The organism is Paenibacillus sedimenti (assembly GCF_014534655.1).
Classification (GTDB): domain Bacteria; phylum Bacillota; class Bacilli; order Paenibacillales; family NBRC-103111; genus Paenibacillus_E; species Paenibacillus_E sedimenti.
In genome coordinates, this window is sequence record NZ_JACVVD010000012.1 from 1 (window position 1) to 57,671 (window position 57,671).

Sequence of the window (57,671 nt, forward strand, 5' to 3'; positions counted from 1 at the left end):
TGATGGCGGAGGGGACCCACGCGTTCCCATCTCGAACACGACCGTTAAGCCCTCCAGCGTCGATGGTACTTGAACCGAAGGGTTCTGGGAGAGTAGAACGTTGCCAAGCGATGTTCCCTGATAGCTCAGTTGGTAGAGCACTCGACTGTTAATCGAGTTGTCACAGGTTCGAGTCCTGTTCGGGGAGCCAATTTTTTGCGGCCCGTTGGTCAAGGGGTTAAGACACCTCCCTTTCACGGAGGTAACAGGGGTTCGAATCCCCTACGGGTCACCACTAATATTTTCTATAATGGAGGCTTAGCTCAGCTGGGAGAGCATCTGCCTTACAAGCAGAGGGTCGGCGGTTCGATCCCGTCAGCCTCCACCATGATTAACAATTGATTCTTTAATGACGCGGGGTGGAGCAGCCCGGTAGCTCGTCGGGCTCATAACCCGAAGGCCGCAGGTTCAAATCCTGCCCCCGCAACCAACCTCCTAAAGAGGTAGATGTAATTCTAGTGTGGAGCCGTGGTGTAGAGGCCTAACATGCCTGCCTGTCACGCAGGAGACCGCGGGTTCGAATCCCGTCGGCTCCGCCATTCTTACTTTTTGGGGACAATATTAACATTTTTTTAATACGAGCCATTAGCTCAGTTGGTAGAGCACCTGACTTTTAATCAGGGTGTCGTAGGTTCGAGTCCTACATGGCTCACTTTGCAGTATGCGGTCGTGGCGGAATTGGCAGACGCGCACGGTTCAGGTCCGTGTGGGCTAACCCCCCGTGGAGGTTCGAGTCCTCTCGACCGCATCACGATTAGGTGAAAGAAGAGTAAATGCTTATAAGCGTTTACTCTTCTTTTATTTTAGGGAATTGTTTTTGTATACTTATCTATGCTATTTTGTTATTATATTAAGAGGAATATTTGGTTTACAAAATCAACATTGTATCGGACATCGATTTGGAGTGGTTGCCTTGACAAAAAAAAATAAAGTTACCATGCAGGAAATTGCAGATCGAGTTGGTGTATCGAAATACGCTGTGTCGAAAGCGTTATCAGGAAAACCTGGAATTAGTGTGGTAACTAGAGAAAAGATATTTGAACTTGCCTCCCAATTAGGATACTTGAATCAGAAGGTGATTAAGAAGATTCAGAACCAAACAACTTCTGAGCAAAGCGATAAAATTGTTTGTGTGCTTATACCGAATATCCGCAGTCAAAATAAAGAATCCGGATATTGGGGGAAAATATTGGACGGAATTTCCAAGGCACTCGAATCCGAAGGGATGGGTTCGATCATTGTTTCTGACGATTCACCCAAAAATTTTAATTTGGTTATGAAACCGGAAGGTCTGCTGGGTGTAATCGGTGTCGGTCTTATAGCAACACCGATGTTGATGGAATTAAGGAGCAAGGCGATTCCTTTTATCATGGTCGATCACGAAGATGAAATGATCGAATCGGATAGCATTTTCATGAACAATATTGATATTATGCGCAAGATGACTAATTTTTTAATCGGGAAAGGTCATAAGCGAATTCAGTTCATTGGAGATCTTCGATACTCGAGAAGTTTTTTTGACCGTTGGACAGGCTTTCGCTCTATTATGGATGGGCATGATTTGCCTTATTTGCGAAACCATGCGCTTCAAAATGTGAAACCTTCTTTGAGAGAAGAGAATACGAACTTACTATTGTCTGGATTGCAATCTATACCTGCTGGCGAATTTCCAACCGCTATCGTGTGTGCGAATGATCAAATTGCGGTACTTGCGCATAAAGCGCTAGCCGAAATGAATCTCCGTGTGCCGGAGGACTGCTCGCTAACAGGCTTTGATAATAATATTGATATTATTAAAGATTTTCCTATGTTAACAACAATCAACGCTGAGAAAGAAGCGCTCGGAATTAAGGCTGTAGATTTACTGCTATGGAGATTGAAAAACAGACAGATGCCTTTTGAAAAAATACTGCTGCAAAGCGATTTAATCGTTAGGGAAAGTATCAGTTCTGTAGCAGAAAGTTGACGATTGAAAATAATGCGAAATAACTTTATAGAGCTCACGGATCCAGTTTACAAGTAAACGGATCGGTGAGCTATTTTTTTACTTATTGGCGGCATTTGAGGGAAAATATCGAAAGGTTGATGAAAAAGCAGTATTTTGTTATTGAAATTTACGCTTAAAATAAACATATTTTCATAATTGTAAACATAATAAACGATTAAAGTTAGGTTGACAGAATTCATGATCCAGATTACAATCAAGGTGTATTCATTAACGATGGTAAGGGTATCCTGCGAAATTTATTTTAAGGTGAAAGAGGTAACCAGCATGGATATTAGAAAGCGCAGATTCCGAAATAAAGATGAGCATAACGCTGCAGGGTACTTATTTATTTCCCCGTGGTTGATAGGGTTTTTGTTGCTGACGCTTTGGCCGATTATCCAGTCTTTCTATTTATCTTTTACGGATTATTCATTACTCGACGAACCATCATGGATCGGAACTGAAAATTATAAGGAGATCTTCACAAAAGACCGTTTATTTTTGAAATCGCTTTCGGTAACATTTACGTTTGTTCTTATCGCAGTTCCTGTGAAACTGTTCTTCTCTCTAATGGTTGCAATGCTGCTAAACAAAAGTATCCGCGGTATGAACGTGTACAGAACAGCGATATATTTTCCTTCATTGATTGGGGGAAGCATAGCAGTTTCTGCTCTCTGGAGAAATATGTTCGGTCTGGAGGGATATATCAATCATATTTTGGGGTGGTTTCATATTACAGGAATCGGGTGGATATCCAACCCTGATACGGCTCTAGGTACGCTCATTCTGCTCAATGCCTGGCAGTTCGGTTCTACGATGGTTATTTTCTTGGCAGGATTAAAACAAATTCCTAAAGACCTGTATGAATCCGCTTCCGTCGACGGGGCAGGCACGGTTCGCAAATTTTTTACGATCACGCTACCGATGTTGTCACCTGTAATGTTTTTCAATCTGGTGCTTGGCATCATCGGGTCATTTCAAATGTTTACTTCAGCATTCATCATTACTGCAGGCGGCCCTGCAAACGCGACTTTCATGTATGTCATGTTTCTATATGAAAAGGCATTCAAACAGTTCGAGATGGGTTATGCTTCGGCATTGGCATGGATCTTGTTAGTGATCATTGCGATTTTTACAGCGATTAATTTTGCGGTATCCAAGTACTGGGTATATTACGAAGCCGACGGGAGGGGATCCAGATGATCATGCGGCGATTTCCTTCAATAAAATCACATCTCATCCTGCTGCCTTTTTCCCTCATTATGCTCTATCCGGTTTTCTGGTGGATCGGCGCTTCACTGAAAAATACGGCGGAATTAGGCTTGCCGACGATATGGCCGCAGGTGGTCAGGTGGGAGAATTATACTAAAGGCTGGGTGTTCTCATCCGAGTACACGTTTACTACCTTTTTTGCCAATACCCTTCTCATGGAGTTCTGGAATGTGCTGGGCGGCGTAGTGACAGCTGCGCTGGTAGGGTATGGCTTCGGGAGGTTGCAGTTTAAACTCCGAGGGTTCTGGTTCTCCATTCTGCTGCTCACAATGATGCTGCCGCATCAGGTTACAGTTGTGCCACAGTACATTATGTACAACAAATTGGGACTAGTGAACAGTTACATACCGTTAATATTACCTCACTTTTTCGGCGGAGGCGCGTTCTTCATCTTCCTGGTCGTCCAGTTTATTCGGGGTATTCCGAAGGATCTGGATGAGGCTGCTCAAATGGACGGTGCTTCCGTATATAAAATATTTTTTATGGTCATTGCTCCGCTAATTAAACCGGCGCTTGTCACTGTAGGGATCTTCACGTTTCTTTGGAGCTGGGACGATTTCTTCTCTCAACTGCTTTATTTGAGCTCTATCGAAAAATTTACTGTCGGCTTGGCGCTAAGGATGTTTATCGATCAATTTGAAATTCAGTGGGGGCAGCTGCTGGCGATGTCGCTTCTCTCGGTAGTTCCTTCGGCCATTGTCTTCTTTGTGGCTCAAAAGCATTTCGTAGAGGGAATCGCAACTACAGGCATCAAAGGATAGTGCAGGCAAAACCTGATCATGGCAACACATCCATTCAAATAAAAAGGGAGTGTTTACGAATGAAGCAACGTCCATCTTGGTTCAAAAGTTTATCCGTTACGATGATCGCGGCAGCTGTAGGTCTCACGGGTTGCAGCAGCGGGAAGCAAGCAGAGCAAGCTGTTGTTACGCCTCAGGCGTCAAGCAGTGCGGCAACAACTGCACCGGCTTCAGGCAAGGCGGCCAAGCTTAAGATTATGTGGTGGGGCACGCAGGCAAGACATGACGCAACTCTGAAAGCGCTTGAATTATATACCCAGCAGGTGCCGAATGTGACGTTTACCCCGGAATATACAGCATGGGACGGCTTTTGGGAGAAGCTTCCGACATTGGCGGCATCCAATAGCATTCCGGATGTGCTCCAGATGGATGCGGCATATATACAGAGCTATGTCAAGCGGGGACAACTTGCCGATTTGTCGGATATGGATTTGAACGGTATTGTCGATCCGAAAATTTTGGAGAATGTCAAAATCAATGGCAAGCTTTACGGGGTTCCCCTCAGTTTGAACGGTCAAGGGATGGTCTACAACAAACCCGAGCTTGAAGCTGCAGGCATAAAGCTGCCCTTTAATAACTGGACTTATGATGATTTTTTTGCTTTTGCAAAGGAAGCGCGCGCAAAGCTGCCTAAAGACAAATATCCGATTGACGATTTAACGAATATTTGGGATTGGTATCAATACTATCAAACAGCTCAAGGAAAAGGTCCTATTTTCCAAGACGGCACGAAGTTCAACCTGGATAAGGATACATGGTTCCAATTCCAAAATATTTATGCCCAATTCCGCAAAGACGGCGTTGTGCCTTCGGCGGAAATGCAGTTGTCATTTAAAGAAAATGATCCGAAGCTCGACTCGCTGGCAGCCGGTAAAGTGATGATGAGAGGAGCATCTGTAGGATCAGTAGGTGCTGTTGAATCGCTTCTTCCGGGGAAATTAGTGGTAAACAGCAATCCAATCGGTCCAAAAGGGGGAGGCTGGGCGCAGTCAACGATTTTCTTGAGCGTAGGCGCAAATTCTTCTAATAAAGACCAAGCCAAACAATTCATCAAATGGTTCGTTTCCAATCAAGAGGCCGGTAAAGTACTCGGCACAACAAGAGGAATTCCGATCAATGAGACGATTTTTAAAAGCATTGAACCCACATTATCCAAGGGTGATCTTTTCGGAAAACAGATGTTGAACGCAGCCAAAGAAAAGGCGTTGCCGTTCTATCCTGCTCCTCCAGGCAGCGAAGATTTCGTAAAAACGTACAAAACGGAAATGGAAGCAGTCATGTTCGGCAAACAGACGCTGGAGCAAGCTTATACAACGATTACTGAAAAAGGCAAAGATGCGGAAGCCAAGTTGAACAAAAAATAATTTGCGAGGGCAGGTTGAGATGCGATAGCTGAATTTTTTTCATCAGAACCGGATCGGCTTCGTTTCGAAGAAACATTCCATGATGACGGCAAGACGAATATGTTCGAAGCGATGAAGCTTTACTATAAATATGGCTACCAAGGTCCTGCAAGGCCGGATCATGTTCCTACTATGGCAGGCGAGGATAACACGAATCCTGGATATGAGCTTTTGGGCCGGCTGTTTGGGGTCGGTTACATAAAGGGATTGATGGAGGCGGCTGCCGCCGTCAATGAAGGAAGGGACTGAGTACCATTCTTAAATCCGATGCCTATGAAAGCACGTTAGCCCATGTTAACGGGCATTCGGCTCCGTCTGAACTGAAAATTGTTGATATCCGTTTCGCTGATATTGTCGGCGCCCCTATGCACTGCAGCTTAATCAAGGTCTATACGAACCAAGGATTAATCGGGTATGGAGAAGTCCGCGACGGTGCTGACAAAGTATACGCCCAGATGCTGAAAAGCCGGTTACTTGGCGAAAATCCATGCAATATCGATAAATTGTTCCGCCGCATCAAGCAGTTCGGAGGGCACGCGCGCCAAGGCGGGGGAGTCAGCGGACTGGAAATTGCCCTATGGGATTTGGCTGGCAAGGCCTATCAAATTCCGGTCTATCAGATGCTGGGCGGCAAGTTCCGCGATAAGATCCGCATGTACTGCGATACGGAAGTGGACGGTAAAGATACTGGCCATGCCATGGGGCTTGCACTGAAAGAAAGAATGAATAAAGGATATACGTTTCTGAAAATGGACCTGGGCATCAATCAGATTATCCAAGAGCCGGGTACATTGAGCGCTCCTCTCGGGTTTCTGGAAGAGATGCAGAACTTGTCACGTTCCTGGTGGAAACGTAAACCTGGGAGCCTTACGCCCTCAGAAGAAAGAGCGCTTCGCAATAAGGTGTATGATATGCACAATATTGCCCATCCTTTTACAGGCATCCATGTTACGGAAAAAGGTCTCGATATGCTGGAACAATACGTAGCGGAAGTTCGTGCTGTAATCGGTTATGAAGTTCCGCTGGCCATCGACCATTTTGGACATATCGGCGTTGAAGATTGCATCAAGCTCGGACGGCGTATCGATAAGTTTAATCTGGCTTGGATGGAGGACATGATTCCATGGACGTATACCGAACAATACGCCAAGTTGGCCAAAAGCGTAACAACACCGATCTGTACGGGAGAAGATATTTATTTGAAGGAAAACTTCAAGCCGCTTCTTGAAGCAGGCGGCGTATCCGTTATTCATCCGGATGTACTGACGGCGGGAGGCATTCTCGAGACCAAAAAAATCGGCGACATGGCCCAAGAATATGGCGTCTCCATGGCGATTCATATGGCGGAGAGCCCGATTGCCTGCCTAGCCGCGGCGCATGTCGCTGCCGCAACGGAAAACTTCTTGGCTCTGGAATTCCATTCAGAGGATGTAGCTTGGTGGGATGATATCATCATCAGCCGCTATGTGACGAAGCCGCTCGTTCAGAACGGATTTATTGCCGTGCCTGATGCTCCCGGTCTTGGTATTGAAGAGCTCAACGACGAAATAATCGCACAGCATTTGCATCCTGAAGATCAAGGGCTATGGGTTTCAACGGATGAATGGAACAATCGTTGGTCGAATGACCGCTTGTGGAGCTGACGAATCGAGAAGCAGGGAGGAATGGACGCGTGAAATTTGATAATGCCGAGGACATCATCCAACTTACACCTCTATGGGAGGGCGAGCGCTTCTCGAACGGGCGTCCTAAAGTTTCTGCCGATGTACTGCGCCGCATCCGCCGTATTACCTTGGAGGAAGCGTGGGGACCGCTTTGGAACCGGGGGTACAAATTTCAGTTTGAAGGGGATTTCAAGATCATTCATCCCGAACAGATCATGGTTGGGCGTGCGGTGACGGCTGTATTGCTGCCGCAGCGGCCAGACTTACACGATACACTCCTGACCTATGGGCATGAACAGGAGAACAGACAAGGTTTCTTCAATCAATGGATCATAGACAGTCTGGAAGAGGACGATGTGGCTGTCGTCGATATGTTCGATAAGGTTTATAAAGGTACATTCGTGGGCGGCAATCTATCAACGGCCATCTCCGCACGCACGAAGCGAGGCGGTGCCGTGATATGGGGCGGTATCCGCGACAATCAGCAGGTAGCAAACATTGATGGTATCAATGTGTATTACCGCGGGAGCGATCCGACGGCGATTGCCGAAGTAACGATGGTCGGCATGAATGTTCCTTGCCGGATCGGAAGAGCGGTGTGCCTGCCCGGAGACGTTGTGCTCGGAACCCCATCCGGCGTGATGTTTATTCCTCCGCACTTGGCTGAATTAACAGTCGTGCTTGCGGAGAAATCGCAGGTGCGCGACGTGTTCGGATTCATCCGGCTGAAAGAAGACAGATACACCACAGCGCAAATCGACGGCATGTGGACCACGGCACTCTGGTATGATTTTATGAATTGGTTCGACACTTCTGATGATGCCGCCGAATACCGGCATCTCACATGGGAACAAGAATTGGAAGAAGCGAGACAGGCGGAAAGCAAAGGCCCTTCTAGCGATGTACGATTATAGATAGCATGAGCGGGCTTTGACGAAGATCGCCACTTATGGTTGGAGGATAGGATGAACGAAATAGCGACTATTTTGAGAGAATGGACATTTAAGGCATGTGACGAATATAAATGGATGCCGGCTAAAGTGCCAGGATGCGTACATACAGACCTGCTGCATAACGGCGTCATTTCAAATCCGTTCTATGGGATCAACGAGAGCGGGCTACAGTGGATCGACAAGAAAGATTGGGAATACGTGTGTATGTTTGACATCCCTGAGGAATTAAAGGCATCCTCCCGTTTGGAGCTTGTCTTTGACGGCTTGGATACGTACGCGGATGTATATTTGAACGGCCGGCATATTGTGTCCGCGGACAATATGTTCCGCAGCTGGAGAATCGAAGTGAAACGATGGCTCACGGATAATGGGAACAGGCTTGCGGTTCGCTTTCGTTCGCCGGTTCATGAAGATTTGCCCAAGCTGCAAAAGCTGGGTTATGCGCTTCCGGCTACAAATGATCAATCTGATGTAGGGGGCCTCGGCGACAATAAGATCAGCGTCTTTGCCCGCAAGGCACCGTACCATTATGGATGGGACTGGGGGCCGCGATTTGTTACAAGCGGCATTTGGCGCGAGGTGAGGCTTGAAGGATGGTCGGCATGCAGGATCCGAGATTTGTTTATCAGACAGGATCAAGTGACTCCATCCTTCGCCAAGCTTACCGCTGTCCTGGAGATTGAGTCTGAAGAAGCGTGGGAAGGAACGCTGCGTATGGCTACGGAAGGACTAAGCTGGTCAAAGGATGTCAGCCTGGGAATCGGCTCGAACCTGATTGAGCTGAACCTGGAAATCGATCAGCCCCGCTTATGGTGGTGCAGGGGCTTGGGAGATCAGCATCTATATACCTTTAAAGCTGAATTATTGGCTGAGAATAAAACGGAAGCTGCGAAAACAGTAAGAACAGGACTTCGTTCCATAAAGCTGGTCACGGATGCGGATGCCGACGGAACCTCTTTTAATATCGAGCTCAATGGTGTTGCTGTATTTGCCAAAGGTGCCAATCATATTCCGAATGACAGTTTTTTGACGGAGGTTACGTATGAAACGTACAGGCATGAAATTGCAACTGCGGCAGCCTCGAATATGAATATGCTCCGGGTTTGGGGGGGAGGTATTTACGAAGAGGACGTATTCTACCAGCTTTGTGATGAGTACGGACTCCTCGTCTGGCAGGACTTTATGTTTGCTTGCAGTATGTATCCGGGCGATGAAGCTTTCTTGCAAAATATTGAGCTGGAAGCCGCGGAAAATGTCAAACGTTTACGAAACTATCCGTGCATTGCGCTGTGGTGCGGAAACAACGAGATCGATACGGCATGGTCGCATTATGACGAACAGGCCGGGTGGGGCTGGAAACAGCTTTACAGCACCGAGCAGCGGGAACGCATATGGAATGATTATGAACAGATCTTCCATCACATTTTACCTGAGGCAGTTACCCAATATGCACCCGGTGTATCGTACTGGCCTTCTTCTCCAATGTGCAGTCTGACGGGTCGAAAAGATCAGCATGCTCATAACAATTCGACTTCGGGCGATATTCACTATTGGGGCGTTTGGCATTCTGTGGAGCCGTTCGAGAAATATAATGTTCATGTCGGACGCTTTATGAGCGAATACGGCTTCCAGTCGTTTCCCGAATATAAATCGGTCAGGACTTATGCTGAAGAATCTGAAATGGCGCTCGAATCCGAGGTTATGCTGGCACATCAGAAGAACAATCGCGGCAACCAATTGATTAAGCAGTATATGGACATCTACATGAATGAACCCAAAGATTTTCCGTCTTTTCTGTATGTAAGCCAAGTTCTGCAGGCGGAAGCGATGAAGACGGCGATTGAGGCTCACAGACGCCGTAAACCGTTTTGCATGGGGTCGCTTTACTGGCAAATGAACGATTGCTGGCCTGTCGCCTCATGGTCCGGAATGGACTATTACGGAAGATGGAAAGCGCTGCAGTACTATGCTCGGCGGAGCTTCAGCGATATACTGCTCTCGGTCGATGGTACTGACGACAGCCGGATCGATGTCTACATCGTTTCCGACATTACGGTACCTTTTCGGGGAACGCTTAAGGTGATATTGCTGGATTTCTCCGGAAAAGTGCTGCAATCTTTCGTTCGGCCGATTGAGGCTGAAGGCCTTGCGGGCATCAAAGCCTTCTCGATGGATGCAGAAGAACTGCTGAAAGGATTAAATCGGTCATCCGTCGTGCTGGTTGCGGAGTTGGAAAAGGGTGGCGTCGTCACCCAAAGTTGCGAGCATTATTTCGTACCTTTCAAACAAATGCAATTGGATTATCCGACCATTCGAATCAGCGAGGTGGAGGGCAGCGCGGGAACAAGCTTTATTCTGGAGACGGATACTTTGGCGAAGCAGGTACGGTTATCCGCAGAAACTGAGGGGATATTTGACGATAATTATTTCGATTTGCTGCCGAATAAGCCAAGGACCGTTACATTTATGGCTCGAAGCATAGGGGAAATACCTTTTATTCCCGCTGCTCCTGGGGAGATGAAGGTTCATTCCATGATCGACTTCGTTACTAACTCGAATATTGGTAATCTTAAAAACTCAATGGCCTGACGGCTATTGAGTTTTTTCTTGTTGTGACGAGCCGTTCCATTTTTCCATTGACATTGATAATTATTATCATTAATATCAATATAGCAGCATCAACCTGGGTGCGGAGAGTGAACAATGAAAACGATTAAGTATTGCTGTAGAAATGAAAAATTCGGCTCCAAACAAATATATAAATCCTTGAAAGAGGAATACCCTGATATCAAGCAAAAGAAAAAAGACTGCCTAGGCAATTGCAAACATTGCAAGAAAGAATGCATTGCCATGCTAGGCAAGAAAGAGCTTTTATGCGCGGCTTCGCCTGACTTATTATATGCCCAACTGAAACAAATCATTGCCGAATCTCGTGCAGAAAGTGTGCCGGTATGAATTTTGACCTGCTAAAGCTGTTATTACCGTTTGTATTTCTAGGTGCAGTTCTGGTAATCTTGTATGTATGGGGAATGCGACAAAGATAACCGAACTGAAAGGTGTGTGCACAAATGTTGAACGATACACTAACTGCAGCTCTAAATGAGCAAATGAACTATGAATTCTACTCGGCGCACGTCTATATGGCAATTGCCGGTTATTGCGCAGCAGAAAGTTTGGATGGCTTTTCGAACTTTTTTATTGTGCAAGCGGAAGAAGAACGTTTTCATGCGATGAAGATTTTTAAATTTATTAATGACCGCGGGAAAAAGGTATCGTTTGCCGGTATGGATACGCCGGTGAATCATTATCGCTCTATTCTTGACGCATTTGAGCATGCTTTCAAGCATGAGCAGGAAGTAACAAGACGCATTTACGATCTTTCGGATTTAGCGTTAAATGACAGAGAGCATGCGACTATGCACTTCCTCAAATGGTTTATCGATGAGCAGGTGGAAGAAGAAGCAATGTTTGACAGCATTATTAATAAGCTGAAGCGTATCGATCATGATAGCAATGCGTTCTTTATGCTTGATGCTGAGTTTGCTCAGCGTACTTTTACGCCTCCTGCAGCGGAATAATTCATTAATAAGACTTTAGAAGGCAAAAGCTTATCTACACTCACAATCTGTGAGAGTAAATAAGCTTTTTTGCCACATGAATCAATTCATAATGATTCTTGTTGAAAGCTACAGTTACAGAAAATGGGTATCTTATATGAAGGTTAGGAATAAGGACTATCTGTCGATCATTTATGGTTATGACTACCGTTTCCCACATAAGTACATGAGGCTGATTGTCGCAGGAGGAAAAGTTACTGTAGACAATAGTGTAGACAATAGCAGCGCTACATCCGGTACAAAAGTGACCATTACGGTTACACCTGATGCTGGATATTCAATGGACAAGATATCGATTACTGATGATAAGGGTAATGTAATCAACTATACAGACAATGGCAACGGTACTTACACGTATGTCCAACCGAATGGCACAGCCAAGATTAACGCTACGTTCAAAGCTTTAGACAAGGCACCGGCACCGGCTACCGATACGGGAGTGTTCAAGTTGCTCAATACGATGGAACATTTAGCATATTTAAGCGGGTATGAGGATGGAACCTTTAGGTCGGATGCCTCAGTAACCCGTGCTGAAGTAGCTCAGATGTTTTATAATCTTCTAAAAAATCAGGATGTAGATACTTCAGGAATGCACTTTGCTGATGTATCTGAAAATGCTTGGTATGCATAAGCGGTGAACACCTTAGCTAGCCTAGGTATTAATAACGGCTATGAATATGGCGCCTTCGCGCCAAATAAGGCCATCACTCGTGCACTCATTGGGCCTATTCCAGCATAGCAACCTCATCGGAATATGGATGGGTAAACGGCTATCCGGATGGCACCTTTGAACCGGATAAAAACCATCACTCGCGCAGAGGCTGCTACGATTGCAAACAGAATGCTTGATCGTCATCCTGACAAGAAAGCTATCGATGCGTCTACCGGCATCCAAGTTTTCAAAGACCACTTTCAAAATTCCGAGCGGCTTGTTCCGCTTGAACAGGAGCTTGCTCTCGTCCGTTCTTATTTGTATATCGAGAAAGAACGCTTCGACGGCACCCTGGAAATTGTTTGGGAAGTCGATGCGGGTATGAAGCTGAAGATTCCTCCGCTTTCCATTCAGCTGTTCGTGGAAAATGCAGTGCGGCACGGTATAATGCGGCGTTCGTCGGGAGGAAAGATCCTTATTCAAATCACCGAATGCTAAGACCGCGCAGTAGTGGCCATTACCGATAACGGCGTGGGAATGGATGAAGAAACGGTACACCGACTATTGCGCACACGTTCGGATAGCAGACAGGGAGTCGGCTTGTTCAATGTCGATCGGCGGCTGAAACAAATGTATGGGAATGGTTTGCAAATTCGGAGTTATCCGGATCAAGGTACGACCGTTTCCATTGTCGTGCCGAAGTGATTGCATACCGAATGCAGCCGAGACAGCCCATGCAACATTACGATAAATCCCAAGGGAACAAATCATCACAGACAGGGGCATCAGATTACCAAAAGGAAATCAATAATAAACCATTGAAACCGAGTGAAAATCTCAAAAGCCCCCCTTTTATTTAGGTGGGCTTTAAGGTCATTTCAGCCGTATTAGGTACTCTAAAGCTGACGGTAGTGCCTTCGTTCGGAGTGCTCTTGATGAGCAATCCTGTGCCATATATTTGCTTCAAGCGACGATCGGTATTGAACACGCCGATACCCTTTCTTTTGTCCGCAGCTGGGCTAAACAGCCGGCTCAAAGTATCCTCACTCATTCCAATCCCGTTATCAGTAATCGAAATTTCTGCGTACTCAGTATAATGGGTGATTTTAATCGTAATGAATCCCCCTTGAGAACGTTTTAGCAGCCCGTGACAAACTGCGTTTTCAACAAGAGGCTGAATGCAAAGGGGAGGAATCAGTAATGGCCTGGTTTCGTCTACCTCCCAAATCACCTGCAGCCGATCTTCGAAGCGTACTTTTTCGATATGAAGATAGGAACGGACGAGTTCAAGCTCATAGTGCAGCGGGACAATGTGTTCTGAATTTTTAAAATCAAAGCTGATCCGGAGATAGTCGCCAAAGGTAGTAAGAAGCCTGTGCATTTCTCTCATATCAATTTCACTAAGTGCTGCAATCGCATTTAAGGTGTTGAATAAAAAATGGGGCTTGATCTGCGCCTGAAGCCATGCAGCCTCCATACGAAGCCGTTCCGCCATAGCTTGTCTGGTATTGGTCAGCGCACGAACCCTGGCTTTCAACTCCAGAGCGTCCATAGGTTTCGTTACATAGTCGTTAGCGCCTGCACGGAATCCGGCATACATATCTTCAGGACGGCTGCGCGCGGTTAGCAGTATTATCGGCAGCTCGGCAACGGAGAAACGCTCACGAATCATGGTAGCCAATTCATAGCCTGACATTTGCGGCATCATAACATCTGTTATAATCAGATCCCACTCTTGCTTGTCCAGTTTGGACAAGGCGTCGTTACCGCTTGTTGTCACAACGACGTCATATTGATCGGCAGAAAGAATGTGATCTAGAATTTTCAAATTAACCGGGTCATCGTCTACTGCCAGAATTCTCGGGCGATTCCCGGCGGGAACAGGGTTCTTTTCGTAAGCATCCTTAGTCAGGTCGGAAGCAGCGGCAGCGGATTCCCAATAAGCGACGGAAGTATTGTTACGTACGATCGCAAGCTGTTGGTCGAACGGGCTGAACAGAGGAAGTGTCAACGTAAATACGGTGCCTTCCCCGGGAACTGATTTGACTTGCAGGCTTCCATTCAGCAATTCGGCCAGACGTTTACAAATGCTTAATCCGAGTCCAAGCCCGCCGCCAATCGAGGTTATAGAGGAATCCCCTTGCTCGTAGGGCTGAAATATCCTCTGCTGCAGTTCTTCGTTCATCCCGATACCCGTATCTTCGATATGAATATTGGCTTTTCCATCATCAATTTCGGCGGTAATGGCAACAGTGCCTTGGTTTGTATATTTGACTGCATTATGGACCAGATTGAATAAGATTTGAATGAGCCGATTCTCGTCGGCATGCACGTTCGGGAATGTATCCGGGATGTCTTGGACGAGACGAATCGGTTTATTCTCCGTCATAAATCGAAGCATGTCCAGCACGCCGGCAGCAACGGATTGAAGCTGAACGCTGCCCGTTTGAATTTTGAGCCTGTTTTCCCTAAGATTGTTTAAATCCAGAAGGTCATTGAGCATAAAAGACATATGGCGCCCTACGTTGATCAGCAGCTCCATATGTTTGGCATTCTGATTGCCCAGTTCGGGTCTTGCAGAATCTATGACGGTCTGGGCAATGTTTATCATTCCATGAAGAGGATTGCGCAGTTCATGAGAGGTCATGGCAAGGAACTCGTCTTTATTGCGGTCTGCTTGTTGAAGCACCTCAGCGAGCCGTTTCGTGTTCTCGGTCGCCCGAAAAAATTTCACTGACCAGAATAAGGCCAGGCTGAAAAAAGAAATGATAATATCAAAAGGGTAATAGGCAGCTTCGAACAAACCTTTATTGTCCAGGTAACTCCATACGGCATGGGAGAAAGTCCCGATCCCTCCAAGCAGCATGTAAAAGGCGCCCTCGTTTCTCTTCCAGGCCTCGCGGATATAAAATGTGGGAACGATACACGCTCCTACAGCGTTCAAGAGCAAGGACAGCGGTTCGATCAAGACTACATAAGAAGATGGAGACAGCACGCTCAACAAGGCGACTATGCCGCTCAACGTACAGAACCAAGGGATGAATTTCGCTTTTCCATATTGCGGAAAAAGATGCTTCAAAAAAAGCGTTACAAACATGGCAATGCCGCAATAGGCAAGATACCGAACCTTCATCGACCACTCAAAATCGAGAGGCAACCATATCAGCAATAATTTCTCATAGTTCGTCAAGATAGAGCTGGCCGCGCTGAACAAGAGTAGCGAAAAATAAAGCAGCATCCTGTCCTTGTTGCGGAAAAGATACAGAATGAAAGAGCAGAACCCGTACAGAAACAAAACGATAACGGCTATCAGGTTCGTCGTGATATAAAATAGCGATTCGCGCTCAATCGCGTCGGCCGTACCGAACTTCAATGAGCCGACGATACCTCCGCCACGCGAGTATTCGTAATTGGATACATGCATAATGAGCTCTATCTGGTTTCCTTTCTCCTTGAAGTAGACGGAATAAGGAGTGTTGCGGGCTTGGTGCAGTTCTCTTGATGCTGCCGATTGCCCATTGCTTGCCAATAAGTGGCCGTTTACATAGATCTCGGAAGCGCTGATCACATTCTTCACCCGGATGCCGTACATGGTTTCCGGGTCTTCGGAGGTCTTCACGACCAAACGATACGTTCCGTATCCGTATGCGGCGCCTCCTTTGGCGGCGTCCCATTTTCCTGGAACCTTGAGATAGATTCTGTCTACTGACGCTGTGAGATTAGCGAAGTCGGCGGGTGTCAACCACTGTTCAGGATAAAATTCCCACTCGCCTTCCAGCGTGATAGGGCGGCTGGCGCCGGCGCTCCAGTCTCGAAGATCCAGGACGCCACGCATGGCAAGAGGATGCTCGGGGACGGTATGAAAAGTGAGCCAGAGCATTCGAAAACCCGTTAGTATGATGCAGATCAGTATAATCATTAGAATCATTTTCGTATGTGTTATTTTACTCGTTGGGTTCATCATGCCTTCTTTTTATCCTTTCGACACTAGTACAAAGACATTGCTGTTACGGAGAAGATTCCACTCATGATACCAGGCAGATATCTTATCATTAGGATGTACGGCTAATTCCTTGTATAGCAAGTTTTTGTAAACGTGAAACTGCGTCTCCACGGAAGCACGATCATTCAGTTTATCGTAGAGTTTCATTAAAGCCAGACATATATCGGTCGATAAGGGGTCCAACTGTTGAGCTTTATGGTAGATTCGCAGCGATTCGGCAAACATCCCCTGACCGATATAAAATTGCCCCAGCAACTGAACATGATGTATCCAAATCGCCTTGATTCTCTGACGTTCGATTTCAGCCCAGGCATAGTTGTCCTCACCCAAAAAATGACCTCTGTATTCGTCTATCAATTGACTGTATCTGGAAACATTCTGCAAGGATATAGGTTTCAATAATCCAATCTTGCGCTCCCATTCATAGATGTCGATCGGCACCTGCGGCATATCCATGACATAGCCATATTCGGTGTATTGTATGCTTATGAATGATTCGGACTTCAGCGTATCCGAATTCAGGGTCTCATATTTTGCCAATTGCCGGCGAATTCGATATATACTCGTTTGCAAGCTGGATAAACCGTTCCGTTCGCTTTGATCCGGCCATAGCAGCTCGAGCAGTGCCGCTTTGCTCACGACTTGTCCGCGTTGATGAAAGAGGTAGGCAAACAGTTCCTTTATTTTGATGGTGCGCCATGCCAGCTTCTCTGGCTGGTGGTTCCGGACTTGAATTTGCATAGTTCCCATACAATGGAAAATCAGGGGTGCATCAGGTGTCGGATTGGCTTTATGAAGGAGCTCGCAGTGTTTCTGCAGACGCTGGATGGTCTTCGCCAATCGTTCATGTTGAACTGGTTTCATGATGTAATCAAATGCATTCAGCTCGAAGGCTTCGTAAGCGTGATTATCATAGGCCGTGATGAATACGACAGCGGTTGACGGTGCGACTTCATGGATCCGTAAGATGGCCTGCAGCCCGTTCAGCTCGGGCATATTGATATCAAGGAAAACGACATCCGGTTGTTGCAGGCTGATTTGTTCCAGCGCTTGCGGTGAATGCGTATAGGATCCAATCAGATCAATGTCGTCATAGCTGGCGAGCATTTTCTCTAGTTTTCTCAATGCCAGCCATTCATCGTCCACCAGGATTGCTTTCATGTTCATGCTATATCCCCCCAATAGGTTATATCGGATAGAACATGGGTTAAAGTTAGTTATCATCGTCTAAAACGCCGTAAATGAGTATCACCATCATTTCGTAGATTCGACAAAATTTGATATAATCCTGTCTAGAGGAGTTTTTAAGCCAGACGGTTCGTATGTTTGTGTATAGCGAATTCCGGTCTTGATTTATTGTGATGCTGACATCGGGTTAACTGTTTGGTCAGAGTTTGGTGAGTGGTTTCATGTAGAATAATGATAGATTATGTCATTTTATGTATATGGAAACTTGTTCTTATACGTCCGGAATGTGCACTAATAAGTAATGAGCAACTTTAATAAAGCGTTGACTCGGACAGAAGCATCGCAATACTTGACCGTTTGTTGAAAATACGTACAGCGAAATAGAAGGTTGCCGTAGGTAACGCGATTACCGCAATATGCGGCGGCTAACATCGCGGTCGTGTTTATTAAAGCCGTTATTTTTTGTGGAGGTTAGTTCCTTATTCATTGGATATTACTCGGATAACGCAGTCATCGTGACTGCCATTATCAAGCTGGCTCATAATCTGGGATTGAATGTAATTTGTGAAGGCGTGGAGAAGAAGGAACAACTCGATTTCATGAGAGATAAAGAGTGTGATCAAATCTGATAGCTTCTAAGACGAAATAGAGGCAAGAACTAAAGATTGAGGTATGACAATGAATGAACAATGGTTAAAAAACGCGAAGATTCTGATCGTGGACGATCAAGAGTATAACATTGACTTACTGGAGCGGATTTTGCGGCGCGCAGGGTTTGCCAATTTACATAGCACGACAGATTCACTGAAGCTAGAGCCGCTTTTTTATGAGATTGCTCCGGATATCGTTTTGCTTGATCTGCACATGCCGGGAATCGATGGTTTTGAGGCGCTGGAGCGTATAAGAAAATGGAACGATACGGACAGTTATTTGCCAGTGCTGGTGCTTACAGCGGATGTAACGAAGGAAGCGAAGCAGCGGGCGCTGCAAGGAGGGGCCAACGACTTCTTGACCAAGCCTTTGGATAAATCGGAAGTTATCCTGCGTGTCGATAACTTGCTGAAAACCCGCTGCCTTCATTTGCGGCTGCAGCATCAAAATGATGATCTTGAAGAACGAGTAAAGGAACGGACGGCAGAACTCAGAAAGGCTAAATTTGAGATTTTGCACTTGCTAGCCCGCTTATCGGAATTTCGAGATGACATGACGGGGATACATACGCAGCGTGTCGGCCATTTGTCGGGTCAAATCGCGCAGGTCCTGGGGTTTCCCGACTCGGAGGCAGAACTGATCCGGCTCGCTGCGCCATTGCATGACCTAGGTAAAGTCGGGATTCCCGACGAAGTTTTGCTGAAGCCGGGTCCATTTACTCCGGAAGAGTTTGAGAGGATGAAGCTTCATACGACAATCGGCAGCAGTATTTTGGAAGGAAGCATTTTTCCTGTGCTCGCCGTTGCCGCCACAATTGCGCTTTCTCACCATGAGAAGTGGAACGGTACCGGTTATCCGCAAGGGTTGAAAGGGGAAGAGATACCGATAGCGGCGCGCATCGTGGCGCTTGCTGATTTTTTCGACGCCTTGACGCACGAGCGCCCGTATAAACGGGCCTGGTCCATAGAAGAAGCGGTTGAGGAGATCGAGCGGCAGCGCGGCGTTCATTTTGATCCGCAGGTCGTGGATGCATTTCTGCGCATTTTACAAGAGAAGGATAATTTAGAAGCAGAACAGGAGAGTGTGTTGTTATGAAAGGAATCGTATTTTCGAATTTTTTGGAAATGGTGGAAAGCAAGTTTTCAGTGGAAATCGTTGACCGGATTATCGTTGCGTCCGAAGTGCCGTCCGGCGGCAGCTATACTACGCTTGGAACGTACGATCATAATGAATTGATCCGGCTGGTTGTACAGCTTGGCGAGCAGACTGGCGTTCCGGTTGCTGATTTGGTCCGGACGTTCGGCGAGTATTTGTTTGGGCAGCTTATCGAAATCGCTCCGCAGTTTGTGGACATGAACCCTTCGGTATTTGATTTTTTGCAAAAGGTGGACAGCTATATTCACGTCGAAGTTCGCAAGCTGTATTCGGAAGCGGAGTTGCCCCGATTTGACTACAGTACGCCTTCTCCGGGAACATTGGAAATGACGTACCGCTCATCAAGACCTTTTGCCGATTTGGCGGAAGGGCTGATTCAAGGCTGTATCCGGCATTACGGAGAAAGCATCGACGTGAAGCGTGAAGACTTGTCCGAAAGCTCCGGTACGGCGGCACGGTTCATCCTGACGAAGCGGGAGCAAACGCAATGAGAGAACTGGATGCTTTTCGCCGGCAATTGGAGCGGGAGAGGGCAGCCCGCAAAGAAGCGGAAAAAATCGCCGAGCAAAAAACACGGGAAATTTATTATATGAATCAGGAGCTGCGCCAATTAAACGATCATTTGGAAGAAATGGTAAAGGAACGCACGGCTGATCTGGCGCTGGCCCGCGACGAAGCGATCGAAGCAAACCGGATCAAAAGCCAGTTTCTGGCCAATATGAGTCACGAACTGCGAACGCCGCTTAATGCAATCATCGGGTACAGCGAAATGCTGCAAGAAGAGGCCGAAGAATTGGGCGAGCAAACCTTTGCGAACGATTTGGAGAAAATCAATAAGTCGGGAAAACATTTGCTATCGCTTATTAACGACATCCTCGATCTTTCGAAAATTGAAGCCGGAAAAATGGAATTGTATTTGGAGGACTGCGATGTGCCGAGCCTGATTCAGGAAGTGCTGATGACGGCAACGCCGCTCACCTTGGAAAACGGGAACCGGATTACATTGCACTGCGACGAAGGAGAAATAAAAACAGACGTAACCAAGCTGCGGCAAATCTTGTTCAATTTGCTCAGCAACGCTAGCAAGTTTACGAAAGAGGGTATGATTGAGATCGCTGCCATTCATGAGATCAGGGGTGGTGTGCCGGGATTCGTTTTCAGTGTCAAGGATACAGGCATCGGCATGACCCCCGAACAGATCGGTAAGCTATTTCAGGCATTCACCCAGGCGGATTCGTCGACAACGCGGAAATACGGTGGCACCGGCCTAGGGCTGGCGATCAGCCAGCGGTTCTGTCAAATGATGGGGGGCGAAATTGCAGTCGAGAGCGTTTACGGTCTAGGCAGCACCTTTGCGTTTTGGCTTCCGGCGGACGCCGGGCGGCAGCTGGAAAACGATGTTTCCACGATAAGGCCGGGAGAGGTAAAGGCAGGACAAGGGACGGTACTCGTTATTGACGATGATCCGTCTATGCTGAAGATCATTCAGCGCTATGCGGGCAATGAAGGCTGGACGATGATACATGCACAGAGCGGACAGGAAGGTCTTCGGCTGGCCAGAGAGCATAGGCCGAGCGCTATCTGCCTCGACATATTGATGCCGGGTATGGACGGATGGACCGTATTGACCGCGCTTAAGAATGATCCTGAACTGGCTCACATTCCGGTTATCATCTTGTCAATGACGAACGATAAAAACTTGGGCTATGCGCTCGGAGCCTCTGAGTTTTTGACCAAACCGGTTGGGCGGGAACAATTAATCGGCATATTGGACAAGTACATTCCGGATCGACGTGCAAGCGACATTCTGGTTATTGAGGATGACGCGACGACAAGTGAAATGATGACGAAATTGCTGGTGAAAGCAGGTTACACGGCAGCCCGGGCCGGTAACGGGCGTATCGCTTTGGAGTGCCTGACGCAATCGATGCCGCAGTTAATTTTACTTGACCTGATGATGCCGGAGATGGATGGCTTCCAATTTGTTATGGAGTTGCGCAAAAACGAAGCATGGCGGGATGTCCCGGTCATCGTTGTGACGGCGAAAACAGTAACGGCGGAAGACCGCCTGAGGTTGAACGGTTATGTGAAGAAAATTATGCAAAAAGGGTTGTTCAACCAGGAAACTTTATTGCAGGAAATCCGCGGCTTAGTCGCAAGATTTCATTGAGCAGCAAAAAAGGGGAACGAAGATAGATGCACAAAATTGTTCTGGTAGAAGATAACGAGATGAACCGCGATATGTTGTCACGCCGTCTGATCCGCAAAGGGTTCGAGGTCATCATGGCCGTAGACGGCGAACAAGGTATAGCAACGGCAACCGCAGAAAAGCCGGATCTTATCCTCATGGATTTGAGCTTGCCGGTATTGGATGGCTGGGAGGCCATCCGGCGGCTCAAGGCTTCTCCCGATACGTCAATGATTCCGGTCATCGCTTTGACCGCTCATGCGATGGTAAGCGATAGGGAGAAGGCGTTTGCGGCAGGATGCGATGATTTTGATACCAAGCCGGTCGATTTGAATGGATTGTTGGAAAAAATGAGGTATTTTTTGAAGTAAGCAACAATGAGAACGAAAGAAAGTGAACGTTATGGTTCAAGGTTTAATTTCCAATTTTTCAATACTCGCCGCATCGATATTTGTTTTAGTGCAGTGCTTCAGGAGGAGTCTGATCACTTCAAGGCATAATTATAAAACAAAGCTGGTTCTTGGCCTGGTATTCGGACTTGTAGCGATTATGATGATGTTTTTCGGCATTCACGTTGCTCCTACAGTGTTCATTGATTTGCGTTCTCTGGCCATCCTGTGTGCCGCTATGATGGGAGGCTACTATTCATCCGTATTGGTAGGTCTGATTATTTCGGCTGGCCGTATTTTTCTTTTTGGCGGATTCACTGATGCCGCCATAGCAAGTTCGATTTCTGCTGTCTTAACCGGCATCATTTGCGGCCTTATTGCTTATTATGTCAATGATTATCGAAAAAAATGGGTTTGCTCTTTGTTAGTTGCCGCCCTATTGCCTTCGGTTGTTATTTATTCTCTGATGGGAAAAGCAAGCTTATACATTACACCTGTCTTTCTGTTTATTTTCTTGTCCAGCGGGGCTTTAATCGCTTATTTCATTCATTATCTCGACAAGTTGAAATCGCTCTTCTTAAAGTATGAAGCGGAAGTATCAAGGGACTATTTAACAGGGCTTTTAAACTATCGAGCCTTTGACACGGTTTTTAACGAGAAACTTCAACAAGCAGACTATGAACAAGCGGAGCTGTCTGTCTTATTGTTGGATATTGATTTTTTCAAGAAAATTAATGATACGTATGGGCATAAAACCGGAGACGAAGTTTTGAAGCAGTTCGCTGCCGTTCTAACGGATTCGACACGACCTTCCGATTTCGTATTTCGCATCGGCGGCGAAGAATTTGCTATTTTATTGGAAAAATGTTCTCATAGCCAGGCGCTGATAATGGCGGAGAAGCTGCGGTTAAATACTCATCAGCGCACCTTTCATTTGCCGGTTGCGCCGAGTCTTCATATTACGGCTTCCATAGGTGTGGCTACATTCCCCGAGGTTGCTGGGGAAAACTTGCTTGAGTATGCAGATAATGCTTTATACGGTGCGAAGAAAGGCGGAAGAAACAAGGTTGTTTCCTATACCGGTTAAAGGACTGCTGTCGAAATGAAAAAATCGTCGTCTATATGATTATTGCCGGGATGAAAACGATTTTGCGTTATCCAGTGGAATAAGCTGTAGTGGTTCCAGAGCGATTTTTACGATAAAATGATAGATAATGTCGTAAACCGCGGGAGGGATGAAGTTGGCGGCACGTAAAGGCTTTCGGATCGGAAAAATAGTTTTCGTATTCGTTGTATTGCTGATATGTATGGTACCTGCTGCCTCTATCCAAGCCAGTTGGTTGGATCGGATGAAAGAAATATATCAACTTCCTGATAATATCGAACAAATTCAGAAAGATTATGAGGCCACGAAGCAAGAATTGGATGAACAGAAGGACAAGCTGTCTGAAGCTATTGCACGCTCCCAGGAAACAGAGGAACGATTGCTCGCTCAAAATCAGGCGCTTCAAAAGGAAAATGAGCTATTGCAGCATCGTTTAAAAGCTATGGAGCAGTTAGCTCTGGATAAAGAGAACCGCAATCGAAAAATCACATATGTCGCGGCGACTGCGGTGGGATTACTTCTCTTTTATTTTGTGCTGGGGCGCGTGTTTCGATTTATGGTTTGGCGTAAAAATAACCAGCGCACCAAATAAACGCGTCGCAGGAGGTTGCTGGAATGGATGTACTATTCGAACAAGCCGATTCGCATGGCCGGTTGGCTACTTTAGTTATAGAGCCTGAAGAATCCGTTTATGTACTGCACCCGAATCAAATCGTTGCTTTCCAGGGAAAGTCCGAGCAGCGAGAGGATTCTTTGATGAAGCTCCCAGGTATGTACCGGAAAAAACGTCTGTTGCAGGCGTGTATTCATGGACCTGCCCGTTTTATGCTCGGAATGCCGGATGGTTATCATATGTCTGTTGTGTCTATTGAAGCTCAAGATGATTTGCTTTACGAGTTTCGTCATGTCCTGTTTTATACGGAAGGACTCTCGTTTACCTCGCATATTCAGAGTGTTAAAAATACGCTCATCACCAAAGATCTGATCAAAATGCAGTTTCAAGGACCGGGTAAGTTGGGGCTACTTACGGCAGGACCGCTCTATCAGATGGAACTGCATCCCGAACAACCGCTCTATGTCGATGCCGGTTGTCTCATTGCTTATCCGCGTCATGCGAATTTGCGTTTATCGGTGTACGGCAATACGCTGGCCAGCCAGCATATGAATTACCAATGGGAAATGACAGGGACCGGCAGGTTGCTTCTTCAGCCGTGCAAGCCGGATCGTCTTCTGAGTGAGCATATGCAAAATGATAGTTTGCTGCGGCGAATTGTTCGGGAGTTTTTACCGTTTGGCAATGTATTTATCAAGTAGAAAGATAGGAATAAAAAAACATTTGCATTTATGCTGAAATCCTGATATATTATTCATTGTCGCCTCTGAGAAACGTATTGAGAAAGACAAGCAAAAGATGACGTGCGGAAGTGGCTCAGGGGTAGAGCATCGCCTTGCCAAGGCGAGGGTCGCGGGTTCGAATCCCGTCTTCCGCTCCATTATTTTAATGAAGCTCTAACGGCTTCAGCATCATGCGTGTGCCCATAGCTCAGCCGGATAGAGCGTTTGACTACGAATCAAAAGGTCGGGAGTTCGAATCTCTCTGGGCACGCCATTTTCATAATAGTTGCATATCATCGGGACGTAGCTCAGCTTGGTAGAGCACCTGCTTTGGGAGCAGGGGGTCGCATGTTCAAATCGTGTCGTCCCGATAACGCGCGGGTGTAGTTCAATGGTAGAACTCCAGCCTTCCAAGCTGGTAGCGTGGGTTCGATTCCCATCACCCGCTTAATGAAAAAGATCACCTTAATGGTGGTCTTTTTTCGTTGCGGGGAGGGAAGAGAACCCGCAAGGGTTCGACCGTCCGTGAAGACATCGTGAAAAAGACCCAGGCTGGGCGAGCTTGCGAATAAACTACCAGAACCGAAGTTAATTCGTTACTTCTTGCTTCCTGCCTCTAGATATAGCTCTGCGTTCGCAAATAGAGAACATTTTGACGCATTTGATGGGTAAACGACCCCAAATATGCTTCGAACGAATAAAATTCCTACCAAGTAACATTTTTCCCTCAAATAGTGCCGTTTTTTTGCCAATTACGGCTTACAGCGATGAACAAACTGCATGAAATGCAGTTTGTTTCTTGAATAGCAGGAGATGAGTGTATGAACAATAACTCTATTGGTCGAACCGTATAAGATCTCGATGAACCTACCGCCTCTCTGACATTTTCGGACAAATTTAAAATAAATCGTGCATCTCTCTTATATGAACCTTCTTCCTGAATTGTTACTATAACATTAAGCAGGACAACATGATCAAGTAGGGGGAATAAAAACAATGATTAAATGGAAGCGTTCTCTAACAGTCGTCGTAGCAGCAGCGTTAGCCGGATCCCTAGTAGCTTGCTCCAGCGGCGGAGCCAAGAGCGGTACGGATCCGAAGGCTACTGCAGCAGCTACACCGGCTGCGAGTTCAAATGAGCCAGTCAAGCTGCGCATCATGTGGTGGGGTTCGCAAGTCCGCCATGAGGCGACTCTTGCCGCGCTGAAATTGTATAGCGAAAAACATCCAAACGTGACATTTGAGCCGGAATATTCCGGTATGGACGGATATTTGGACAAGCTGTCCACGCAAGCGGCGGCGAATAATGCGCCGGATTTGATTCAATTGGATCCGGGTTGGGTGTCGGATTGGGCAGGCCGCAACCAATTAGCGCCGCTCACAGGAGTGGATGTTGCCAAAATTGACACAAAAGTATTATCAGGCGGGCAATCCGGCGGCAAACAATATGCGATGCCGTTAGGCTCAGTCGCATACGGGATGATTTTCGATAAAGCGGCGATGGATAAGCTCGGCCTTAAAGCTCCACAGAACGGCTGGTCATGGGACGATTTCTTTGCACTGGCTAAAGAAGCTAAGACGAAACTGCCGGAAGGCCAATACTTTACGAAGGATTATGCCGGCGACTATTTTGCCTACTCGGCATTCCAATATGCTAAAGGTAAAGGCATGGTGGTATCGGCAGACGGTAAATTCAACGTAGACCAAGCTACCTTCCTGGAATGGACCAAGAAATTCGAAGAGCTGCGCAAAGCAGGGATCGTTCCTCCTGCAGATGTGAATGCCTCCGATAAAGAATTCGATCCGAAAATGGATTTAATGGTTTCGGGTAAAATTATGATCCGTCTGGGCTTCTCCAACAATTACAGTTCTTGGGATAGCTTGAAGAAAGGCGCTTATGCGCTGGTAACGATGCCGCGCGGTACAGAAGCAGGCGGCTGGTTAAAGCCTTCCATGTACCTGGCTGTTTCCGCAGGCTCCAAGAAAGCGGAAGAGGCGAAGAAATTCCTCAACTGGTTCGTTAACGATCCGGAAGCTGCAAAAATCTTGACAACTACACGCGGCTTGCCGGTTAATAAAGATATAGCCGTGTCCCTTGAAGCAAGCATGAGTGAAACGGATAAAATCGGTTCGGCCTTGCTTCACGCAACTGAGAAAGACGGGCAAACCTGGACTCCTGGTGTCAAAGGCTGGACGAACTTTATCGATAAAGATTGGACGCTCGTTCGCGATCAGCTCAGCTTCGGTAAAGTGACGCCGGAAAAAGCTTTTGAACAATTGAAAACAGCAGCGCAATCTTACGAAAAATAAGGCAAGACGATAAGCCCGGAACATGACTGTTCCGGGTCTTGCTGTCTACCGCGAATGGAGTTGAAGCAATGAAGGTCACGATAAAGGATATCATCGATAAACTAATGGAACCCGTAGGCCAGCTCGAGAGCACGGTGGACACGCTGAGGTCAGGCAGTCTCAATACGGAAGTAAAAGGGATCGTAACGACGTTCATGGCGACACACCATGTGATTGAGCAGGCCGTCGCTATGGGCGCTAACTTACTCATAACGCACGAAGGGACATTTTACAGTCATCTGGACAGAACGGAATCATTGGAAAAGGATCCGGTTTATCGGGAGAAGCAAAGACTTATCGACGAGTCAGGCATAGCCATCTTCCGATTCCATGATTATTGGCATCGCTATCAGCCCGACGGAATTATGGCAGGGTTAATCCAGGCACTAGACTGGCAATCGTATGTCGATGATCATCAACCGGCTGCATCCATTCTTACCGTTCCCGCAATGACTGTCAAAGAAATTGCTGAGTATGCTAAAAATAAGCTTGGCATCTCGTTTGTCCGAGTTGCCGGTGATTTATCGATCACATGTACGCGGGTTGGTTTATTGGCGGGATACAGAGGAGGAGGTGCCTTGGCTATCCCGCTTTTTGAAAACGAGCATCTGGACCTCATTATTTCGGGAGAGGGACCTGAGTGGGAGACTCCTGAATACGTACGGGACGCTGTACATCAAGGGAGAAAGATGGCGTTGATCGTGCTTGGACATGCGGAGAGTGAAGTACCTGGTATGAAGCATTTGGCTGAGCGGATAGGAATGATGTTTCCGACAATTCCTGTGCATTTTATTCCGGGAAAACAAATTTTTCAAGTAATTTAATTAGAAAAGGGTAGTGGATAACAACTAAATAAGCCGTTATTCACTACCCATCCTAAAAGCTTAGACACCCGAATAAGCCATGAAACCGCCGTCGACCGGAATGGTCGTTCCTGTGACGAATCCTGACATATTGGCATCGGTCAGCCAAAGCAGGGTACCCAGTAAATCCTCAGGCTTGCCGAAGCGACGCATCGGCGTATGTGTAATAATTTTATGAGAACGTTCGGTGAGGGAGCCATCCTCTTTGAGCAGCAGCTTCTCGTTCTGTTTGGTCAAGAAAAATCCCGGTGCAATCGCGTTGACACGGATACCGCTTTCCGCCAGATGCACAGCCAGCCACTGTGTGAAATTATCAATGGCAGCTTTGGCGGCGCTGTAAGCAGGAACCTTGGTCATTGGAGAAGGGGCGCTCATCGAAGAGATGTTGATCACCGTCGCTCCTTGTTTGCCGAGCATCTGTTTGACGAAGATTTGCGTCGGAATCAGGCTGCCGACGAAGTTCAAATCGAGCACATTGCGAAAGCCGCTTACGCTTAGATCAAAGAACGTCGTTACATCCGGATTGTTCAGGTCTTCCGGTTTATAGATTTCGTTCGTTGTATTCGCGCTCGGATGATTGCCTCCGGCACCGTTGATCAGAATGTCGCATGGGCCTAACTGCTCTAGGACGGCGTCGGCCGCTTGCTGCATGCTCTCCGCATTCGTTACGTCACATGAGACAGCAATGGCTTCGCCTCCGGCAGCGATAATTTCGGCAGCAACCTCGCTGCCTTTTTCGAGGGTGCGGTTCAGAATGGCGACACGGGATCCCTGCCGTGCAAGCTCTAGAGCCATAACCCGGCACAGAACGCCGGCGCCGCCCGTTATGACGACTACTTTGCCATGAAGCGATGGATGGTTGGTTAATTCGATCATCGTTGTACTACCGTCCTTTCTGTATGTGAACCTTTGCTGTAAGCGTCCCAAAGCCCCCACAAGTACATGATGCCTAGCGCGCGATCATATAGACCGTATCCGGGTCTGCACTGTTCGTCCCATATATGCCTGCCGTGGTCCGGCCGGCAGAAGCCTTCGAAGTTGTTCATGTGCAGCGCTTGTACGATGCCGGACATATCAACAGTACCGTCCTGTGTGCGGTGCGACGTCTCGATAAAATCGCCATTCTCGTAAACCCGTACATTGCGGAGATGAGTAAATGGAATCCGGTCGGCAAATTCATGTACCATGGAGACGATATCATTGGCCGGATTAGCGCCGAGCGATCCGCTGCAAAGTGTGATGCCGTTATACGGGCTATCATGCAGCTTCAGAAAACGGCGAATGTTAGCTTGGCCCGTCATAATACGGGGCAATCCGAAGATCGGCCATGGCGGATCGTCCGGGTGTATCGCCATTCGGATATCGTGCTCGGCAGCTACGGGGATAATCTCGTCGAGGAAGTATTTGACGTTATCCCACAAATGCTCTTCGGTAACGCCGCGGTAAGCGTCAAACAGCTCCGTCAAGCGTCCTAGGCGTTCCGGCTCCCAGCCCGGCATCGTAAAGTTCGGATTTTCATTGATCCGCTTAACCTGCTCGAACAGGTCAAGGTCGGTGATTTTGCTTTTTTCATAAAAGAGAGCAGTCGAACCATCGCCTAATTCCTTGTGCAGGTCGGTTCGCACCCAGTCGAATACGGGCATAAAATTGTAGCAAATTACTTTGACTCCGACTTGAGCGAGTTTGGCGATTGTTTTTTTATAATTCTCGATATACTTGTCGCGGCTTGGAAGACCAAGCTTAATATCCTCGTGAATATTGACGCTTTCCACGACTTTGATGTGAAGACCTGCTTGATCGGCCTTTGCTTTTATCTCCATGATTTTGTCCATGGGCCACTCTTCGCCGGCAGTTACGTCATGAAGCGCCCATACGATACCTTCCACGCCGGGAATCTGCTTGATTTGGTTCAGGGTTACGGTATCGTTGCCCTCTCCAAACCATCGAAATACCATTTTCATAAATTGCTTTCGCCTCCGGTCATTTGAAGTAAGCAGGGAATTTCTGTTTGAGCAGCGCCTGATCGGCGATCGTCAAATGCAAATGCTCAATCATCAGCTTCTCCGCCCGATCAGCGTTGTTCTCACGAATAGCTTCCACCATGTGCTGATGCTGGGCAATGAGATCGTCCCAATGATGATCGGCGGCTAGGCGGAGCATCCGGGTCCGGTTAAGGTGAACGTTGATTTGCTGGATGACCGCCCAGGTGTTGAGCTTCTTGCATCCTTCAAAGATCGTTCGGTGGAAAGCTTCATCAAGCTCGAACATTTTCTTGTAATCTTGCTCTTCGATGCAAGCGTTCTGTAGTAAAAGGTTAGTTTGCAGCTCCTTTAATTGTTCAGCTGGAAAGCTGCCGCAGGCTAATCGGATGACGGCGCGTTCAAGCTGTTCGCGCATAAAACGCGCTTCTTCCACAAGTTCCAAATCGATAAGCGATATCACCGTACCGCGTTGAGGGTAGATGTCCAACAGTCCTTCCTGTGAAAGGCGGACGAAGCTTTCTCTAACGGGCGTACGGCTTACGCCTAATTGAAGCGAGATCTCTTTTTCCGATATGCTGGCGCCGGGAAGCAGTTCAATGCTCAGGATCTGCTCCTTCAGCCTATGATACACGGCATCGCGCGTGGAATTGATCTGTGGTCTGATTGTAAAATCCATGGATTCACCCCTATATGCAACTATTACTTCCATACTACCACACTTGTATGGTAGTATGGAAGTCATGAATGGCTTATATAGGAATCATTATGAATTTATGAAGGAAAACTTATCATGCGGGGAGGATTTTCTGATGGGAGGAACTACATTACATCAGTCCGGAGATGGCTATCAGGCATGGCTGGGATTTCATCGTATAGCTCCGGGCGAACTTTATGATCAATATGCGGTCTACAATCGTATTACTGTCACTGAAAAGGATGATATTGTTCGGACTGCTATATCCGAATTGTCACGAGGGATTGCATCAATACTGGGCAATGAGCCCGAAGTAGCGGAGAGCGGGGTTGGGGTTCCGTGCATCGCAATAGGAACTTTCGGCAGTAATCCTATTGTAGATCGTACTTTCGGAAACGATACGCGTTCGGCGGTTGGACCCGAAGGATTCGCGATAAAGTCGGATAAAGATAACCGCTGCATCGCGATAGGGGCTTCATCGGGATCCGGGATTTTGTATGGCGTCTTCCATCTGCTTCGGCTGATGAGCACGGGCGCCACCATCGACAAGCTGGATTTGGTTGAGAATCCTGTTAACATGCTGCGCATGATCAATCAGTGGGACAATATTGACGGCAGCATTGAACGGGGATATGCGGGGAAATCGATTTTTTATGCCAATAACCGAATCACTGGCGATCTGGAGCGCGTCCGCGACTATGCCAGACTGCTGGCTTCATCGGGAATCAATGCGATCTCGATCAATAATGTGAACGTGCATAAATATGAATCGATGTTATTGACACAAGAATACCTTCCTGATGTAGCGAAGTTTGCCGCTATTTTCAGGTCATACGGCATCAAATTGTTTTTGAGCATCAACTACGCAAGCCCGCTTGAAATTGGCGGTTTGTCGACGGCTGATCCGCTTGATCCGGCCGTGCGCGAATGGTGGCGCGGCAAAGCGGCCGAAGTGTATGCGGCGATTCCGGATTTCGGCGGTTTCCTCGTGAAAGCCGATTCGGAGAATCGTCCGGGACCGTTCACCTATGACCGGGATCATGCGGACGGCTCGAATATGCTCGCCGAAGCGCTTAAGCCTTACGGCGGAATCGTCATTTGGCGCTGCTTCGTCTATAACTGCAAGCAGGATTGGCGTGACCGGACGACGGACCGAGCGCGGGCGGCTTATGACCATTTTAAACTGCTTGACGGACGATTTATGGACAATGTTATTTTGCAGGTGAAAAATGGACCGATGGACTTCCAGGTTCGGGAGCCGGTTTCGCCGCTCATCGGCGCCATGGAAGCAACGAATCAAATGATCGAGTTCCAGATTACGCAGGAGTATACAGGACAGCAGCGTCACTTGTGCTATCTGATTCCGCAGTGGAAAGAAGTTCTCGATTTTGAAACGTATGCTAAAGGTGAAGGGTCCAGCATTAAACGTATTGTCGACGGTTCTCTGTATGGAAACCGATTCAGCGGTTTTGCGGCCGTCTCGAACATTGGGAATGATGCCAATTGGACGGGACATTTGCTGGCGCAGGCGAACTTGTACGGCTACGGACGTTTGGCATGGAATCCTGAGCTGGCGGCGGAAGGCATCGCAGAGGAATGGATTCGTCAGACATTCGGCGGGAACGAAAAGCTCGTCCGCACGATTCTGGGGATGCTCATGGAATCGTGGAGCATCTATGAGTCGTATACGGCGCCGCTTGGCGTAGGCTGGATGGTGAATCCTGACCATCATTACGGGCCAAACGTAGATGGTTATGAATATTCGAAGTGGGGCACCTATCACTTCGCAGATTGCTATGGCATCGGCGTCGACCGGACGCAGGCATCGGGAACCGGATATGCCGCGCAGTATAGAGGAGCCAATTATGATAGGTACGAGTCGGTGGAGAGCTGTCCGGACGAGCTGCTATTGTTCTTCCACCACGTGCCATATGCGCATGTGCTTCATTCAGGTAAAACGGTCATACAGCATATTTATGACACGCACTTTGAAGGCGCGGAGCGGGCTGAACAGTTGAAAGCCAAGTGGGATAGCCTTACAGGAAGCATGGACGAGGGGCTGCACAAGCAGGTAGCAAGTCGCCTAGCGGAGCAGGCTGAGCATGCGAAGGAATGGCGCGACATGATCAATACTTATTTTTACAGGAAGAGCGGCATTGCCGATCAGTTGGGTAGAAAAATCTATTAATTGCACAGCATAAAGGTAGTGGTTACTGAAAGAGCCCAAAAGGCTCTTTCGGAAGCCACTTTGTGCTATTGCGGGGCTGTTACGCCCCAAAAGTCCCTTTCAGCACCGGCAGGAGCAGGCTGTTGTTTGCGAGGGCTCTATTTTTTCGTGATATTTTAAAAGAATTCGATGATTCCTCTCATTTAGTCTCTAGCATTTATTCTCTATACTGAATGTATACCAAGAATAAGATTAACTGCAGAGGTGATCATACATGAATCGTTCCACAACTGCTGCCCTGAAAACCGCTGCGGGCACCAAGAAACGCCGTTCTTTTTTAAGTCGATGGGACGCTCCGATTGCGGGATATTTATTTATTGCGCCATGGCTGATCGGATTCTTCGGTCTGACCGCGTATCCGATGTTCTTATCGCTCTATTATTCATTTACGGATTATACGTTGATGGAACCGATCAGTTGGGTCGGACTTCGAAATTATGAAAGAATATTTACGGCAGACGATAAGTTCGTGCAGTCCATCAAGGTAACATTTATGTATGTGCTGGCTTCCGTACCGCTGAAGCTCGCCGTGGCGCTACTCGTAGCACTATTGCTGAACAAGTCCATGAAAGGCATCTCCGCCTACCGAACGGCTATTTATTTCCCATCACTGATCGGCGGAAGTATCGCGGTGTCCTTGCTATGGCGCAACATCTTCGGCGTCGACGGCATCTTCAACCAAATTCTTGCCGCGTTCGGCATTGAAGGGACGGGTTGGATTACGAATCCGAGTACGGCGCTATCGACATTGATCCTGCTTACCGTCTGGCAGTTCGGTTCCTCGATGGTGATTTTCCTTGCAGGTCTGAAGCAAATCCCGAACGATTTGTACGAAGCTTCGTCGGTAGACGGCGCGAACCGGTTCGTTCAATTTTTCAAGATAACACTGCCTATGCTTTCTCCGACTTTGTACTTCAACCTCATTATGGGGGTTATCAACGCGTTTCAAATGTTCACATCGGCTTACGTCATTACAAACGGCGGACCGATGAACTCGACATACGTCTATGCCTTATATTTGTATGAGCGTGCATTCAGCCGCTATCAACTCGGCTATTCTTCCGCACTTGCGTGGATTATGCTGGTCATGATCGTCATCGTAGCGGCCATTATTGCCGGCACCTCGAAATACTGGGTGTTCTACGAAACGGAGTCCGGGGGGAGGAAGTCCAAATGACAATGAAATGGAATCAAGTGACCCGCCATCTCTTCATGATCGTGTTTAGCCTCGTCATGATTTATCCGGTTGTTTGGTGGATCGGGGCATCTTTAAAGTCCAACAGCGAGCTCAGTTCGCCGAATCTTTTCCCTTCGGTGCCGCAGTGGAGCAACTTTGTGAAAGGATGGTACTCGGTTCCGGGGCATTCGTTCACGGATTTCTATCTCAATACGTTCGGTCTTGAAATTGTACTGTTAGCCGTTACGCTTCTCTCAAGTACTCTCGTTGCGTTCGGATTCGGAAGACTGGATTTTCCGCTTAAAAACTTCTGGTTCTCCTTATTGATGCTTACGCTGATGCTGCCGGGACAAGTGCTGATTATTCCGCAGTATGCAATGTTTCATCAATTAGGTTGGGTGAATACGTATCTCCCGTTCATTGTGCCTCACTTGGTAGCTAGCGGCGCAGGCGGAACGTTCTTTGTCTTCCTGCTTATACAATTCGTGCGGGGAATTCCCAAAGAGCTGGATGAATCGGCTAAAATGGACGGCTGCTCCTGGTTCGGCATTTACTGGCGTATCGTGATGCCGCTGACCAAGCCTGCCATCGTAACGGTCATGATCTTTTGCTTCCTGTGGAACTGGGATGATTTCCTCGGTCACCTGCTCTATATCAACTCCGTCGATAAATACACGGTCGGTCTCGCCCTTCGGATGATCAATGATTCCCAATCCGCCCAAGAGTGGGGACAACTGCTTGCGATGTCGCTCGTGTCCATCATTCCTGCGACGCTCGTCTTCATGTTCTTGCAGAAATACTTTGTCGAAGGAATTGCAACGACAGGGATTAAAGGATAAGATGAAATTTAAACATTCAATAGACGGTAAAGCGGCGAACCCATTTCGTTGTTTTACCGTTTCTTCGCCTAAATGGAACAAACGGGAGCGCATGCGGCATGACTAATCCTTTTAAAAAGTTTAGAATCGACCACCTCTTCTTCCGCAGCTTTGCCGGGCTTATCATTATTGTTCTGGCTTGCAGCGTCTGGGCCAGTTACAGTATTTCATCGAAGGAGCTTGCGCAAACGACGTTTCACTACCAGCAGCGGTTGCTCGATGAGCTGAATAACGAGATTACGACAAGACTTGTCACGATTGAGCAAATCTCCTTGTCCACTTCCCGAGACAATGAGGTCATCACGTTCTTGGTTAACAAGCAGGATGAATTCGACCGGTACCGGAAGTCGATAAGCGTAGAGCGTGCACTGGCGAACTTGACGTACTCGATCCCGCTGATTCAAGGAATTGATTTGTATATGAACCGTCCTCTCGAACGCGACGCCAATAGTTATATCCAATTTCGGGATATGGCGGATATGGACAAACAGATCTGGTATCCGGCCTTGACGGGCAATGATTTTGCATGGTCAAGCGAACACAACATTCCAAGCTTTCAAGGAGATGTCCCGGTACTCAGTTTTGCCAGGAAAATTGTGTATGACGACAAATATTCGGGGGTTCTGGTCATTCATGTGAAGGCAGATCAGATTCGGAAGCTGCTTGCCGGTCATTCTTCGGAATCGAACCGGATGATGATCGACTCCCAGGGACAGCAGTTTTTGAAAATCGGTCAAGTTCCGGATCATACGGAGTTATCCAAATGGATCGATGCCCGAAGCGGGCAATCGGGCTTTGTCCACACGCAAGGGAATTCGGAAGCGGGGAATTCCCTCTTCGTTTATTCGAAGTTACTTGATTCAAACTGGACGCTGGTCGAGATCACGCCATGGCATCAAATTACAGCAGGCAGTCTCAGGCTGGCCGAAGTGATCGGGATTATCGCCATTGCAGCCGTATTGCTCACATTGCTGCTCACGCACTATTTGAGCAGGCAGTTCACGAAGCCCATTAAAAAGCTTGTGAATGCAATGGGGCTATATTCGGTAGGCGGCAACAACGTGGAACTGCCGACCGATTATCAAAATGAATTTGGTTACTTATTTGCCGGCTATCGCAAGCAGAATGAGAGGATCGAGGAGTTGTACCTTTCACTTCAGCGCCGATATGAGCAACAGCGTAAAGCCGAGATTGAAGCGCTGCAAGCAAACATTAACCCGCATTTTCTTTATAATACGCTCGATCAGCTGAATTGGATGGCGATTGAGGCGGGACAGGACGAGATCAGCCGTATTCTGGAGCTGATGGGGCGCATGTTCCGAATAGGGTTGTCGAATGGCGCCAGCTTCATTACGATCGGTGAAGAGCTTATGCATATGGAGAGTTATCTGCAAATCCAGCAGCTGCGCTGGAGAACCGGACTCGATTATACGATCGAAGTATCTACGGACATCAGAGAGTTGTTCATACCGAAGCTTACGCTTCAACCGTTCGTAGAGAATGCGGTTGTCCATGGATTCAACGCGCGCAGTCATGGTCATATCCGCATCCGGATGGATGAGAAGGACGATGGCGTGCAAATCATCATTGATGACGACGGGATCGGACTTCAACAGGCGGTGGACAAGAAACGCAATCGACATACGGGAGGGTACGGTATCCGCAATGTGAGAGAACGGATTGCCGGATATTACGGGGATTCTTATGGCATTAAGCTTACTGAACGGGAAAAGGGAGGGACGCGTGTCACCATCAATTTGCCTCGATTGACGGAGCCTCCGGTTAATGAGCAGCCCAAGCAGGGTGTGTTATAGTTCGTTTTATTTTAAAATAAATCATACATCTCTCTTATTTATATAGCTGAGGCGGATCGTTATTATAATAAGTAATAGTGGAGCCTACCAATCGTAAATCTTAAGATCAAACCCGGAACATCACATGCTCCGGGTTTGAGTTCTATGATGTTGAAGTTAAAGGAGGTAAGCGTTGTGTGGAGGATCGCCATCATTGACGATGAACGGCAGGTGCTGCAAGGCATGAAACGAGCCATTCCTTGGGAAGAAATAGATGCGGAATGGGTCGGGGAAGCATTGAACGGCGAGGACGGATTGGAACTCATTCGGACTGCCGGTCCGGATATAGTCATTACAGATATTTATATGCCGGTTATGAACGGCCTCGATATGATCGAGCAGCTGCGGAAAGACGGCTACAACGGCAAAATCATTATTTTGAGCGGATATTCCGATTTCGAGCATGCGAGACAAGCGCTGCGGCACAACGTCAGTGATTATGTATCTAAGCCAATCAGTGTACCGACTTTGAAATCTATACTGGATAAAGTCATCCAGGAGCTGATGGAAGAAGAAGAGAAGCGAATTAAGCAGGACGAACTTCAGCAAAAATTAATGATGTATGAACCTTTTATCGAGAAGGAATGGGTGAAGTCGGCCGTTGCCGGTACACTGGACAGCTCCTATAAGAGCGGGAATCGTTTGCCGCAGCCTTACCGGTTCTGGTCAGAGACGGAGCATGTCGTAATCGGCATTGATCTGATCCGCGACGTTCGCGCCAGCGAACTTTCGCTGTCCGATTGGAACCTGTTCCGTTTTGCGATTAGCAATATCGTTAGCGAGTTAGCCCATGAAGCGTTTCCGGGAGCTGAATATACAGAGCTTCATAGTACAAGAGCCGTACTGCTAATTCACCCTGAAGCGGGGAGCAGCAAGCAGCTTTTGGAGAAGAAGTTGGGTGACCTTGGCATCAGGCTGATTGATTGCATCAAACGTTACCTGAAGTTGGTCATACATGTAGGCATCGGAAGCATAAAAGAACAATGGACGGAAATTCCCGATTCGACGGAGGAAGCTTTCCGTGCTATAGATTTGCGGGACCGGCGGGTTGTCCCGGCCTATGACGCATATGCATACAGTGAAGCGATGAGACAAGATCAGGGAACGATCGTCATGCGCCCGGCTAAATTTTATTTTGAGCTGGCCGGTGCGATGAAGGCCTCGCAAGAAGCACTAGCCCAGCAGCTTGTCACCGAGTATATTGATCAGCTTAAGAAGCAGAGCGGGATCGCTCCGGATTACGTGCAGATGCTGGCGGGGGAACTGTGGGGAATTTTTGCCTATTGCCTGTATGAAGTCGGTATGGTGCTGGACGATATTTGCCCGAACGACCAAATCGCCAAAGAAATGGTCGGGTTGACCAAGCCCGAAGAATTAGCGGAATGGCTTAGAGCCAAAATATCCGTCATTTGCAGCAGCCGACAGTGGAAAGGGAACAGCAAGCACAGGCAAGCTGTCGACTTTATGACACAGTACATTCATGAGCATTATGCGGACGAAATGACGCTCGCCGATTTAGCGGACAAGGTGTACATTTCGCGAAATCACTTGTCGATCATTTTCAAAAATATGACCGGCGAAACGTTCAACACGTATTTAACGCGTGTACGAATTGAAAAGGCGAGAGAGCTGCTCCTTGAAAGGAACATGCTAGTTTATGAAGTGGCAGAGCGGGTCGGTTACAAGAACGTTCCTTATTTCAGCACGCTGTTCAAAAAGTTTACCGGTATGAACCCGACGGAGCTCATCAAATAATGGTTGAGGAGAGGGACTTGAAGAATGCGATCGTATGTTGGAAGTAGCGGCCGAATCCAATCGCATCTTATCCGTCGTCGGACAAAACCGCTTCCTCGACCCCATGATGAAGCTGAAACATACGCTGGATTCCGGCCTATTGGGCAAAATTGTGCATGCTCAGGTGGATTCTTTCTGGTGGAGGGGACACAGCTATTATGATTTATGGTGGAGAGGAACGTGGGAAAAGGAGGGCGGCGGCTGCACGCTGAACCATGCCGTTCATCACATCGATATGTTGCAGTGGATGATGGGCATGCCGCAGACGATTCAGGCTGTGATGAGCAACACTTTGCATGACAACGCGGAAGTGGAGGATATCTCCATAGCCGTGCTTTCCTATCCCAATGGCAGCTTGGCTCAAGTCACAAGCTCCGTTATCCATCATGGAGAAGAGCAGCAGCTGATCTTCCAGGGAGAACGGGCACGCGTTTCGGCGCCTTGGAAAGTATACGCATCGTCTTCAAAGGAGAACGGATTCCCTGAGCGTAATCCCGCTTTGGAGGCGGAGATCGAACTGTATTACAACAGCATCGAATCCCTTCGTTACAGAGGGCATGCCGGACAAATCGACGATGTCTTGAAAGCAATTGAAAACAATTCGCTGCAGGTGCTTATTGACGGCAATGAATGCAGAAGAACGTTGGAACTCATTACGGCCATTTATGAAGCCGCGACGACGGCGAAACCCGTGAGCCTTCCGTTAACGAAAGAAAGCAAGTTTTATTCGAGGGAAAGCTTTCTCGCGAATGCGCCCCATTTTCATGCCAAAAAAAAGTCGGTGGCTGCCTTTGGTACAAATGAGATCTCGCTCGGAGGCAATTACGGTCAATCCTAAAAGAAAAAAAGAGGGCTGCCCCATGTAGATTTACTTGGGACAGCCTTTTTATTTTAAGGTTGTGGTACGTCAATCTTGTACTTTCCTCGGAAAATCACGTTGCCGTCTTTATCATAAGTAGTTCCTTCGCCATGACGTGTCATGTACCTAAGGGAATATTCACCTACGTAACGTTCGCCATTCTTATAATAGACGGTACCATAATGAACATCATTTCCCTTAAGCGTGAGTTCCATCGATATTTTACCATCAGTTCCGTAGAAGGTGCCGTTGCTCTTGCCTCCTTTAACGAATTCTCCTTCGTAATATTTGGCGCCGGATGGGTAATAGGCAATCCCTTTTCCCTGCAGCATTCCATCAACGTACCGTCCCTCTTCATATAAATATATTTTGTCTTTTGATTTTTGATAATTTTTTCCGTACCCGTTAGGGATATTCTTGACCCAATTACCCTCGCGATGAAGCTCGCCATTGCGATAGAATTTGCCATAGCCATCATAGAGGTTGTCTTTGAACTCTCCATCGTAGATAAGCTTGCCACCAAGATAATACTTGCCTTTTCCATGAAAGACTCCCAGTTTTGTTTCGCCTTCATAGGCTATGAAGCTGCTATCGTCAATGTTGATGACGTATCCTGTCTGGCGGCCGTTCTCGAACTTTTGCGCGATGGCGATTTCTCCCGTCCGGTCGCGTCCGCGGCTTACGCCTGCGAAATAAATGATACCTGGTCCGACGACATCATTATTTTGGAATACGGCATCATACCATAGTGAGCCATCTTCGCGGTACAGTTTTCCTTTACCGTTCATTTCCCCGTTCTTAAGCTGGCCTTCGTACATGAGTGCGCCATTGTCATAGTAAAGCTTTCCTTCGGTTGCCGGATCGTAGATATAGACAGCTTTCAGATTAGCGTCCCATAGAACCTTACGACCTGTTGCTTCGCCTACAAAGCGTAATGGTACAAACGTGTATTCTTGATTCAGGAAAGGGGAGGCAGGGAGTTCAGAAGCAATACCATTTACAAGAGCCTCATTCTGTCCTAGCGTGAGCTTTAATGACTTCCCTTGGCCAGATCCCGTGATGCTCTGAGTCGTGCTATCCCAATCGATTTGCAAGCCGAGCTTCTCAAAGATAGGTCTGAATTCAACCGTCGTTGATCCGTCTTTCAGCATAGGCTGCTGATGGAAGGTTACTTCCTCCCCATCCAAGTAAACGCGAATCGGCTTGTCCGCATTCAATTGCCCGATTCGTTTTTGCATCCAATAGTCGCGAACATACTCATTCGGGACATCGAAATACAGCACGGCATAAACGCCTGGTTGAGTGATATCAGTAAATAACCTTGCTTTGTTCTCCTCGAACAGAGCGCCCAAGTAAGTCCATACTCCGGAATCAAGCCGATAAATGCCGAGTTTGTTCAGCTCTCCTGCTGGAACTCTTTTCTCCATATATGTCATCGAGAGCTTCAGCACGTCCTCGCCAGACGATTTAAAAGATACTGTCCAAGGGAAGCTGACTATTTTTTGACCGGGTTGAAGCGCTTTGGTTAGCGCGAAATCGGTGTCTCCATTAAATCCAATAGTGACATCTTCGTAAAAATCAGAGTCCGCGGAATCCGGAGAGTAAACGATAACGCTATTATCTTGGGTAGCTAATTTTTTATATATGCCCAAAGATCCGAGACTCTGGCGGACAGATGAAGGGATTTTATCAATGTAAGGAACGGCGGAAACGAGCGTATCTGTGACCGTTTGGCCTTGACCTGTCTGTTTGAGCTGGCGAAGCAGGATTTGTTCGTCTTTTATTCTCAGCACGAGCTGATCGTTATATAAACCAATGAAGATCTCACTGTCTGCCACGATATCCGTCTGTTTGGAAGCCAGGTCGGCGGCTACAATATGGTTAGTTCCATTTTTATTCTCCGGCCATGCTGCTATACCAGCACCAATGGAAACCGAAGAAGAGAGATTTCCAAAATCCTTAAAAGTGCTCAACACTTGCGGCACGGAGTCGATATCTTCGATGTTCAGCATCCGAACTTGAAAACCTGGCTTCAACCCCTGCATGCCATGAATCCAGATAACGTTCTTACCGTCAAATGCCATTTCCTTTCCGGTACGGATATAGCCCTCTGTTGGCTTGTATAAGCTGCGTGAGGTTCCATCTTGTGCTTTGTAAAGTTCAAGTGAGCCAGATTCGCTTACATACACGACATTGCCATTTGCAATTAAAGGATCTCTGCCTTTACCAATTTCCTTCGTTTCCTTAGTTTGAATGTCATAAATACGAAGCATTCTTTCAAGTGGTTGGTAGAATACGACAAAATGTCCATCGGTTGAAATCTTGTCATAAGGAAACGGAGCGATTTCTGTCTTTGTCAATTCACCAGTTAAAAGATTAATAAGCATAATTTGTTTTTGATTCTCCAAATAGACGGCATGGTCTCCGCCTGCCGAAGCGTATTGCTTATAAGTTTTGGCGTCAGTAAGCTGTCTCAGATCCCCGGTCTCTAAATTGCGGCTGTAAATTTGCCACCAGCCTGCGTTATCTTTGCTTAAGTATACCATCTGATTACCCGCAATCTTTGCCGAAGGCTCAGGCAACGTATATTCGGTTAGCCTGTCCGATGAGGAATACATCTCAGCCCAGGCGCTTTTTGGCGCTAAGCCCCAAGAACTTGTACAAATGGCGACGATCAAAATCATGATCCACAGTCTGCTTCTTTCTAGCATGTCTAGCATCCTCCCCTATCATCACACATAAAAAAGCACAAAAACCCAACCATCTTAGAGTAGCCCGGCTATCATATCCCTGATGGGACACAGACCCGTGGCTTTGCGTCTCCGACTTTCGTTCGGATTTGCCTTTGTTCTATTCGTTTGGTACTTTGTGCCTAGTAAATTCAACTCAATTATAAGTTAAACGACAAAATATGCCAAGGAAAATAAAGGGAGATGATTTGAGTAAAAAGAAGGTGTTGATATAACTAATAATATTAGTTATAATACTAATTAAATTAGTTAATTCAAAAGGAAGTGGTGAGCCTCATGTCATTTATTGTATTTATGCTTTTATTTACCGTATTATGCGGATGGCTGGAAGGTAGAGTTAGCTCGCTGAAGAAAACCCAAAAGGAGGGAATGTAAATGTTTGCCGGACATTTTGGACTTGCAGCTGCAGTGAAAGCAAAAACTCCGGAGGTACCCATCTGGGCGCTTATGCTGAGCACACAACTATTGGATGTTGTATTCGTCCCCTTATTCGTATCAGGAATCGAAAAGATAGACAGCAGCCACGGTACAGGGTATGGCGAAAGTATCATTCATGCTGATTATACGCATTCACTTGTCGGTGCAGGCATCATTGCATTGCTGTCGGCCATAGTAGCTTGGAAGCTATGGGGCAAACGAGGCGGTATTACGATTGGCTTGCTTACTTTCAGCCATTGGGTGCTGGATCTGATTGTCCATCGTGTCGATATGCCGATCTTGCCTGGAAATGCGGGAGAGCTTCCTCTTCTAGGATTCAGCTTATGGCAATGGCCGGTTATTAGCGCCACCGTAGAGGTGTTTCTGGTCGTACTTGGAGCGATTCTCTATTATCGTACCATTCGCAAGAAAGCTAGCTTATCGGAGAACCATATGCTGCCACAACGGGTTATACTTCGTGCTAGAATTGCAGGTGGTGTCATGGCCATTCTCCTTATCGCTTCCCTCATCTCGGATATAGCTGCTCATTGAGAGAGGTAGTGGAAATACTTACCACGACTAATAAATTGAATCCCTAACGAATTCTATGATAATGTTACAAAATGAAAAAATATGCCGAATCTCGGAGCAGCAAAAGCTCCGGTACGGGGGACTTCTTTAACTTGGGGTGAATGAATGCTTCAGCTTGCTGAGGCGCGCTAGGGAAAACCTCTTCCCGAACCCGTCAACTAACCTCGGAGGCTTCAAGGAGGCAAGCTTTTGAAATCCTTTGCAAAGCGTCTTATTTGTTCATGCGCATTGATGTGCGCCGCATTACCCGTGTTCTCTGTGTCATCTGCACAAGCGGCATCGTCATCGCTGCCGGTTAAAGTGCAAATCAACGATGAGATTGTGCAGTTCCCGGAAGTTCAGCCCTTTATTGATGAAAAGGGTACATTGCAAGTTCCGCTTCGGGTTCTATCCGAAAAGCTGGGATACCAAGTAACGTGGGCTAAGCAAGGGGATGAAGTCGTCATTGGTTTGACGCGGAACAAGCAGTCGATTCTTTTAACCACCGACATGCAGCAAGCGATCGTGGATAGCAAAAGGATCAGCTTGGAGAGCAGTCCGACTCTTTATCAAGGGAGTACTTACGTGCCTCTCCGTTTCATTACCGAAACGTTCGGCTCCGCCATCGAATGGAACGAAGCCAACCAAATTGCGATTGTCGGTACCGACGGCAAGTCGCATAAGCCTGCTTGGATCGCACCACCGCAAGCCCCACAGGCTCTGCCAGCTCCATCTATCACCGATCAAATCGTACAAACGGCAAACGCCTACATGGGCGTTCCGTACGTTTGGGGAGGGACAACGCCGAACGGGTTCGACTGTTCCGGCTTTGTTCGTTATGTTTTTCAATCCAAAGGCATCGATCTCCCGAGGACATCGGCTTCCATGCATAGTGAAGCAGGAACGAAGGTAACGGATTTGAAGGTGGGAGACCTGGTGTTTTTCGCATCAAAATCGTTTAACCACGTGGGCATTTATCTAGGGAATGATCAATTTATTTCGGCGACATCGTCAAGAGGCGTCACGGTCGATAGCTTGTCCAGCTCGTACTGGAGCGCCAGATATGTAGGAGCAAAAAGAGTACTCTAAGCCGCTTAACTATCGAATGCTTGTTTTCTATTTCTCTTTATTAAAGAGCATAGAAAGCAGGCGTTTCTTTTTTTGTGCGAAATCATGCGATTTTTATCGAATTTTTATTGATTTTCGCCTATAATGAAGGAATGTTTGCAAGTGAGAAAGCAGGTGACGCGTTGTCCATGCAACTGAGTGTCTGGAAGCAATGGTTTCATAAACGAAAACAATCTGATTCCACCGGGAGCAGCCTCCTTACAAAAGAGATTGCATCCGCAATTCCAGAGGAGATTCTGGATGTCATCCGGCGGTTTTTTAGGACTTATCATCATTTCCGGGGCGCACGAAGCCTGCAAACGGATACGTTTATTAAAGAAGTATTTTATGCTACATATCAGGATCCCAGGGATCAACGTTCAATAGATGAGATGGAGACTTACATTCATCAGAAAAATGTGATGCGACTTCGGCTGAAAACCTATGAGATCGATGAGTTTCTTAGGCTCAGCGAAGATGTCTGCATGATCGGCGTAACGAGAGAGTACAGCAATCAACATCGGAATCGCGTACTCTATTTTATGATCAAAGAAGAGGGGGCGTGGCGGTTTCATCATATCGCGAGGTCTCATCACGGGACTGTCATCGATAAGTTTCAGGTGAAGGAGCAGGTCGGATTCGTGATCGGCAATGAAAAAGCCGCCCTACTATTCATGACCCACGCCCAGTCTTCCGATGCATCCACCTATATGACAGGCGATTATGTGCATGTGGAAGGGTACCTGGAGGTGGAGCATCAAGCGAGCGGCCAACTCTATTATCGGATTGTACGCATCAATCGGGTACACTAAAACGTAAGCGATGCTCGATAAAGCTGCGGATCCCAGCGGACCTGCCCGCCAAGCGATTCCATAATCGCGCGCAGCGGCATATAAATATGCCCATCTACAATGGTCGGCGCCGCAGGCAAAACTACCGATTTTCCGTTCCAAAGCATCACGGAGTGATCCGGCTGCAGCTGAAGTCGGTTGGCACCGTACTGTACCGTTAACGTGCGAGCCGTACCGTTCCATTCGAATTGCGCTCCGATTCGCTCTAGAATGCCGCGGAATGGCACCATGCTTGTCTCCTGCTGCAAATACCCTCTAAATTCATGGACGAACTGTCCATTGACATCAACCTGAATCTGCGGTTGCTCTAACCGTTCCACCACAAGCGCATTGCTAAGCGCCCGCCCGGGATTCCTTAGAATCGATCCATTGGCAAATAAAGCGGAGCTTGCGCCTCCATCCAAATTCATCGCATCCGTCAACCCCAGCTGAAGAAGCACCCCAGCCATATCAGAGATCTTAGCTGTCGATAATGTGCCCATAATGAGTCTATTCGAGGCGTCGACGCCGATAAAGCTGCGAATGTTCGCGGCAGTTGTAATTTTGGTCTCAGTGATGCCATCCCGTGCAAAGTCAATGTCAATCTGGCCATTCGTGAGGAGTCCGGGGCCTGCGCCTACCGCAGCATCCACGGCAGGTAAAGCTATACTGCTGCCTGAGTCCTGGTTGGAGAGCGTTGTTGCAAGCTTGATTGAATCCCCTACATGAATATTCGGCAGTACGTTGGTTGAATTATTGGCGCTCCCGCCAATGAGCAGGATGTGTCCGTCTTCAGGAATCCGGGCGCCATCTTGGGTGACAGCTGTAATTTTACCCTCTTGAATGACCACCTTAGTCGAGTTCGGAAAATCAACCCGCTTGCCAAAAGCTCCGGTATACCAAACGACTTGATCGTCTACCGAATCTCCGTAGTATTTGTTTACGCCCCATGCGGTAAATGTGTAGGGTTTGCCTTGATGGGTGACGGTAATTTGTTGCTCGCTCGCAATGCGCCCGAGGGCTGCTGTCTTGTCAGCAAGAACTAGAAAAGAGGAATTGCTTCCCGAGTGTACGATGTCCCCGGAGCCGATGATCAGGCCGTTCGGGTAACGCTTGGTGTCGTCTTTTTCATAAGAGTCGAAAAAAGTTCCATTGATTCCAGCAACGGCATGGCTCCTTGCCATCATCGAACTGAAAGATTCGTCATGACCGATGCCGGCATCTGCGGTTACGGGCTTCACCCGGATATAAGGATCCGTGAGATCGACGGATATCCACTGGGCGGTGAAAGATTTGCCGTTATAGGAAATCGTTCGGCTTTGAGTTTGAACGGAGTCTTGCGCCGAAGCTGCGTGAGGTAAAGCGATGGCTGAGACCAGCAGACAGCTTAGTAACCCGGCGTGTGCAAATTTGTGTTTGATAAGCATAGCTGCGTTCATCCTTTCTCATCTTGCTTCTTCTTTAATTCGCGCAGTGAGTAGAACGTTCCTCTCCAATAGATGCCACCCTGTTTCCAGGTGAGCCAGACCGAGCGGACGACGGTATAAAGAAGAAGCGAAGCGCTTACCGGCAGCATGTAGGCTTCGATACCCCGTTTGCCCATAATCCTGTCGATCAGAACACGATACAGCCAGATTTGTAAAATGACCGAGACACTGAAAGCAATACCAGTCCAATCCCAAAGGAACAAAAGGCCAAGCCATGGGAAAATAAAGAAGAGCAGCTGTCCGATGCAAGCTAGCAGGGCAATCGTGAAGCTGTAATGAAATCCGGAGAACAGATTTTTCTCCAGTCCTTTGACGGCATCTATGAGCGACCGGTACCACTCCACCTGCAGGGTGTGCTTGCCTGACAGCACCTTTTGTCTGAAGCCCGTGCGTTTCAGGATGATGCCGAGCTGCAAGTCATCATCCGGGCGCAAGGCGATGGCCTTATGTGTGCCAATGGCTTCATAGGCACTGCGGCTCACCATGTTAAAGGCTCCGATACCGATGCCATGGCGGCGGGAACGGTCGATATTGGCACGCCATGGGCGAACGAACAGAGAAAAAGAAAAGAGAAAGAAATGAACAAAGCCTCTTAGCAGCGTGCCGCGGGCAATCATATTTGGCGTTAGCGTGAGGTGATGCACTTCATTTTCTTTCATATAGGCAACGGCATCGGAAATCGTTGCGGGCGAGAAAAGGATGTCCGCATCGGTGAAAAGCAAGTATTGTCCCCGGGCTTGTTGATACCCCTGGTAGAGGGCGTGATTCTTGCCTAGCCAACCATCGGGGAGATGGGTGATATGAATAATTTGCAGCGGAGTATGGATATCGCCCTTACGTTCCGACCATTTGCGCAGCTCCTCGAGCCGGACGCCAGTGGCGTCTTGCGATCTGTCATTGACCGCGATGATTTCCAGTCGCGGGTAATTTTGCGAGAGCAGGTGCCGAACCGTATCGAGAATGGTGCTCTCCTCTTCTTTGGCGGCAATGATGACGGAAACGAGAGGAGGCTTGTCCGGCTGCTTAATGGACCTGGGCAGCGCATGCATCAGATGTAAGCCCCGATAGGCTTCTATCGACATGAAAATCCAGTAGAGGAGGGTCAGGATCGCGATAATTCCGAGGGTGGACATGGTGCACCTCCTTGTGAAAGAATAGAAGTTGACCGCATTATATCATTCATCAGGAGCGAGGGGCAATTTTCTTGAAGCCTTGAAAAGGAGGGCATATGGGTGGACATCGGGCAGGGACGCAGGAACAATATTGGAGAAAAATAAATGGAGAACAGCTGGGGCTGTTTCTCTTAGAAATCGTGCAGGAGAAAGACATCAAGCCGGACACAGTGGCTTTTGTATGTATAGGAACGGATCGGTCGACGGGTGACTCGCTGGGTCCGCTTGTCGGTTCCAGACTCAAAGAGGCGGGATATCCTTACGTATTTGGCACGCTTGCGGCACCCTTCGATGCCAGTAATTTGGTCGAGCGATTGCAGGAAGTGCCGGAGGGGTGCGTAGTCATCGCGATTGACGCTTGCTTGGGACAAAAGCAATCCGTAGGCTTATACCAAGTATCAAATCAGCCGCTCGCGCCTGGTAAATCGCTAGGCAAAGTACTGCCGCAGGTTGGGGATTATACGATCGCTGCGATTGTAAATGCGGACGGTCCCAAGCAGTACGGAATTCTTCAAACGACGTCGCTTTACAGCGTGCTCAAAATGACGGACGAAGTGACGAAGGCGATTTTGCATGCTTTGCCAATATGGAGGGTGATGTAAGCGGCGTGGCAGCCGTTATTTGCATTTGCAGAAGGAGTAAAGACAGATGAGGTTATCCGACAGAATGAACAATCGCCCGAAGGCGAAATTAAAGGATGTATCGGTTCGTAGAATTTGGCGGCTGTTTCATGGATATTGGGGGCAGCTGCTAGCCATTATAGGACTTGCGCTGGTTGCTGCTGTAATTGGACTCATTCCGCCTTTAGTGATGAAAGAAATCATCGATAAGGCGATTCCGCAGGGGAGCATGCGGCTGCTCGCGGTAATGGCGCTGCTGATGATTTTGCTGCCGGTGCTGAGCGGTGTATTAGGGGTATGGCAAAATCATTTGAACACGAAAGTGACCCAAGGGGTTATTCGTGATCTGGGACAAACGCTTTATCATAATTTGCAGCGGCAATCGATGGCTTTTTTTACCGATGCGCGCTCTGGCGAGATTGTGCAGCGGATTACCGGGGATGTGCAGGCGGTTCAAAATGTGGTGACGTCCCTCGTCGTTTCGTCGATTACACAAATCGTCGTTGTGATGACGACCGTCTGTATTTTGTTCGCGCTGGACTGGAAGCTGGCGATTATATCGATGATCATTCTTCCGTTGTTCGTGCTGCCGGTAAAGAAAGTATCCAAGGTTCGCAAGCAGCTGCGCATGGAGACGCAAAAGGTACGCTCGGATATCGCTTCCCAGCTGGGCGAAAGCTTCGGCATTTCCGGCGCGCTGCTGACACGCATATTTGGTCGGGAGCGGCAGCAGGAAGCGGAGTTTACGGCCATGAACCAGAAGGTGATGGACCTTGAGCTGCGGCTGAATCTTGTAGGCCGCTGGTTCGGTATGGCGACGAATACGCTGGGGCCGTTAGGCACAGCGATTATTTATTTATACGGCGGCTACTCAGTCGTCACCGGAAGCATGACGCTCGGGGCCATCGTCGCTTTCGCGGCTTACCAAGGCCGCCTGTATATGCCTGTAGGTACGCTGCTGAATCTGCAGGTGGAGCTGGCAACGGCGCTGGGCGTGTTCCAGCGCATCTTCGAATACCAGGACATGGTCCCCGATGTCCTGGAAGCCCCTGACGCGCGGCCGCTGGCCCAGGTCGCGGGGCGTGTGACTTATAAGCAGGTTTCCTTTGCTTATAAGCCTGGGCAGTACGCGCTGCGGGATGTTACGTTCGACGCGCAGCCGGGCGAGATGATCGCGCTGGTCGGGCCGAGCGGCGCGGGGAAATCGACGCTGATCGGCATGATCGCGCGGCTGTACGATCCGACGGCGGGCGTCGTCGAAGTCGATGGGGTGAACGTACGCGATGTGCAGCTCGCCTCGCTGCGCTCGCAAATCGCGTACGTGACGCAGGAGTCGTTCCTGTTTCACGCGACGATCGGCGATAATTTGCGCTTCGCGAAGGCGGACGCGACGCTGGAAGAGATGGAGGCCGCGTGCCGCCAGGCCTACATCCACGACTTCATCGTGTCGCTCCCCGAAGGGTACGACACGATGGTGGGCGAGCGCGGCCACCGGCTCTCCGGCGGCGAGCGCCAGCGGATCGCGATCGCCCGCGCGATCCTGAAGCGCCCGCGCATCCTCATCCTCGATGAGGCGACCTCGCACCTGGACTCGGAATCCGAGTCCTATGTGCAGGTCGCTCTCGAGGAGCTGATGCAGGGGCGCACGACGCTCGTGATCGCGCACCGGCTCTCCACGGTGCTGGCCGCCGATCACATTCTGGTGATCGAAGCGGGCAGCGTCGTGGAGCGGGGCACGCACACCGAGCTGCTTGCGGTGGGCGGGCTGTATGCACGGCTGTACCGCACGCAGTTCGCAAAGGCGGTGGAGGTGTAGCGCACAACTGGCGTGAGCCCGTTGTCGCTCGGGCATACCACCGAGAAGCAAGCATCTGCGTCATGGATGGTGTTTCGCGTTAAAGTCCCCGCTTCGAGCAGGAGGCAAGGCAGATAACGCGGAAAAATCGGCTTTAACATACTGTGAGTGTTGCATGCAGCATCTTAATGATGCCTTAAAGTTGTTTTTCATCGCTAGAGACGCAAGGACTATGAGGAGCTACGTCATTAACGATGTTTTCCATTCTTGAAGCAGACCGGGGCTACACGCTTTTTATGCCCGCACTCACACTAGAGATTGGGCAATCCGAGGTTAAGCTTAACGAGGTCGGCTTTGACAAGTCACATGTACCGGAACATGTGAAAGAAGCGGCGCTCAGCAAGCTGCGGGTTGTGGCGGATTATTTGGAGCAGCACAGCCGCTCGCTGGCGTCCACAGAGGACGAAATGGTTGCGCTAGGTAAGCAAATGAAGCATATGAAGATTGGGAGCGAGCTGCTGAATGAAGGGCTTGTGCCTGACCCGATATAATAATACAGCTCCCAAAGGCGGACTTCCTGTTGATACAGGGAGCCCGTTTTTTTTACTTTTTATATCGATAATTCATGCCGTTTTGGATTAGAAGCAATGGCCGCGAAGGCGATCCGGTAAGCTACCCGACTTAAGAATAAGATTTTATGCGCGCCGATTTTTTTCCTTATTGTAGCAAATTTGGGCAGCTTGCCACAAAAAATATTCTCCCGTTTACAAAAAACTGTCATACACTTAATAATATGGCGATACACTTACTATTACACAAAATGTGCCGTAAGGAGTTGATAGGACAATGGCTCTAATTCCACATATCAATGTATGTAATGACGATAACGAAATTTACTGCTGTCTCCGTAATAAAATTGTGAAGCTGGATGCTCAGCAGCAGGAGCAGTTTTGCAGCGGCTGTAAAATGTATGCAGGCGATGCGGAAGGCTATGCTCAGGGTGTGACTTGTATCTGGGAGGATTTGCGGGATATCGGCAATCCCCATGTGGCCCTGGACCCGCTGGAGGAATTTGTCCGTAACCAAATCAAACAAGTGCCGCCCGAGGGTCCGGCCTTATTTTTATATTCATCCTAATGAAAAGACACATTCTGTTTGATTTCGATGGCACGTTGGTCGATTCCCGGGCATTGCTCGTTAAGCTCTATAATGAAATGGCGGCTGAGCACCGATTCCGCCCTATTCGCGATCAAGATCTTGCGCTTATGCGCTCGTTGTCTATCAGTGAACGAGTTGAAAGACTGGGTGTACCTGTTCTACAAATTCCTAAACTCGCCATGGCCGCCAGAATACGCTACCAGGAAAACATTCACACCTTGCGCATCGTTCCCGGCATGAAAGAAGTGCTGGCCCGGTTATCGGGACTGGGGCTGAAGAGCTCCATCCTCTCTTCGAATTCGGCGGGAAATATCCGGTTATTCCTCAAAAATAACAAGCTGGACGGTGCGTTCAGAGAAATCATTTCCTCCAAGCCTTTATTCGGCAAGCACCACTCCATTCGTAAAGTAATGAAGCAGTGGGGCGCTACTTCTTCGCAGATGATCTATATCGGCGATGAATTGCGGGATATTGAAGCTTGCAAAAAATTAGGCGTTCCGATCATCGCGGTGACCTGGGGCTATGACGCCATCGGCCTTCTGCGCAGCGGGAAACCCGACTATATGGCCAGCTCGCCGGCGGAGCTGTTAAAAATTCTCTTGACCTTGACGTGACGTCAAGGTTTATTTTGCTTGTAAGGGTTGCGCGCGCCTGATCCGACTAAAGCGAAAGCGAGGATGCAAGACATGGACAAAGAGCAGTTGCAGGAGCTTTATCAGCAAGAATCGTACTACTGGGGGAAGGAACCGAACAATCTGGTGAAATTAATTTCCCAATTCGGAGCGGCGGGCGGATTTGCCGTCGATCTGGGTGCAGGCGAAGGCAGGGACAGCGTGTATTTGGCGCACCAAGGGTATAACGTGCTTGCCGTAGACCTGGCACCGGCGGGGCTCGACAAAGTCCTGCGCTTGGCTAGTGAATTCGGCGTTTCTTTGGATGTGGAGGAAGGGGATATTAACGATTTCCAGCCAAGGCAGCCCGTTGATCTGCTTTATACGATTGGAGCGCTTCAGTATGTCCGGCCGGACAGAAGGGACGAGCAGTTCGCAAATTGGAAAGCGAATACCCGACCCGGCGGATTGCATGTGTTGTTTGCTTTCAACGAGCACCGCGAAGTAGCGATCGCTCCCGATTGGGGGCGCAATGAATTTTTATACGCACAAGGTGAATTGCAGGCATATTATGCCGATTGGGAACGGTTATATGTAGAAGAATATGTCTTCGATTGCCAATCCTCAGGCATTCCGCATCAACATGCTGCAACCGTGCTGATTGCACGAAAGCCTTTATAAGACTATGGCCCTTGGACACTCCGTGAATTCACTGTGGTGCCCAGGGGTTTTCTTTTGCATGGCGGCACTGCTCATCTCTGATTTTTGAACAAACAGGACGGTTAATTGAATGGGAAAAATAGACAGTTGGGTCTATGATCAGAACTATCCCGGTTATAAGGAGGTGTAAGACGATTGAAACAGGAGAGGAGGTACGATGATGACATGCAAAAGGGTATATGGGCCGACATTTATGAAAACGCATACATCAAACGGCAGGGCCATGGGGAGCGGCCTTATCTCGGTGCTCACTGGATGGAACAATCATAAATAGAGGGAGGCAAGACCGAAAGTGAGGATGAAAATGAAAAGAACGATGCTGATTGTGCTTAGCTTCATCATGCTATGTTACACGATTACGGCCGGTATTCCATTTACCTTGGTGCAATCACATGCGGCAAGTACTCAACAGACACTGAAGTTTGACTTCGGCACGGCGACGAGTCCGGTGATGGACGGCTTTATTCGCGTTCATGGGTCGCTTCTGTATACACCGGAACTGGGCTACGGGCTGACGGGAACCGTGAACACAAGATACCGTTCCGGGGTTGGCGATAATTTAACAGCGGACTTTTTTATTCCAGGCGCATCGAATCCTTATACATTCCTGGCAGATGTTCAAAATGGGGATTATGATGTAACGGTCTATTCCGGAGATCTTTTGGCCGGCACGTCGACGACGAAGACGACGGTTACGATTGAAGGACAGCTTATGGGAACGATTCAATCCCGGCAAGCCGTCAACTCCGCTACATATCGGGTCAAAGTGAACGATGGGCAAATGACGTTAGATTTCGGCAGTAATGGCTATGTCAACGGGGTGATTATTGAGCCTGTCGTCCAAGCTCCGCCTGCCGTTCCTGATGGACTTACCGTGACAAATGTTTCTGGGGCAGGCAGCAATCCGGCAGTAACCTTGCATTGGAACAGCGTTACGGATGCGGTTTATTACGACGTATTTCGTACAACTGTCGGCGAAGCCGTCTATGGTCAAATGGCCAGGGTAACGCAGCCGGATTACATTGACACGAACGTAACGATAGGCAGCAGCTACTCTTATCAAGTGGCGGCAGTGAGTGCTGCCGGTCTAGCTTCCGCGCTCAGCGAAGCTGTCGTAGCGGAGGTTAAGCAGACTCAAACCGTGCCTGCAGCACCGTCTAACTTGGCGGTAAGCAAGGTAGAGGTGCAAGGAATCAGTTTGCAGTGGTCTTCCGTCGAGGGAGCGATCGGCTATTTGATTTACCGTGCCGATGAGGCAAATGGCCCTTACGCGGAAATTGGAAATACCGGCTCCACTGCTTTCACCGATACGACTGCAGCAACCACCTCCATTCATTATTACCAGGTGAAGGCAACCAACAGTTTCGGCACTTCTGCCCCTTCGAATATGGCGGTAAGTACAGTGTATGTGCCGCCGCAGCCGCTTCCTGAAGGGGATACAATCAAATTTGACTTCGGGCCGGGCGCTTTGGCCGACGGTTATATCCGAGTATCGGCCGGTACCGCTTATTCGGCGCAGCTCAAGTATGGTTTTGTGAACCCTGCGTTGGTCGGTGAGGCAGATCGCGGTACGGCGGATCCGATCCGATCGGACTTTGCTTCGCCTTCCGGCACGTCCTTCAATGTGGATTTGCCGAACGGAGATTACTCTGTAGCGATTGTAGCCGGTGATGCTTCGGAAGCTACGGATGTGGCGATCAAGGCAGAGCTGATCCAAAAGGTGCCGCAAACCGCCAAATCTGCGGGTCAATTTGTGGAAACCTCTTTTGATATCGCGCTTGTAGACGGGCAATTAAACCTGGAATTCTCGGGATCGGCTCCGAAAATCAATGGTATTGTCATTTCGAAGCTGGCTGCCCGCCAGCAGGGAGAAATTCCTACGGTGTATATTGCCGGAGACTCCACGGTACAAACTTATGAAGATTACTGGAAGCCAGAGGCCGGATGGGGCCAAATGATTCCGCGCTATTTTACCGATCATGTGATGTTCTCGAACCGGGCTATCGGAGGTAGAAGCTCCAAGTCGTTTATTGTGGAAGAGCGTTTGGACGATATCTTGCGTACCATCAAGCCGGGTGACTACTTCTTCGTGCAATTCGGCCACAACGATGCGACCATAAGTGTTCCTGAGCGCTATGCCTCCGTACCGGATTACAAAAATTACTTGAAAACCTACGTTAACGGGGCGCGTCAACGCGGTGCGACGCCGGTTCTGGTCACGCCGGTGGGGCGTCGCGATTTCAATGCGGATACCGGTAAATTCAATGTCAGCTTTGCCGAATATGTAGCCGGTATGAAAGAAGTAGCCCAAGAGCTGAATGTGAAACTGGTCGATCTGAGCGCGCTCAGCGTAGCTTATTACGATTCGATCGGACCTGCTGCAACGCTTTCCGTGTTTCTCCATGTGCCGCCGGGCATTTATCAGGCGTTTCCGAACGGTTCGGCGGATAATACGCATTTCCAGGAGTACGGAGCGATTCAATTGGCAAGGCTGCTCTCCGGCGGAATTAAAGAGCTTGGATTGCCGATTTCCGCCTTTGTTAAAGATGTTGAGCTTCCGGCGGCGATTCCTGCCAAACCGACGGGACTGACTGCAGGCAGCGTTAGTAACGCAGGCGCAGTTCTCAAATGGGATGCTGTAGAAACTGCAGAAATTTACAAGATATACCGCAAGCTGTCGACGGATTCGACCTATGCATTGGTGGGTACGGCAACGGTACCGACGCTGAGCGTGGGCGGAATGAAGGAAGGACTGACGTACAACCTGCACGTGACGGCTGTAAACGGACGCGGTGAGTCTGAACCGTCGGATGATATCGCGGTGAAAACGAAATCGGCCGCATACAAATATGATTTCGGCCCGGTAGGAAGTCCGGTTGCTGACGGTTACACCGGTGTTAATCTGAATACGCTGTATACGCCCGAGCTCGGGTACGGCATTAAGTCGAACACAGGCATGATTACCCGTGACCGTGGTACGGGCGGCAGCGATCTGGTTCGGGATTGGCTCGGCTATTTCAACGCCGGCTGGGAGTTCATGGTCGATCTGCCGAATGGCACATACTCGGTAAAAGTTTATGTTGGAGATCTGTTAGGCTCCGCGAGAACTTCCGTTACGATCGACGGCAGAGACTTCGGTACCGTTGCGGCCGGCAAAAATACGATTGCAGAAGCCGTATTTAATCAGGTTCAAGTACGCGACGGCCAAATGAATCTGTTTTTCGGCGGCAGCACAGGCATTGCGAACGGACTTGAAATTACGCCGGTTTTACAAGCGCCTGCCGGGTTGAAACTGGATAGCCTTGAGTTGGAGCTGGATCAGCCGCAGGCGACCCTTTCCTGGAATGCGTCCGAGGATGCGGTGAAGTATAGGCTGTACCGCAAGGCTGAAGAAGCGACAAGCTCTACGCTGCTAGGAGAATTGGAAGGCACAACGTTTACGGACAGCACCATTGATGTGGGAATTCATTACATCTACACGGTTACCACCGTGGATACGACAGGATCGGAATCCGTTGCGTCGATGCCGCTCGCCGTATCGACGATAGACCCAAGCAAGCCGGCCCCTGCAGCGCCGACGGGTCTCGTTTATACAGCAGTCAACAAGAGGGATATAAGCTTGTCTTGGAACTTGGTGACGGATGCGAGATCGTATAATATTTATCGCGCCAAGAAAGCGGATGGAACGTTTGTTTTGGTTGGCACCTCCAGAACGGCGGCATTTACAGATACGACTGTCCTGACGACAGTTCCGTACTTTTATCAAGTTGCTGCTGTCAATGTAGGCGGTATTTCGCCAATGTCGGGCATTCTGGAAACGCCGGGTTCTACGAAGCTGGTCAGGCAAATGGAAAACATCGATCGTGCCGAAGTTGCGGTCAAGACGGACGCAGGCGTATATATCGGGTGGCGTTTACTTGGCATCGACTCGGCAACGATTGCATTTAATCTGTACCGGAACGGTCAAAAGCTTAACGAACAACCGATTACGGGAAGCACCAACTATGTGGATGCCGAAGGTACGGTGGAGTCGAGATATGAAGTTCGCACTGTAATCAACGGCGTAGAGGAGCCGTCCTACAGAATATTCAAAGCGTGGAATCAGCCTTATTTTGATATTCCGATTCAAAAGCCGGCCGGCGGGGTTACTCCTGCAGGGGAAGCTTACACATACAGCGCCAATGACGCAAGCGTTGGTGACCTTGACGGGGACGGCAAGTATGAAATCATTTTGAAATGGGATCCTTCGAATGCCCACGACAATTCGCAGTCAGGGTATACCGGCAACGTCTATATCGATGCTTATAAATTGGACGGTACGCGTCTGTGGAGAATCGATCTAGGAAAGAACATACGCGCCGGCGCACATTACACCCAGTTCATGGTGTATGATTTGGACGGCGACGGGAAGGCTGAGGTTGCCTTCAAGACAGCGGACGGCACCGTAGATGGAACAGGTGAGGTCATCGGCGATGCGAATGCGGATTATCGCAATGCCACCGGTTATATTTTGAGCGGTCCGGAGTTTCTCACGATCTTTAATGGGCTGACTGGTAAAGCTATGGCTACGACGGAGTACGATCCGCCTCGGGGCAATGTTGCAAGTTGGGGTGACAGCTATGGTAACCGTGTAGACCGCTTCAATGCTGCCATCGCCTATCTGGATGGAGAGAGACCTAGCCTGGTCATGGCGCGCGGGTATTATACGAGAACGGTGCTTGTCGCGTACGACTGGAGAGACGGCCAGCTGACCAAGCTGTGGAAATTCGATTCAAGCGAGCCCGGCTCTGCGGGATATGCCGGTCAAGGCAACCACGGCATCAGCATTGCAGATGTCGATAACGACGGCAAAGATGAAATCATCTACGGCGCTATGGCGCTTGATGATGACGGCACCGGCTTGTATACGACAGGACTGGGTCATGGCGACGCCATGCACGTGGGCGATTTGGATCCGGAGCGCCCGGGTCTCGAAGTATGGGCTGTGCATGAGCACTATCCGAGCCCGGCCGGTCATGAATTCCGCGATGCAGCCACCGGTGCGCTAATCTGGGGCGTTCCGACCAATTATGACGTCGGCAGGGGGATGTCGGGAGACATTGATCCGCGTTACAAAGGGGAAGAGTTCTGGGCGATAGGCGAGCCCGTCTGGAACAGCACAACAGGAGGCATCTACAATACTAAGGGCGAGAAACTTTCCAATTCAATTCCCGGTGCAAACTTCGGTATTTGGTGGGATGGAGACCTCCTGCGCGAGATCTTAGATCATAATTATGATGCTTCAATTGCTGCCGGTGTCGGCAAGATTGATAAATGGGACTACATGAACAATAAGCCGATCAATCTTTTGACGGCAA

At 48.4% G+C, this 57,671-nt stretch carries 49 protein-coding genes, 11 tRNA genes, 1 rRNA gene and 2 riboswitches (1 of these 63 running past the window's edge); of the genes, 53 read left to right on the forward strand and 8 right to left on the reverse strand.

Annotated features, from left to right (window positions below):
* The 23 genes from rrf to ICC18_RS26220 form a co-directional block, all read left to right on the forward strand.
* Nucleotides 1–109, forward strand: a 5S ribosomal RNA gene (gene rrf / locus ICC18_RS26115); the annotation flags it as partial.
* Nucleotides 110–114: 5 nt separating this feature from the next.
* A tRNA-Asn gene (locus ICC18_RS26120) sits at nucleotides 115–190 on the forward strand.
* Between the two features lie 9 nt (nucleotides 191–199).
* Nucleotides 200–274: transfer RNA gene (locus ICC18_RS26125), tRNA-Glu, on the forward strand.
* A gap of 17 nt (nucleotides 275–291) precedes the next feature.
* Nucleotides 292–367 (forward strand) — tRNA-Val (locus ICC18_RS26130).
* Between the two features lie 25 nt (nucleotides 368–392).
* Nucleotides 393–469: transfer RNA gene (locus ICC18_RS26135), tRNA-Met, on the forward strand.
* Between the two features lie 32 nt (nucleotides 470–501).
* Nucleotides 502–578 (forward strand) — tRNA-Asp (locus ICC18_RS26140).
* Nucleotides 579–618: 40 nt separating this feature from the next.
* Nucleotides 619–691: transfer RNA gene (locus tag ICC18_RS26145), tRNA-Lys, on the forward strand.
* An 11-nt stretch (nucleotides 692–702) separates the two neighbouring features.
* Nucleotides 703–787: transfer RNA gene (locus ICC18_RS26150), tRNA-Leu, on the forward strand.
* A 165-nt stretch (nucleotides 788–952) separates the two neighbouring features.
* The gene (locus tag ICC18_RS26155) at nucleotides 953–2,005 is read left to right on the forward strand and encodes a LacI family DNA-binding transcriptional regulator (protein WP_188177392.1); all 1,053 of its coding nucleotides are present in this window, start codon (nucleotides 953–955) and stop codon (nucleotides 2,003–2,005) included.
* Between the two features lie 306 nt (nucleotides 2,006–2,311).
* On the forward strand, nucleotides 2,312–3,229 hold the full coding sequence (locus ICC18_RS26160; protein ID WP_188177541.1) for a carbohydrate ABC transporter permease: 918 nt from the start codon (nucleotides 2,312–2,314) through the stop codon (nucleotides 3,227–3,229).
* Nucleotides 3,226–4,059, forward strand: coding sequence for a carbohydrate ABC transporter permease (locus tag ICC18_RS26165; RefSeq protein WP_223192884.1), 834 nt, complete (start codon nucleotides 3,226–3,228; stop codon nucleotides 4,057–4,059). Before ICC18_RS26160 ends, ICC18_RS26165 begins: the two co-directional genes overlap by 4 nt.
* A gap of 59 nt (nucleotides 4,060–4,118) precedes the next feature.
* Entirely contained in the window at nucleotides 4,119–5,462 is a 1,344-nt protein-coding gene (locus tag ICC18_RS26170) for an ABC transporter substrate-binding protein (protein ID WP_188177393.1), read from the forward strand.
* 24 nt (nucleotides 5,463–5,486) lie between these two features.
* Entirely contained in the window at nucleotides 5,487–5,750 is a 264-nt protein-coding gene (locus ICC18_RS26175; protein ID WP_312029615.1) for a mannonate dehydratase, read from the forward strand.
* A 116-nt stretch (nucleotides 5,751–5,866) separates the two neighbouring features.
* Nucleotides 5,867–7,144 (forward strand): mandelate racemase/muconate lactonizing enzyme family protein, encoded by a 1,278-nt coding sequence (locus ICC18_RS26180; RefSeq protein WP_223192885.1) that lies wholly within the window; start codon nucleotides 5,867–5,869, stop codon nucleotides 7,142–7,144.
* Nucleotides 7,145–7,173: 29 nt separating this feature from the next.
* Nucleotides 7,174–8,079 carry an RraA family protein gene (locus ICC18_RS26185; RefSeq protein ID WP_188177394.1) on the forward strand — a complete coding sequence of 302 codons (906 nt, stop codon included), beginning with the start codon at nucleotides 7,174–7,176 and terminating at the stop codon, nucleotides 8,077–8,079.
* Between the two features lie 51 nt (nucleotides 8,080–8,130).
* On the forward strand, nucleotides 8,131–10,707 hold the full coding sequence (locus tag ICC18_RS26190; protein ID WP_188177395.1) for a beta-mannosidase: 2,577 nt from the start codon (nucleotides 8,131–8,133) through the stop codon (nucleotides 10,705–10,707).
* A 114-nt stretch (nucleotides 10,708–10,821) separates the two neighbouring features.
* Nucleotides 10,822–11,073, forward strand: a complete 252-nt coding sequence (locus tag ICC18_RS26195) for a DUF1450 domain-containing protein (RefSeq protein WP_188177396.1) — start codon at nucleotides 10,822–10,824, stop codon at nucleotides 11,071–11,073.
* 113 nt (nucleotides 11,074–11,186) lie between these two features.
* Nucleotides 11,187–11,696: a ferritin gene (locus tag ICC18_RS26200; RefSeq protein ID WP_188177397.1), complete on the forward strand. Its 510-nt coding sequence runs from the start codon at nucleotides 11,187–11,189 to the stop codon at nucleotides 11,694–11,696.
* Nucleotides 11,697–11,901: 205 nt separating this feature from the next.
* Nucleotides 11,902–12,366, forward strand: a complete 465-nt coding sequence (locus ICC18_RS26205; RefSeq protein WP_376745669.1) for an InlB B-repeat-containing protein — start codon at nucleotides 11,902–11,904, stop codon at nucleotides 12,364–12,366.
* 3 nt (nucleotides 12,367–12,369) lie between these two features.
* Entirely contained in the window at nucleotides 12,370–12,474 is a 105-nt protein-coding gene (locus ICC18_RS34860) for an S-layer homology domain-containing protein (protein WP_188177399.1), read from the forward strand.
* Entirely contained in the window at nucleotides 12,471–12,584 is a 114-nt protein-coding gene (locus tag ICC18_RS34865) for an S-layer homology domain-containing protein (RefSeq protein WP_188177544.1), read from the forward strand. Before ICC18_RS34860 ends, ICC18_RS34865 begins: the two co-directional genes overlap by 4 nt.
* Entirely contained in the window at nucleotides 12,532–12,885 is a 354-nt protein-coding gene (locus ICC18_RS34005) for a histidine kinase (protein ID WP_376745670.1), read from the forward strand. Before ICC18_RS34865 ends, ICC18_RS34005 begins: the two co-directional genes overlap by 53 nt.
* 12 nt (nucleotides 12,886–12,897) lie before the next feature.
* The gene (locus ICC18_RS26220; protein WP_188177400.1) at nucleotides 12,898–13,092 is read left to right on the forward strand and encodes a sensor histidine kinase; all 195 of its coding nucleotides are present in this window, start codon (nucleotides 12,898–12,900) and stop codon (nucleotides 13,090–13,092) included.
* Between the two features lie 151 nt (nucleotides 13,093–13,243).
* On the opposite strand, the gene ICC18_RS26225 is transcribed toward ICC18_RS26220, so the two are convergent.
* A complete protein-coding gene (locus ICC18_RS26225) occupies nucleotides 13,244–16,351 on the reverse strand; it encodes a hybrid sensor histidine kinase/response regulator (RefSeq protein WP_188177401.1) in 3,108 nt (1,035 codons plus the stop codon).
* Nucleotides 16,352–16,360: 9 nt separating this feature from the next.
* On the reverse strand, nucleotides 16,361–17,557 hold the full coding sequence (locus ICC18_RS26230; RefSeq protein ID WP_188177402.1) for a response regulator: 1,197 nt from the start codon (nucleotides 17,555–17,557) through the stop codon (nucleotides 16,361–16,363).
* Between the two features lie 437 nt (nucleotides 17,558–17,994).
* On the opposite strand from ICC18_RS26230, the gene ICC18_RS26235 reads away from it, so the two are divergent.
* The 14 genes from ICC18_RS26235 to ICC18_RS26300 all read left to right on the forward strand — a co-directional run bounded on the left by ICC18_RS26235 (nucleotide 17,995) and on the right by ICC18_RS26300 (nucleotide 27,574).
* On the forward strand, nucleotides 17,995–18,207 hold the full coding sequence (locus tag ICC18_RS26235) for an EAL domain-containing protein (RefSeq protein ID WP_188177403.1): 213 nt from the start codon (nucleotides 17,995–17,997) through the stop codon (nucleotides 18,205–18,207).
* 49 nt (nucleotides 18,208–18,256) lie between these two features.
* Nucleotides 18,257–19,324: an HD-GYP domain-containing protein gene (locus tag ICC18_RS26240; protein WP_188177404.1), complete on the forward strand. Its 1,068-nt coding sequence runs from the start codon at nucleotides 18,257–18,259 to the stop codon at nucleotides 19,322–19,324.
* Complete coding sequence (locus ICC18_RS26245) at nucleotides 19,321–19,875, forward strand: heme NO-binding domain-containing protein (RefSeq protein WP_188177405.1); 555 nt, start codon at nucleotides 19,321–19,323, stop codon at nucleotides 19,873–19,875. Before ICC18_RS26240 ends, ICC18_RS26245 begins: the two co-directional genes overlap by 4 nt.
* Nucleotides 19,872–21,554 carry a response regulator gene (locus tag ICC18_RS26250; protein ID WP_188177406.1) on the forward strand — a complete coding sequence of 561 codons (1,683 nt, stop codon included), beginning with the start codon at nucleotides 19,872–19,874 and terminating at the stop codon, nucleotides 21,552–21,554. Before ICC18_RS26245 ends, ICC18_RS26250 begins: the two co-directional genes overlap by 4 nt.
* Nucleotides 21,555–21,580: 26 nt before the next feature.
* On the forward strand, nucleotides 21,581–21,943 hold the full coding sequence (locus ICC18_RS26255; protein ID WP_188177407.1) for a response regulator: 363 nt from the start codon (nucleotides 21,581–21,583) through the stop codon (nucleotides 21,941–21,943).
* A 31-nt stretch (nucleotides 21,944–21,974) separates the two neighbouring features.
* A complete protein-coding gene (locus ICC18_RS26260) occupies nucleotides 21,975–23,048 on the forward strand; it encodes a sensor domain-containing diguanylate cyclase (RefSeq protein ID WP_188177408.1) in 1,074 nt (357 codons plus the stop codon).
* A gap of 154 nt (nucleotides 23,049–23,202) precedes the next feature.
* Nucleotides 23,203–23,658 (forward strand): coiled-coil domain-containing protein, encoded by a 456-nt coding sequence (locus ICC18_RS26265; RefSeq protein ID WP_188177409.1) that lies wholly within the window; start codon nucleotides 23,203–23,205, stop codon nucleotides 23,656–23,658.
* Between the two features lie 23 nt (nucleotides 23,659–23,681).
* The gene (locus tag ICC18_RS26270) at nucleotides 23,682–24,380 is read left to right on the forward strand and encodes an AIM24 family protein (protein ID WP_188177410.1); all 699 of its coding nucleotides are present in this window, start codon (nucleotides 23,682–23,684) and stop codon (nucleotides 24,378–24,380) included.
* Between the two features lie 104 nt (nucleotides 24,381–24,484).
* Nucleotides 24,485–24,559 (forward strand) — tRNA-Gly (locus tag ICC18_RS26275).
* A 39-nt stretch (nucleotides 24,560–24,598) separates the two neighbouring features.
* Nucleotides 24,599–24,675, forward strand: a tRNA-Arg gene (locus ICC18_RS26280).
* Between the two features lie 23 nt (nucleotides 24,676–24,698).
* Nucleotides 24,699–24,772: transfer RNA gene (locus ICC18_RS26285), tRNA-Pro, on the forward strand.
* A gap of 6 nt (nucleotides 24,773–24,778) precedes the next feature.
* A tRNA-Gly gene (locus ICC18_RS26290) sits at nucleotides 24,779–24,849 on the forward strand.
* Between the two features lie 548 nt (nucleotides 24,850–25,397).
* The gene (locus ICC18_RS26295; protein ID WP_188177411.1) at nucleotides 25,398–26,711 is read left to right on the forward strand and encodes an ABC transporter substrate-binding protein; all 1,314 of its coding nucleotides are present in this window, start codon (nucleotides 25,398–25,400) and stop codon (nucleotides 26,709–26,711) included.
* A 68-nt stretch (nucleotides 26,712–26,779) separates the two neighbouring features.
* Complete coding sequence (locus tag ICC18_RS26300; protein ID WP_188177412.1) at nucleotides 26,780–27,574, forward strand: Nif3-like dinuclear metal center hexameric protein; 795 nt, start codon at nucleotides 26,780–26,782, stop codon at nucleotides 27,572–27,574.
* A gap of 60 nt (nucleotides 27,575–27,634) precedes the next feature.
* Here the strand turns inward: ICC18_RS26300 and ICC18_RS26305 are convergent, their stop codons facing one another.
* Genes ICC18_RS26305 through ICC18_RS26315 form a run of 3 tightly spaced genes read right to left on the reverse strand, consistent with a single transcriptional unit; the run spans nucleotide 27,635 to nucleotide 30,271 of the window.
* Nucleotides 27,635–28,489 (reverse strand): SDR family oxidoreductase, encoded by an 855-nt coding sequence (locus ICC18_RS26305; protein WP_188177413.1) that lies wholly within the window; start codon nucleotides 28,487–28,489, stop codon nucleotides 27,635–27,637.
* Nucleotides 28,486–29,574, reverse strand: a complete 1,089-nt coding sequence (uxuA, locus tag ICC18_RS26310) for a mannonate dehydratase (protein WP_188177414.1) — start codon at nucleotides 29,572–29,574, stop codon at nucleotides 28,486–28,488. The genes ICC18_RS26305 and uxuA overlap by 4 nt, the downstream gene beginning before the upstream one ends.
* A 19-nt stretch (nucleotides 29,575–29,593) precedes the next feature.
* On the reverse strand, nucleotides 29,594–30,271 hold the full coding sequence (locus ICC18_RS26315) for a GntR family transcriptional regulator (RefSeq protein ID WP_188177415.1): 678 nt from the start codon (nucleotides 30,269–30,271) through the stop codon (nucleotides 29,594–29,596).
* 133 nt (nucleotides 30,272–30,404) lie between these two features.
* Between ICC18_RS26315 and ICC18_RS26320 the strand changes: the two genes are divergently transcribed.
* The 6 genes from ICC18_RS26320 to ICC18_RS26345 all read left to right on the forward strand — a co-directional run bounded on the left by ICC18_RS26320 (nucleotide 30,405) and on the right by ICC18_RS26345 (nucleotide 39,056).
* Nucleotides 30,405–32,477 carry an alpha-glucuronidase family glycosyl hydrolase gene (locus ICC18_RS26320; protein ID WP_188177416.1) on the forward strand — a complete coding sequence of 691 codons (2,073 nt, stop codon included), beginning with the start codon at nucleotides 30,405–30,407 and terminating at the stop codon, nucleotides 32,475–32,477.
* A 253-nt stretch (nucleotides 32,478–32,730) separates the two neighbouring features.
* Nucleotides 32,731–33,693, forward strand: coding sequence for a carbohydrate ABC transporter permease (locus tag ICC18_RS26325; RefSeq protein ID WP_188177417.1), 963 nt, complete (start codon nucleotides 32,731–32,733; stop codon nucleotides 33,691–33,693).
* On the forward strand, nucleotides 33,690–34,532 hold the full coding sequence (locus ICC18_RS26330; RefSeq protein WP_188177418.1) for a carbohydrate ABC transporter permease: 843 nt from the start codon (nucleotides 33,690–33,692) through the stop codon (nucleotides 34,530–34,532). Before ICC18_RS26325 ends, ICC18_RS26330 begins: the two co-directional genes overlap by 4 nt.
* Before the next feature lie 98 nt (nucleotides 34,533–34,630).
* Nucleotides 34,631–36,385, forward strand: coding sequence for a cache domain-containing sensor histidine kinase (locus ICC18_RS26335; RefSeq protein ID WP_188177419.1), 1,755 nt, complete (start codon nucleotides 34,631–34,633; stop codon nucleotides 36,383–36,385).
* Nucleotides 36,386–36,559: 174 nt separating this feature from the next.
* Entirely contained in the window at nucleotides 36,560–38,179 is a 1,620-nt protein-coding gene (locus ICC18_RS26340) for a response regulator transcription factor (protein WP_188177420.1), read from the forward strand.
* A gap of 34 nt (nucleotides 38,180–38,213) precedes the next feature.
* On the forward strand, nucleotides 38,214–39,056 hold the full coding sequence (locus ICC18_RS26345; RefSeq protein WP_188177421.1) for a Gfo/Idh/MocA family protein: 843 nt from the start codon (nucleotides 38,214–38,216) through the stop codon (nucleotides 39,054–39,056).
* Nucleotides 39,057–39,109: 53 nt separating this feature from the next.
* Here ICC18_RS26345 and ICC18_RS26350 read toward each other — a convergent pair whose 3' ends face one another.
* Nucleotides 39,110–41,788, reverse strand: coding sequence for a stalk domain-containing protein (locus ICC18_RS26350; protein ID WP_188177422.1), 2,679 nt, complete (start codon nucleotides 41,786–41,788; stop codon nucleotides 39,110–39,112).
* A gap of 55 nt (nucleotides 41,789–41,843) precedes the next feature.
* Nucleotides 41,844–41,931: riboswitch (cyclic di-GMP riboswitch) on the reverse strand.
* A gap of 271 nt (nucleotides 41,932–42,202) precedes the next feature.
* On the opposite strand from ICC18_RS26350, the gene ICC18_RS26355 reads away from it, so the two are divergent.
* The 3 genes from ICC18_RS26355 to ICC18_RS26365 all read left to right on the forward strand — a co-directional run bounded on the left by ICC18_RS26355 (nucleotide 42,203) and on the right by ICC18_RS26365 (nucleotide 44,733).
* Entirely contained in the window at nucleotides 42,203–42,796 is a 594-nt protein-coding gene (locus ICC18_RS26355; protein ID WP_188177423.1) for a permease, read from the forward strand.
* Between the two features lie 72 nt (nucleotides 42,797–42,868).
* Nucleotides 42,869–43,023: riboswitch (cyclic di-AMP (ydaO/yuaA leader) on the forward strand.
* Nucleotide 43,024: 1 nt separating this feature from the next.
* Nucleotides 43,025–43,903, forward strand: coding sequence for a C40 family peptidase (locus tag ICC18_RS26360; protein WP_223192887.1), 879 nt, complete (start codon nucleotides 43,025–43,027; stop codon nucleotides 43,901–43,903).
* Nucleotides 43,904–44,070: 167 nt separating this feature from the next.
* Nucleotides 44,071–44,733, forward strand: coding sequence for a hypothetical protein (locus ICC18_RS26365; protein ID WP_188177424.1), 663 nt, complete (start codon nucleotides 44,071–44,073; stop codon nucleotides 44,731–44,733).
* Here the strand turns inward: ICC18_RS26365 and ICC18_RS26370 are convergent.
* Both ICC18_RS26370 and ICC18_RS26375 read right to left on the reverse strand, forming a co-directional pair.
* Nucleotides 44,730–46,178 carry a phosphodiester glycosidase family protein gene (locus ICC18_RS26370; RefSeq protein WP_188177425.1) on the reverse strand — a complete coding sequence of 483 codons (1,449 nt, stop codon included), beginning with the start codon at nucleotides 46,176–46,178 and terminating at the stop codon, nucleotides 44,730–44,732. The genes ICC18_RS26365 and ICC18_RS26370 overlap by 4 nt on opposite strands.
* 8 nt (nucleotides 46,179–46,186) lie before the next feature.
* Nucleotides 46,187–47,371 carry a glycosyltransferase family 2 protein gene (locus tag ICC18_RS26375; RefSeq protein ID WP_188177426.1) on the reverse strand — a complete coding sequence of 395 codons (1,185 nt, stop codon included), beginning with the start codon at nucleotides 47,369–47,371 and terminating at the stop codon, nucleotides 46,187–46,189.
* A gap of 95 nt (nucleotides 47,372–47,466) precedes the next feature.
* Here ICC18_RS26375 and yyaC point away from each other — a divergent pair, with 95 nt between their 5' ends.
* From yyaC to ICC18_RS34480, 7 genes are all read left to right on the forward strand, one after another.
* Nucleotides 47,467–48,012: a spore protease YyaC gene (gene yyaC / locus ICC18_RS26380; protein WP_188177427.1), complete on the forward strand. Its 546-nt coding sequence runs from the start codon at nucleotides 47,467–47,469 to the stop codon at nucleotides 48,010–48,012.
* Between the two features lie 64 nt (nucleotides 48,013–48,076).
* Nucleotides 48,077–49,846 (forward strand): ABC transporter ATP-binding protein, encoded by a 1,770-nt coding sequence (locus ICC18_RS26385; protein WP_223192888.1) that lies wholly within the window; start codon nucleotides 48,077–48,079, stop codon nucleotides 49,844–49,846.
* A gap of 233 nt (nucleotides 49,847–50,079) precedes the next feature.
* Entirely contained in the window at nucleotides 50,080–50,376 is a 297-nt protein-coding gene (locus tag ICC18_RS26390) for a hypothetical protein (protein WP_188177429.1), read from the forward strand.
* A 295-nt stretch (nucleotides 50,377–50,671) separates the two neighbouring features.
* The gene (locus ICC18_RS26395) at nucleotides 50,672–50,962 is read left to right on the forward strand and encodes a hypothetical protein (protein ID WP_188177430.1); all 291 of its coding nucleotides are present in this window, start codon (nucleotides 50,672–50,674) and stop codon (nucleotides 50,960–50,962) included.
* Nucleotides 50,962–51,597 carry an HAD-IA family hydrolase gene (locus tag ICC18_RS26400; protein WP_188177431.1) on the forward strand — a complete coding sequence of 212 codons (636 nt, stop codon included), beginning with the start codon at nucleotides 50,962–50,964 and terminating at the stop codon, nucleotides 51,595–51,597. The genes ICC18_RS26395 and ICC18_RS26400 overlap by 1 nt, the downstream gene beginning before the upstream one ends.
* Nucleotides 51,598–51,669: 72 nt before the next feature.
* Nucleotides 51,670–52,275 carry an SAM-dependent methyltransferase gene (locus ICC18_RS26405; protein WP_188177432.1) on the forward strand — a complete coding sequence of 202 codons (606 nt, stop codon included), beginning with the start codon at nucleotides 51,670–51,672 and terminating at the stop codon, nucleotides 52,273–52,275.
* A 343-nt stretch (nucleotides 52,276–52,618) separates the two neighbouring features.
* On the forward strand, nucleotides 52,619–57,671 hold the 5' portion of the coding sequence (locus tag ICC18_RS34480; RefSeq protein WP_282559210.1) for a rhamnogalacturonan lyase family protein. The gene runs 1,148 nt beyond the window's last position; only the first 5,053 of its 6,201 coding nucleotides appear in the window; its start codon is at nucleotides 52,619–52,621; its stop codon lies beyond the right edge, outside the window.

What these genes read in the sequence shown, in the direction of transcription:
- ICC18_RS26245 (WP_188177405.1), top strand. Translation starts at nt 19,321, where the DNA reads ATGAAAGGAATCGTATTTTCGAATTTTTTGGAAATGGTGGAAAGCAAG.
- ICC18_RS26405 (WP_188177432.1), top strand. Translation starts at nt 51,670, where the DNA reads ATGGACAAAGAGCAGTTGCAGGAGCTTTATCAGCAAGAATCGTACTAC.
- ICC18_RS26375 (WP_188177426.1), bottom strand. Translation starts at nt 47,371, where the DNA reads ATGTCCACCCTCGGAATTATCGCGATCCTGACCCTCCTCTACTGGATT.
- ICC18_RS26205 (WP_376745669.1), top strand. Translation starts at nt 11,902, where the DNA reads ATGAGGCTGATTGTCGCAGGAGGAAAAGTTACTGTAGACAATAGTGTA.
- ICC18_RS26395 (WP_188177430.1), top strand. Translation starts at nt 50,672, where the DNA reads ATGGCTCTAATTCCACATATCAATGTATGTAATGACGATAACGAAATT.
- ICC18_RS26400 (WP_188177431.1), top strand. Translation starts at nt 50,962, where the DNA reads ATGAAAAGACACATTCTGTTTGATTTCGATGGCACGTTGGTCGATTCC.
- ICC18_RS26160 (WP_188177541.1), top strand. Translation starts at nt 2,312, where the DNA reads ATGGATATTAGAAAGCGCAGATTCCGAAATAAAGATGAGCATAACGCT.
- ICC18_RS26345 (WP_188177421.1), top strand. Translation starts at nt 38,214, where the DNA reads ATGTTGGAAGTAGCGGCCGAATCCAATCGCATCTTATCCGTCGTCGGA.
- ICC18_RS26350 (WP_188177422.1), bottom strand. Translation starts at nt 41,788, where the DNA reads ATGCTAGAAAGAAGCAGACTGTGGATCATGATTTTGATCGTCGCCATT.
- ICC18_RS26230 (WP_188177402.1), bottom strand. Translation starts at nt 17,557, where the DNA reads ATGAACATGAAAGCAATCCTGGTGGACGATGAATGGCTGGCATTGAGA.
- ICC18_RS26255 (WP_188177407.1), top strand. Translation starts at nt 21,581, where the DNA reads ATGCACAAAATTGTTCTGGTAGAAGATAACGAGATGAACCGCGATATG.
- ICC18_RS26370 (WP_188177425.1), bottom strand. Translation starts at nt 46,178, where the DNA reads ATGCTTATCAAACACAAATTTGCACACGCCGGGTTACTAAGCTGTCTG.
- ICC18_RS26295 (WP_188177411.1), top strand. Translation starts at nt 25,398, where the DNA reads ATGATTAAATGGAAGCGTTCTCTAACAGTCGTCGTAGCAGCAGCGTTA.
- ICC18_RS26180 (WP_223192885.1), top strand. Translation starts at nt 5,867, where the DNA reads ATGCACTGCAGCTTAATCAAGGTCTATACGAACCAAGGATTAATCGGG.
- ICC18_RS26260 (WP_188177408.1), top strand. Translation starts at nt 21,975, where the DNA reads ATGGTTCAAGGTTTAATTTCCAATTTTTCAATACTCGCCGCATCGATA.
- yyaC (WP_188177427.1), top strand. Translation starts at nt 47,467, where the DNA reads ATGGGTGGACATCGGGCAGGGACGCAGGAACAATATTGGAGAAAAATA.
- ICC18_RS26300 (WP_188177412.1), top strand. Translation starts at nt 26,780, where the DNA reads ATGAAGGTCACGATAAAGGATATCATCGATAAACTAATGGAACCCGTA.
- ICC18_RS26335 (WP_188177419.1), top strand. Translation starts at nt 34,631, where the DNA reads ATGACTAATCCTTTTAAAAAGTTTAGAATCGACCACCTCTTCTTCCGC.
- ICC18_RS26270 (WP_188177410.1), top strand. Translation starts at nt 23,682, where the DNA reads ATGGATGTACTATTCGAACAAGCCGATTCGCATGGCCGGTTGGCTACT.
- ICC18_RS26190 (WP_188177395.1), top strand. Translation starts at nt 8,131, where the DNA reads ATGAACGAAATAGCGACTATTTTGAGAGAATGGACATTTAAGGCATGT.
- ICC18_RS26390 (WP_188177429.1), top strand. Translation starts at nt 50,080, where the DNA reads ATGTTTTCCATTCTTGAAGCAGACCGGGGCTACACGCTTTTTATGCCC.
- ICC18_RS26250 (WP_188177406.1), top strand. Translation starts at nt 19,872, where the DNA reads ATGAGAGAACTGGATGCTTTTCGCCGGCAATTGGAGCGGGAGAGGGCA.
- ICC18_RS26225 (WP_188177401.1), bottom strand. Translation starts at nt 16,351, where the DNA reads ATGATGAACCCAACGAGTAAAATAACACATACGAAAATGATTCTAATG.
- ICC18_RS26315 (WP_188177415.1), bottom strand. Translation starts at nt 30,271, where the DNA reads ATGGATTTTACAATCAGACCACAGATCAATTCCACGCGCGATGCCGTG.
- ICC18_RS26365 (WP_188177424.1), top strand. Translation starts at nt 44,071, where the DNA reads ATGCAACTGAGTGTCTGGAAGCAATGGTTTCATAAACGAAAACAATCT.
- ICC18_RS26305 (WP_188177413.1), bottom strand. Translation starts at nt 28,489, where the DNA reads ATGATCGAATTAACCAACCATCCATCGCTTCATGGCAAAGTAGTCGTC.
- ICC18_RS26165 (WP_223192884.1), top strand. Translation starts at nt 3,226, where the DNA reads ATGATCATGCGGCGATTTCCTTCAATAAAATCACATCTCATCCTGCTG.
- ICC18_RS26355 (WP_188177423.1), top strand. Translation starts at nt 42,203, where the DNA reads ATGTTTGCCGGACATTTTGGACTTGCAGCTGCAGTGAAAGCAAAAACT.
- ICC18_RS26325 (WP_188177417.1), top strand. Translation starts at nt 32,731, where the DNA reads ATGAATCGTTCCACAACTGCTGCCCTGAAAACCGCTGCGGGCACCAAG.
- ICC18_RS26320 (WP_188177416.1), top strand. Translation starts at nt 30,405, where the DNA reads ATGGGAGGAACTACATTACATCAGTCCGGAGATGGCTATCAGGCATGG.
- ICC18_RS26200 (WP_188177397.1), top strand. Translation starts at nt 11,187, where the DNA reads ATGTTGAACGATACACTAACTGCAGCTCTAAATGAGCAAATGAACTAT.
- ICC18_RS26330 (WP_188177418.1), top strand. Translation starts at nt 33,690, where the DNA reads ATGACAATGAAATGGAATCAAGTGACCCGCCATCTCTTCATGATCGTG.
- uxuA (WP_188177414.1), bottom strand. Translation starts at nt 29,574, where the DNA reads ATGAAAATGGTATTTCGATGGTTTGGAGAGGGCAACGATACCGTAACC.
- ICC18_RS26240 (WP_188177404.1), top strand. Translation starts at nt 18,257, where the DNA reads ATGAATGAACAATGGTTAAAAAACGCGAAGATTCTGATCGTGGACGAT.
- ICC18_RS26170 (WP_188177393.1), top strand. Translation starts at nt 4,119, where the DNA reads ATGAAGCAACGTCCATCTTGGTTCAAAAGTTTATCCGTTACGATGATC.
- ICC18_RS26195 (WP_188177396.1), top strand. Translation starts at nt 10,822, where the DNA reads ATGAAAACGATTAAGTATTGCTGTAGAAATGAAAAATTCGGCTCCAAA.
- ICC18_RS26235 (WP_188177403.1), top strand. Translation starts at nt 17,995, where the DNA reads ATGCGGCGGCTAACATCGCGGTCGTGTTTATTAAAGCCGTTATTTTTT.
- ICC18_RS26385 (WP_223192888.1), top strand. Translation starts at nt 48,077, where the DNA reads ATGAACAATCGCCCGAAGGCGAAATTAAAGGATGTATCGGTTCGTAGA.